The sequence below is a fragment of the Paraburkholderia sp. J8-2 genome, from assembly GCF_905220195.1.
Classification (GTDB): Bacteria; Pseudomonadota; Gammaproteobacteria; order Burkholderiales; family Burkholderiaceae; genus Paraburkholderia.
Window position 1 is genome coordinate 56,781 of the sequence record NZ_CAJMZA010000015.1, and the last position, 57,671, is coordinate 114,451.

General features: G+C 66.5%; 46 protein-coding genes (1 of these 46 only partly in view). 26 read left to right on the forward strand and 20 right to left on the reverse strand.

All coding sequences use genetic code 11. From position 1 onward, the window contains the following. The first annotated feature begins 309 nt into the window (after positions 1-309). Positions 310-942 carry a TetR family transcriptional regulator gene (locus U5A52_RS27000; RefSeq protein WP_321914723.1) on the forward strand — a complete coding sequence of 211 codons (633 nt, stop codon included), beginning with the start codon at positions 310-312 and terminating at the stop codon, positions 940-942. Positions 943-1,071: 129 nt separating this feature from the next. Here U5A52_RS27000 and U5A52_RS27005 read toward each other — a convergent pair whose 3' ends face one another. The 3 genes from U5A52_RS27005 to U5A52_RS27015 form a co-directional block, all read right to left on the reverse strand. Continuing rightward, positions 1,072-2,379, reverse strand: coding sequence for a polyhydroxyalkanoate depolymerase (locus U5A52_RS27005; RefSeq protein ID WP_321914722.1), 1,308 nt, complete (start codon positions 2,377-2,379; stop codon positions 1,072-1,074). 226 nt (positions 2,380-2,605) lie between these two features. Beyond that, positions 2,606-4,468 (reverse strand): glycoside hydrolase family 15 protein, encoded by a 1,863-nt coding sequence (locus tag U5A52_RS27010; RefSeq protein WP_321936819.1) that lies wholly within the window; start codon positions 4,466-4,468, stop codon positions 2,606-2,608. Positions 4,469-4,653: 185 nt separating this feature from the next. After that, positions 4,654-4,803: a DUF3096 domain-containing protein gene (locus tag U5A52_RS27015; protein WP_158757331.1), complete on the reverse strand. Its 150-nt coding sequence runs from the start codon at positions 4,801-4,803 to the stop codon at positions 4,654-4,656. A gap of 232 nt (positions 4,804-5,035) precedes the next feature. Here U5A52_RS27015 and U5A52_RS27020 point away from each other — a divergent pair, with 232 nt between their 5' ends. Further along, on the forward strand, positions 5,036-6,328 hold the full coding sequence (locus U5A52_RS27020; RefSeq protein ID WP_415774061.1) for a lactonase family protein: 1,293 nt from the start codon (positions 5,036-5,038) through the stop codon (positions 6,326-6,328). 49 nt (positions 6,329-6,377) lie between these two features. Here U5A52_RS27020 and U5A52_RS27025 read toward each other — a convergent pair whose 3' ends face one another. Continuing rightward, on the reverse strand, positions 6,378-10,850 hold the full coding sequence (locus U5A52_RS27025; RefSeq protein WP_321936821.1) for a DNA translocase FtsK: 4,473 nt from the start codon (positions 10,848-10,850) through the stop codon (positions 6,378-6,380). Between the two features lie 211 nt (positions 10,851-11,061). After that, complete coding sequence (locus tag U5A52_RS27030) at positions 11,062-11,733, reverse strand: META domain-containing protein (protein WP_415774062.1); 672 nt, start codon at positions 11,731-11,733, stop codon at positions 11,062-11,064. Positions 11,734-11,923: 190 nt separating this feature from the next. Between U5A52_RS27030 and purT the strand changes: the two genes are divergently transcribed. The 5 genes from purT (at position 11,924) to U5A52_RS27055 (ending at position 19,030) form a co-directional block, all read left to right on the forward strand. Further along, positions 11,924-13,147 (forward strand): formate-dependent phosphoribosylglycinamide formyltransferase, encoded by a 1,224-nt coding sequence (gene purT / locus U5A52_RS27035; RefSeq protein ID WP_069265349.1) that lies wholly within the window; start codon positions 11,924-11,926, stop codon positions 13,145-13,147. Between the two features lie 140 nt (positions 13,148-13,287). Further along, positions 13,288-13,704, forward strand: a complete 417-nt coding sequence (locus U5A52_RS27040) for an MliC family protein (RefSeq protein ID WP_321936822.1) — start codon at positions 13,288-13,290, stop codon at positions 13,702-13,704. A gap of 115 nt (positions 13,705-13,819) precedes the next feature. After that, positions 13,820-15,466 (forward strand): acetolactate synthase large subunit, encoded by a 1,647-nt coding sequence (locus tag U5A52_RS27045; RefSeq protein ID WP_321914716.1) that lies wholly within the window; start codon positions 13,820-13,822, stop codon positions 15,464-15,466. Between the two features lie 36 nt (positions 15,467-15,502). Further along, positions 15,503-16,939 carry an aldehyde dehydrogenase family protein gene (locus U5A52_RS27050; protein ID WP_321914715.1) on the forward strand — a complete coding sequence of 479 codons (1,437 nt, stop codon included), beginning with the start codon at positions 15,503-15,505 and terminating at the stop codon, positions 16,937-16,939. A 603-nt stretch (positions 16,940-17,542) separates the two neighbouring features. Further along, positions 17,543-19,030: a DEAD/DEAH box helicase gene (locus tag U5A52_RS27055; RefSeq protein ID WP_321936823.1), complete on the forward strand. Its 1,488-nt coding sequence runs from the start codon at positions 17,543-17,545 to the stop codon at positions 19,028-19,030. A 73-nt stretch (positions 19,031-19,103) separates the two neighbouring features. On the opposite strand, the gene gluQRS is transcribed toward U5A52_RS27055, so the two are convergent. Both gluQRS and U5A52_RS27065 read right to left on the reverse strand, forming a co-directional pair. After that, entirely contained in the window at positions 19,104-20,027 is a 924-nt protein-coding gene (gluQRS, locus tag U5A52_RS27060; protein ID WP_321936824.1) for a tRNA glutamyl-Q(34) synthetase GluQRS, read from the reverse strand. 9 nt (positions 20,028-20,036) lie between these two features. Next, positions 20,037-20,918, reverse strand: a complete 882-nt coding sequence (locus tag U5A52_RS27065; RefSeq protein ID WP_321936825.1) for a sulfurtransferase — start codon at positions 20,916-20,918, stop codon at positions 20,037-20,039. A gap of 307 nt (positions 20,919-21,225) precedes the next feature. Between U5A52_RS27065 and dnaE the strand changes: the two genes are divergently transcribed. After that, entirely contained in the window at positions 21,226-24,783 is a 3,558-nt protein-coding gene (dnaE, locus tag U5A52_RS27070; protein WP_321914711.1) for a DNA polymerase III subunit alpha, read from the forward strand. Positions 24,784-24,856: 73 nt separating this feature from the next. On the opposite strand, the gene U5A52_RS27075 is transcribed toward dnaE, so the two are convergent. Both U5A52_RS27075 and U5A52_RS27080 read right to left on the reverse strand, forming a co-directional pair. Beyond that, positions 24,857-25,690, reverse strand: coding sequence for a glycosyltransferase family 2 protein (locus tag U5A52_RS27075; RefSeq protein ID WP_321936826.1), 834 nt, complete (start codon positions 25,688-25,690; stop codon positions 24,857-24,859). Continuing rightward, the gene (locus U5A52_RS27080) at positions 25,687-26,502 is read right to left on the reverse strand and encodes a glycosyltransferase family 2 protein (protein ID WP_321914709.1); all 816 of its coding nucleotides are present in this window, start codon (positions 26,500-26,502) and stop codon (positions 25,687-25,689) included. The genes U5A52_RS27075 and U5A52_RS27080 overlap by 4 nt, the downstream gene beginning before the upstream one ends. A 281-nt stretch (positions 26,503-26,783) precedes the next feature. Here U5A52_RS27080 and msbA point away from each other — a divergent pair, with 281 nt between their 5' ends. Then, positions 26,784-28,568, forward strand: a complete 1,785-nt coding sequence (msbA, locus tag U5A52_RS27085; protein ID WP_321914708.1) for a lipid A export permease/ATP-binding protein MsbA — start codon at positions 26,784-26,786, stop codon at positions 28,566-28,568. A 100-nt stretch (positions 28,569-28,668) separates the two neighbouring features. Here msbA and U5A52_RS27090 read toward each other — a convergent pair whose 3' ends face one another. Next, on the reverse strand, positions 28,669-29,829 hold the full coding sequence (locus U5A52_RS27090) for a glycosyltransferase family 9 protein (RefSeq protein ID WP_321936827.1): 1,161 nt from the start codon (positions 29,827-29,829) through the stop codon (positions 28,669-28,671). 187 nt (positions 29,830-30,016) lie between these two features. On the opposite strand from U5A52_RS27090, the gene U5A52_RS27095 reads away from it, so the two are divergent. Together U5A52_RS27095 and U5A52_RS27100 are read left to right on the forward strand one after the other, a co-directional pair. Further along, positions 30,017-30,952 (forward strand): glycosyltransferase family 2 protein, encoded by a 936-nt coding sequence (locus U5A52_RS27095; RefSeq protein ID WP_321936828.1) that lies wholly within the window; start codon positions 30,017-30,019, stop codon positions 30,950-30,952. A gap of 207 nt (positions 30,953-31,159) precedes the next feature. Further along, positions 31,160-31,477 (forward strand): DUF4148 domain-containing protein, encoded by a 318-nt coding sequence (locus U5A52_RS27100; protein ID WP_321914705.1) that lies wholly within the window; start codon positions 31,160-31,162, stop codon positions 31,475-31,477. 52 nt (positions 31,478-31,529) lie between these two features. Here U5A52_RS27100 and mnmH read toward each other — a convergent pair whose 3' ends face one another. The 10 genes from mnmH to upp form a co-directional block, all read right to left on the reverse strand. Next, a complete protein-coding gene (gene mnmH, locus U5A52_RS27105) occupies positions 31,530-32,630 on the reverse strand; it encodes a tRNA 2-selenouridine(34) synthase MnmH (RefSeq protein ID WP_321936829.1) in 1,101 nt (366 codons plus the stop codon). 33 nt (positions 32,631-32,663) lie between these two features. Next, positions 32,664-34,133, reverse strand: a complete 1,470-nt coding sequence (rng, locus tag U5A52_RS27110; RefSeq protein WP_321936830.1) for a ribonuclease G — start codon at positions 34,131-34,133, stop codon at positions 32,664-32,666. Positions 34,134-34,141: 8 nt separating this feature from the next. Next, a complete protein-coding gene (locus U5A52_RS27115; protein ID WP_321914701.1) occupies positions 34,142-34,765 on the reverse strand; it encodes a Maf family protein in 624 nt (207 codons plus the stop codon). A 156-nt stretch (positions 34,766-34,921) separates the two neighbouring features. Further along, the gene (gene rlmH, locus U5A52_RS27120; RefSeq protein ID WP_321914700.1) at positions 34,922-35,392 is read right to left on the reverse strand and encodes a 23S rRNA (pseudouridine(1915)-N(3))-methyltransferase RlmH; all 471 of its coding nucleotides are present in this window, start codon (positions 35,390-35,392) and stop codon (positions 34,922-34,924) included. 36 nt (positions 35,393-35,428) lie between these two features. Further along, positions 35,429-35,896, reverse strand: a complete 468-nt coding sequence (gene rsfS, locus U5A52_RS27125) for a ribosome silencing factor (RefSeq protein ID WP_321914699.1) — start codon at positions 35,894-35,896, stop codon at positions 35,429-35,431. Between the two features lie 2 nt (positions 35,897-35,898). Next, positions 35,899-36,615 (reverse strand): nicotinate-nucleotide adenylyltransferase, encoded by a 717-nt coding sequence (locus U5A52_RS27130; protein ID WP_321914698.1) that lies wholly within the window; start codon positions 36,613-36,615, stop codon positions 35,899-35,901. A gap of 4 nt (positions 36,616-36,619) precedes the next feature. Further along, positions 36,620-37,555: an oxygen-dependent coproporphyrinogen oxidase gene (gene hemF, locus U5A52_RS27135; protein WP_321936831.1), complete on the reverse strand. Its 936-nt coding sequence runs from the start codon at positions 37,553-37,555 to the stop codon at positions 36,620-36,622. 338 nt (positions 37,556-37,893) lie between these two features. Next, entirely contained in the window at positions 37,894-39,168 is a 1,275-nt protein-coding gene (gene purD, locus U5A52_RS27140; protein ID WP_321914696.1) for a phosphoribosylamine--glycine ligase, read from the reverse strand. Positions 39,169-39,314: 146 nt separating this feature from the next. Beyond that, positions 39,315-40,043, reverse strand: coding sequence for a YebC/PmpR family DNA-binding transcriptional regulator (locus tag U5A52_RS27145; protein ID WP_112174299.1), 729 nt, complete (start codon positions 40,041-40,043; stop codon positions 39,315-39,317). A 387-nt stretch (positions 40,044-40,430) separates the two neighbouring features. Beyond that, the gene (gene upp, locus U5A52_RS27150) at positions 40,431-41,081 is read right to left on the reverse strand and encodes a uracil phosphoribosyltransferase (RefSeq protein ID WP_158757360.1); all 651 of its coding nucleotides are present in this window, start codon (positions 41,079-41,081) and stop codon (positions 40,431-40,433) included. Between the two features lie 374 nt (positions 41,082-41,455). On the opposite strand from upp, the gene U5A52_RS27155 reads away from it, so the two are divergent. The 15 genes from U5A52_RS27155 to U5A52_RS27225 all read left to right on the forward strand — a co-directional run. Further along, a complete protein-coding gene (locus U5A52_RS27155; protein WP_321936832.1) occupies positions 41,456-42,235 on the forward strand; it encodes an SDR family oxidoreductase in 780 nt (259 codons plus the stop codon). 95 nt (positions 42,236-42,330) lie between these two features. Continuing rightward, positions 42,331-42,720, forward strand: coding sequence for a methylglyoxal synthase (locus U5A52_RS27160; protein ID WP_321914694.1), 390 nt, complete (start codon positions 42,331-42,333; stop codon positions 42,718-42,720). A 90-nt stretch (positions 42,721-42,810) separates the two neighbouring features. Continuing rightward, positions 42,811-43,785, forward strand: a complete 975-nt coding sequence (locus U5A52_RS27165; protein WP_321936833.1) for a quinone oxidoreductase — start codon at positions 42,811-42,813, stop codon at positions 43,783-43,785. A gap of 263 nt (positions 43,786-44,048) precedes the next feature. Further along, positions 44,049-44,171: a potassium ABC transporter ATPase gene (locus U5A52_RS27170; RefSeq protein ID WP_069265305.1), complete on the forward strand. Its 123-nt coding sequence runs from the start codon at positions 44,049-44,051 to the stop codon at positions 44,169-44,171. Continuing rightward, positions 44,168-44,260 carry a K(+)-transporting ATPase subunit F gene (gene kdpF / locus U5A52_RS27175; protein WP_027819619.1) on the forward strand — a complete coding sequence of 31 codons (93 nt, stop codon included), beginning with the start codon at positions 44,168-44,170 and terminating at the stop codon, positions 44,258-44,260. The genes U5A52_RS27170 and kdpF overlap by 4 nt, the downstream gene beginning before the upstream one ends. Then, on the forward strand, positions 44,257-46,062 hold the full coding sequence (gene kdpA, locus U5A52_RS27180) for a potassium-transporting ATPase subunit KdpA (RefSeq protein WP_321936834.1): 1,806 nt from the start codon (positions 44,257-44,259) through the stop codon (positions 46,060-46,062). Before kdpF ends, kdpA begins: the two co-directional genes overlap by 4 nt. A 32-nt stretch (positions 46,063-46,094) precedes the next feature. Then, complete coding sequence (gene kdpB / locus U5A52_RS27185; RefSeq protein ID WP_321936835.1) at positions 46,095-48,179, forward strand: potassium-transporting ATPase subunit KdpB; 2,085 nt, start codon at positions 46,095-46,097, stop codon at positions 48,177-48,179. A 40-nt stretch (positions 48,180-48,219) separates the two neighbouring features. Further along, complete coding sequence (kdpC, locus tag U5A52_RS27190; protein ID WP_321936836.1) at positions 48,220-48,798, forward strand: potassium-transporting ATPase subunit KdpC; 579 nt, start codon at positions 48,220-48,222, stop codon at positions 48,796-48,798. A gap of 133 nt (positions 48,799-48,931) precedes the next feature. Then, positions 48,932-51,901 carry a sensor histidine kinase KdpD gene (locus tag U5A52_RS27195; protein ID WP_321936838.1) on the forward strand — a complete coding sequence of 990 codons (2,970 nt, stop codon included), beginning with the start codon at positions 48,932-48,934 and terminating at the stop codon, positions 51,899-51,901. Beyond that, positions 51,894-52,592, forward strand: coding sequence for a two-component system response regulator KdpE (kdpE, locus tag U5A52_RS27200; protein WP_321914688.1), 699 nt, complete (start codon positions 51,894-51,896; stop codon positions 52,590-52,592). The genes U5A52_RS27195 and kdpE overlap by 8 nt, the downstream gene beginning before the upstream one ends. Before the next feature lie 99 nt (positions 52,593-52,691). Next, positions 52,692-53,012 carry a quaternary ammonium compound efflux SMR transporter SugE gene (sugE, locus tag U5A52_RS27205; protein ID WP_254319094.1) on the forward strand — a complete coding sequence of 107 codons (321 nt, stop codon included), beginning with the start codon at positions 52,692-52,694 and terminating at the stop codon, positions 53,010-53,012. A gap of 210 nt (positions 53,013-53,222) precedes the next feature. Next, positions 53,223-53,837: a DUF4126 domain-containing protein gene (locus tag U5A52_RS27210; RefSeq protein ID WP_042272294.1), complete on the forward strand. Its 615-nt coding sequence runs from the start codon at positions 53,223-53,225 to the stop codon at positions 53,835-53,837. 170 nt (positions 53,838-54,007) lie between these two features. Then, complete coding sequence (locus U5A52_RS27215; protein ID WP_321936879.1) at positions 54,008-56,536, forward strand: ABC transporter permease; 2,529 nt, start codon at positions 54,008-54,010, stop codon at positions 56,534-56,536. Positions 56,537-56,633: 97 nt separating this feature from the next. Beyond that, on the forward strand, positions 56,634-57,044 hold the full coding sequence (locus U5A52_RS27220; RefSeq protein WP_158757369.1) for a group II truncated hemoglobin: 411 nt from the start codon (positions 56,634-56,636) through the stop codon (positions 57,042-57,044). 159 nt (positions 57,045-57,203) lie between these two features. Then, positions 57,204-57,671: the 5' portion of an alanyl-tRNA editing protein gene (locus tag U5A52_RS27225; RefSeq protein WP_321914687.1), read on the forward strand. Its footprint extends 267 nt past the window's final position; only the first 468 of its 735 coding nucleotides appear in the window; its start codon is at positions 57,204-57,206; its stop codon lies off the right edge, out of view.

The following is a 57,671-nucleotide window of genomic DNA, read 5'->3' on the forward strand; positions in this document are numbered from 1 at the left end:
TGCCATAATCAAAGCGCTTAATGCGAAGCGCTTTGCGGTTGAGGGGGAATCAGTAGACGTAAAAGCGTGGCGCAATGCATGGGCGGCTGGCATGGCGTCTTGCATGAAGCGACAGGGGGAAGAACGGTGTCGGCTCGCAACGACATCAAACAAACAAGAAGGAACGCAAGACCGTAGGTCGGAGGGTGTCTGTCCATTAACCTGGCGCGCCCCGCACAACGTTTGTCGATCCCAGGGCTAGGAGAGGCCCGGCGTGGTACCGCCCGACAACGTAAACCGGACAACGCGGCTTAACGAGATCCTGCCACCATGAATCAGCCAAAAATCAAAAGAGATCCTGAAGGCACACGCCGCCGCATTCTGCTCGCCGCGGCGGAAGAATTCGCCAATGGCGGCCTGTTCGGCGCACGCGTCGACCAGATCGCGCGACGCGCGGAAACCAATGAGCGCATGCTCTACTACTACTTCGGCAGCAAGGAGCAACTGTTCACGGCAGTGCTTGAGCACGCATTCGGCGCGCTCAACGAAGCCGAGCGCGCGCTCGATCTCGCGGGGCTTGCACCCGTCGAGGCGATCACGCGGCTTGCGCATTTCGTGTGGGACTACTATCGAGACAATCCGGAACTGCTGCGGCTCGTGAACAACGAGAATCTGCACGAGGCGCGCTATATGCAGAAGTCCACACGAATTCGCGAGATGATCTCGCCGATCGTCGCGACGCTCGGCTCGATCCTCACACGCGGCGAGTCTGCGGGACTGTTCCGCCCGAGCATCGATCCACTGCGGCTTTATGTGACGCTCTCGGGTATGGGTTACTACATCGTATCGAACCGCTATACGCTGAACGCCACGCTCGGTCGTGACTTCAGTTCGGCTGCCGAGCGCGCGGAAATGATTCAGCTCAACACGGAAATGCTGCTCGCGTATCTGATGCGCAAGTAGCGCAAGTTGCGCAAGCGAAGCGCACGAGATCGTTTCACGCTCCACAAACGCCGCGCGCCGTCCAGGGACGGCGCGCGGGTTGTGCTGCTGGCGCGTACTGCGTGCGCTCGCATGGAGCGCGCGTCTGCGTCAGGCGACAGCGCCTTGTGCGGAGCGGCCGCGGGCAGGCGTTTCTTTGCCCGATTGGCCGGCGCCCTGCTGGTGTTGACGGATGAAATCGCGCAGTTGCGGATAGATGATCGTGCGCCAGCGGCGGCCCGAGAAGATGCCGTAGTGGCCGCACTTCTCGGCGGTCAGATGATGCCGGTTCGCCTCGGGAATGCCCGTGCACAGGTCGTGCGCGGCGCGTGTCTGGCCCGCGCCCGAAATGTCGTCGAGCTCGCCCTCGATCGTGAAGAGCGCCGTGTCGCGAATGTCCTGCGGACGCACGCGTTCGCCGGCCACGTCCCACGTGCCTTCAGCGAGACTGAAATCCTGGAACACAGTGCGGATGGTCTCGAGGTAATACTCGGCGGCCATGTCGAGCACCGCGTTGTATTCGTCGTAGAACTGGCGATGTGCTTCGGCGTCCTCTTCGTCGCCGCGCAGCAGGCTCTTGTAGAAGTCCCAATGCGCCGTAGTGTGACGGCCCGGATTCATTGCGACGAAACCCGCGTGCTGCAGGAAGCCCGGATACACCTCGCGCCCTTCGCCCGGATAGTTGGCCGGCACCGTATGGATCACGTTGTTCGCAAACCAGTCGAGCGAGTGTTCGGTGGCGAGCGAGTTGACGGCGGTGGGGCTGCGGCGCGCGTCGATCGGGCCGCCCATCATCGTCATCGTGAGCGGGGTGTCTTCGCCGCGGCTCGCCATGAGCGAGATGGCCGCGAGCACGGGCACCGTCGGCTGGCAAACGGACAGCACGTGCAGGTTCTTCGCGCCGATATGGCGGATGAATTCCTGGATGTACGCCACGTAGTCGTCGAGATGGAACGCACCGGCTTCGAGCGGCACCATGCGCGCGTCGATCCAGTCGGTGATGTACACCTTGTGGTCCTGCAGCAGGGTGCGCACGGTGTCGCGTAGCAGCGTGGAGTGGTGGCCCGAGAGCGGCGCGCACACGAGCACGCTCGGCTCGTCCTTGAGCGCGGCCACGGCGCCGGTGTCGTCGGCGTAGCGCTTGAAGCGCAGCAGGCGGCAGAACGGCTTTTCGATGATGGTCTGCTCGACGATCGGAATATTGAAGCCGTCCTTCACGATCTGGCGAATGTTGAACTCGGGCTTCTCGTAGTCCTTGCCGAGGCGATAGAGCAGTTCGTAGCCCGCGGCGAAGCGCGTGGCGCCCGGCACGAGTGAAAACGGGCTCGTCGGATTCGAGAACGATTTCGAGGCGGCCTGGGCCCAGGCGGTCAGCGGGCTCAACAACGCACGCTGGAATTCACGGATTTGATAGAGCATGGGCGCTCCGGCATCTTCAAGGAGCGGTTCGCACCCGGGTCGCGCGCGGGTGAGGCGCGGAACAGATGCGGGCCGGCAAGGTTGGTCGGTCAGTCAATCAGGTTGTTTATCGGCCGCCGCCCGGCGGGCTTTAGCGCGGGCGGTACTGTTCTGCGCCTGGCCGTTGTGCAACGCAGCATGCCTAGTGTACCCCAGCTCGCAAAAACGTCCAGGCGCTTTCGAACATTTACGATGCGGATGCAACAGCTGGCTCGGCCGACGCGCCGTCGACCGCCGGATGTCCCGTTTCCTTCGCCATGTCCTGTTCATGCCGCATGAGGTTCAAGCCGGTATGCACGAGCGCCACATGCGAGAACGCCTGCGGGAAGTTGCCGACCAGACGCCCCGCAATGGGGTCATATTCCTCGGCGAGCAATCCCATGTCATTGGCGAGCGAGAGCAGGCGCTCGTACATGCGGCGTGCGTCGTCCATGCGGCCTTGCAGGGCCAGGTTGTCGACCATCCAGAAACTGCACGCAAGGAAGGTGCCTTCCCCGGGCGGCAGTCCATCGTTGAATTCGGTGGTGCGGTAGCGCATCACAAAACCTTCACACATCAGATCGCGCTCGATCGCCGCGACCGTGCCCGCAATGCGAGGATCTGCCGCAGGCAGGAAGCCGACCAGCGGCATGAGCAGCAGGCTCGCGTCGAGGTCGGTGCCGCCGTAGATCTGCGTGAAGGAGTTCAGATCCTTGTTGAAGCTGCGCTCGCAAATGGTCGCGTGTATCGTCGAGCGCAGTTCGCGCCAGTGATCGAGCGGGCCGGGCAGGTCGAATTTTTCCGCCGATTTGATCGCGCGGTCGAACGCGACCCACGCCATCACCTTCGAGAACGTGAAGTGCTGGCGGCCGCCGCGCGTTTCCCAGATGCCTTCGTCGGGCGCGGTCCAGATCGTTTCGAGGTGTTCGAGCATCGCGCACTGGATCGACCACGCGGTGTCGTCGGCCTGCAGGCCGCCCACGCGCGCGAGGTGCAGTGCGTTCATCACTTCGCCGTACACGTCGAGCTGCAGCTGGCCGACTGCGTTGTTGCCCACGCGCACGGGCTTCGCGCCTTCGTAGCCGGGCAGCCAGTCGAGTTCGAATTCGGGCAGGCGGCGCTCGCCGGCAAGCCCGTACATGATCTGCAACTGTGACGGCGAGCCCGCCATCACGCGGCCCAGCCACGCACGCCATGCGCGCGCCTCGTCGTAATAGCCGCCGCGCATCATCGCAAGCAGCGTGATCGTCGCGTCGCGCAGCCAGCAGTAGCGGTAGTCCCAGTTGCGCGTGCCGCCCAGTTGTTCGGGCAGCGACGTGGTGGGCGCGGCGACGATGCCGCCGGTGGGCTCGTAGGCCAATGCCTTGAGCGTGATGAGCGAGCGGCGGATCGGTTCGGCCCAGCGGCCTTCCACCGTGCTGCGCGAGGCCCATTCGGTCCAGAAGTTCTCCGTGCGCGCAAGCGCCGTGAACGGGTCGCGCGGCGGCGGCAGACGCAGGTGTGAGGCGGCGTAGGAAAGCGAGAACGGCACGCGTTCGCCTTCTTTCACCTCGAATTGCGCGACCGTGTGCATGTTTTCGCCCTCGAGGTCGACCGGTGTGCGCAGCACGACCGTGTCCGGGCCCACCGTCGCCTTGATGCCGCTTTCGTAGGTGAGACGGCTGACCCACGGCACCGAAAAGCCGTAGTCGAAGCGCAGCACGAGCTGGCTTTCCATGCGCACGGTGCCGCGCCGCCCCACGACGATACGCACGAGTTCGGACCAGCCGTTGCCAGGCGGCATGAAATCGATGAGCGTGACCGCGCCCTCGGGCGTTTCGAAATCGGTTTCGAGGATCAGCGTGTCGCCGCGATAGCGGCGCGTGGTCTTGATCTCGACTTTCGCGCCATCAGCGGGCTGGGCGGGCGCGATGAGCCAGCGGCCGTTCTCCTCGGTGCCGAGCAGGGCGGCGAAGCAGGCGCCAGAGTCGAAGCGCGGCCAGCAGAGCCAGTCGATGGAGCCGGCGCGGGAAACGAGCGCGGCCGTGTGGCCGTCGCCGATCAATGCATAGTCTTCAATGGGTGCGGGCATAGTAAGCAGATTGACAGCGTTGCTCGAAAACGAAAGCCGCTCGCCGCGTGCAGGACAGTGCGCGCGGCATGCACGCACAAGAGTAGTGGCAGCGGGGCCGCCTGCGCAATGCGTTTTGCGCGGCAGCACGTGCAAATACTCATCTCGCCGGCGTCAACAAACGTTGGCGAGCGTGACGAGGCGCGTCACAGATGGCCGTTTACGCCGAATAGCCCGATGATCCCGATGATGATCAGATACAGCGCGACGATATAGTTGAGCAGGCGCGGCACGGCAAGAATCAGAATGCCTGCGATGAGCGCGACGAGCGGCCCGATGGCGACGTGAATGTTCATGACGGCTCCCTGATTGCGGCGGGTTTCGATCGTTTGCGTTGATCCCTTTTTGCTGCGATTTTTCGCGCCTTTTCCGCGCGACTCGTTGCTGCGCGCCGGCGGGGCGGGCGTTTGCGACCTCTCTTATACTGGGTCGGTGTCTCATGTATCAGACGAAAGCGAGACGGGTACGGTCAGCGTCGCGACGAGGGCCGATCCGCTTTACTGCATCGACAAGAAAAAGGAGGTCGACATGTTCCTTCGCCGTGCCGCCGCAAACGCCGTGCCCGCGCCCTCCCGTTCCACTGCCCGTGCGCGCGGACCCGCGCATCTCCGCGCACATCTCCGCGCACGTCTCCTCAGCCAGCTCATCAAAGGTGTTGTCATCATGGCTTCCGTCGCCGCGACGCATGCGTTCGCGCAATCCGCATCCACGACCGCGTCCGCAGGCGGCGTCTACAACCTGATCGTCGGCACGTATACGGGCGGCAAGAGCGAGGGCCTCTACGTCTACCACTTCAATACGCAAACTGGCGACATGCAGCCGGTCAGCGTAGCGAAGACGGTGAATCCCTCGTTTCTCGTGGTGAGCAAGGACAACCGCTTTGTCTACGCCGTGAACGAACTGCCCGGCGACAACGGTCCCGCCAGCCTGCGCGGCGACGTGAGCGCATTCGGCTTCGACGCCGCGAGCGGGCAGCTCACGTTTCTCAACAAGGTGTCGGCGCAGGGCAACGATCCGTGCTACCTGAGCCTTTCGCCGGATGGGCGCTATCTCTTCGTGGCGAACTATTCGGTCGCGGCCGACCCCGGCGGCAGCTTCGCCGTCCTGCCCGTGCAGCAGGACGGCAAGCTTGGCGAGTCCGTGCTGACCGTGCATCACGAGGGCGGTGGTCCCGTGAAGGGGCGTCAGGACAACGCGCACGTGCACTCGACGGTGTTTTCGCCGGACGGCCACTATCTCTTCACCCAGGATCTCGGCACCGACAAGCTGTGGACCTACCTTTACACGCCAGACGGCAGCCGCGGGCTCGTGAGCCCGACCGAGTGGCGCTATACCGACGTGAAGTCGGGCAGCGGTCCGCGCCACCTGATCTTCGGCAATGACGGCCGTCACGCATATCTCACGAGCGAGCTGACCGCCACCGTGACGGTGTTTGCGTACCACGACGGGCATATGAAGCTCGAGCAGGTCGAGAAGCTGGCGGAGCCGGGCTTCAAGGGCACGCAGGGCGCGGCGGCGCTGCATCTTTCGCCGGACGGCAAGTTCCTCTACGTCTCGAATCGCGGCGACGCCAACGACATCTCGATCTTCGCCGTCGATGGCGACAGCGGGAAGTTAAAGCGCGTGGGTCGCCAGTCGAGCCTTGGCAAGTCGCCGCGCGAGTTCGCGATCGACCCGACCGGGCAGTGGCTCATCGTCGGCAACCAGAACAGCGATACCGTCTACGTGTTCCGCCGCGATCAGCAGACCGGTTTGCTGGAGCCGAACCCGAAGCGCGTCGAGATCGGCTCGCCGGTCGATTTCAAGTTCGTCGCGCGGTAACGCGCGCGTGTGTTGAGTTGAAGAAAAAAGGCGCGTTTCGCGCCTTTTTTTATTCGCCCTGGCCGCCGCCGGGCACGAGCACTTCGCGGCTGCCGTTGATGCCCATCGGCGAGACGAGGCCCGCCGTCTCCATTTGCTCGACCAGACGCGCAGCGCGGTTGTAGCCGATGCGCAACTGCCGCTGCACCGACGAGATCGACGCGCGCCGCGTGCGCACGACGAAGGCCACGGCCTCGTCGTAGAGCGGATCGGCCTCGGCGTCGGGCGAGTCGCCGAAGAGGTCCTGCGGCGCACCTTCGGAAGCCGGGCCGTCGAGAATGCCTTCGACGTACTCGGGCTCGCCAAACTGCTTCAGATACTCCACCACGGCGTGCACTTCCTCGTCGGCGACGAACGCGCCGTGCACGCGCTGCGGGTAGCCCGTGCCCGGCGGCAGGAACAGCATGTCGCCCTGGCCGAGCAGCGACTCCGCGCCCATCTGGTCGAGGATCGTGCGCGAGTCGATCTTCGACGACACCTGGAACGCCACGCGGGTCGGAATATTCGCCTTGATGAGCCCGGTGATCACGTCCACCGAAGGACGCTGCGTCGCAAGGATCAGGTGGATGCCGGCGGCGCGCGCCTTCTGCGCGAGACGCGCGATCAACTCTTCGATCTTCTTGCCCGCGACCATCATGAGGTCGGCGAGCTCGTCGATCACGACCACGATCATCGGCAGCGGCGAGAGCGGCTCCGGCGCTTCCGGCGTGAGCGAGAACGGGTTGCCGATCTTCTTTTCGTGCGCTTCGGCGTCACGGATCTTCTGGTTGAAGCCCGCGAGATTGCGCACGCCCACCGCCGACATCAGCCGGTAGCGCTTCTCCATTTCGCCCACGCACCAGTTGAGCGCGTTGGCGGCGAGCTTCATGTCGGTCACGACCGGCGCGAGCAGATGCGGAATGCCTTCGTACACGGAAAGCTCGAGCATCTTCGGGTCGATCATGATGAGCCGCACGTCCTCGGGCGTCGCCTTGTAGAGCAGCGAGAGGATCATTGCGTTGATCGCCACAGACTTGCCCGAACCGGTCGTGCCCGCGACGAGCATGTGCGGCGCCTTGGCGAGATCGGTGACGATCGGATGGCCGACGATGTCCTTGCCCATCGCGATCGTGAGCTTCGATTGCGAGCGATGGTACGGCGCCGATTCGAGGATCTCGGAGAGGCGGATCATCTGGCGGCGCGCATTCGGCAACTCGAGGCCCATGCAGGTCTTGCCGGGGATCGTTTCGACCACGCGGATCGACGTGAGGCCGAGGCCGCGCGAGAGGTCCTTCATGAGGCCGACGATCTGGCTGCCGCGCACGCCGAGCGCAGGCTCCACTTCGAAGCGTGTGATCACGGGGCCCGCCGACGCGCCGACCACCGTCACAGGGACCTTGAACTCCTGGAGGCGCTGCTCGATGAGCTGGCTCGTTTCGGCGAGCTTCTGCTCGGAGACCGGCTCGATCTCGGACGACGCGCGCTCGAGCAGTTCGAGCCCCGGCAGTTCGACCGCCGAGGCGCTCAGCGGCTCGAACGCGAAAGCCGTGGGCGCGTGGCCGCGTACGGCGGGGCGCTGGACTGCCGGTTCGGGCGCTTCGACGGCTTCGGGGGCTTCGATGACTTCGGGGGCTTCGATGACTTCGGGCTCGGGCTCGAAGGCGGGGCTCGCGGCGCCCGGTTCGGTCGCGACGGCGGGGTAGGGCGCCGCGATCGGTGTGGCAACCGGTACTGCGGGATGCGAAGGGCCAGGCGTGGACGTGGCTTCGGCAGGCGCGGGACGGTATTCCGGCTGCGGTTCGGCGACCCACGGCGGCGTTGCTACGGGTGCCGGCGTTTGCTGCACAGCGGGCAGGGGCGTCGCGTCGAAACCCGGTGCCGGAGTTGCCGGCGCTTCAATTGCCGGCAATGCTTGCGCCGCCGCGGCGTTCGCAAACTCATGCGCTTCATCGAAAACCGCGGGGTGCTCATCGACGACGCGCGCAACAGGGGCGAAAGACTCGCTCGCCTTGTGCTCTGCCGCCAGCGAAGGCGTTGCGTCGAACGGCGTCGCGGGAGCTGCATGCGCGACGGTGGGCGCGACAGGTGCAGGCGTTGCGCGCGCGGATGTTTCGAACGTGCGGCCGTATGTGCCGTACGCAGATTCGTCGAGGGTCGCCGCCGACGCTGTATCGACAACTTCGGTGCGGGTGCTTGCGTCCAGCGGTTGCTCGTCGCCGGGCGCTGCGTGATGCACAGGCGCCGCGGCCACCTCCGGTTGTGTCTCGCGAACGAAACGGGGCAAGTGCACGATGTTCGCCGCGTCCGATGCGTCGTTTGCATCCTGCGACTCGGCGGGAGCGGGCTGCGACGCTTGTACGCTTGCTGCAACCGGTGTGTGTGCGACTGCGGGTGCTGGCGCCGCAACGGCAGCAACTGCCACCTCAGGCGCGGGCGCCTGTTCCTGCGCCGACAACGGCGTGAACGTGTAGAACGGCTCGGCGGCGTGGGTTTCCGTGGGCGCGGCGGCCGACGGTTCGTCGTCGAGCAGGATCCATGGCATGCCGTGATCCAGCGTGGGCCAGGAGGACGGCGTTGCGGCCTCTGCCGCCGCGGCTTGCACAGGCTCGACGCCGGTCGCTGCGCTCAATGCGTCATGCGCGGCTTCGTCCACATGGGTGTGCACCGGTTGCCACGAAGTTGGCATTGCCGTGTCGTCGGCGCTGACCGTCTTCGGCTCGTATGCCGCGGCGCGCTGAATCTCGGAAGGGTAGGGGGCAGCCTTTGCAGCGGGCGTCCAGGGTGTCGACGTGTTGTGCGGCTGCAGCGCGGCGTGCACCTCGTCCAGCGATTGCACGCCCCGGTTCGGCGAGATGGCGTCATCGTCCTGCTGCGTGACTGGCGCGAACGTCGTTTCCACCGGCACGCCCGAAGGCGTCACCGGCAGCGCCGTCTTCGACATGTCTGGCGGGGCGCTCGGGAATTGCGCGTGCGCTTCCTCTTCGCCCGCGAGTGTGCCCGCTTCGTCGAGCGTGCGGCGTGCAAGGCTCGCGCCGGCGAGGGACGTCCAGCGTGCGGCGTTTTCTTCGATCGAACGCAACGTTTCGAGCACGCTCATCGACAGCGGCGCTTCCGCTTGCGGCGCGCTGGTGGACGCGGGGCGCGAGTACGCGGGCGTAGCGGGCGGCGTGTCGGCCAGTTGCGAGGTGAACGGCGCGCGTGGCGCAGCCATGGGCGGGCGAGGGTTCACGCGCGCCGGCTGGCCTTGCCAGACGTACGGACGCGGCGGCTTCGCGACGCGGGGCGGCGCTGCGGCCGCGGCGCGCGCTGCCGTGCTGCCTGCCGCGGGCGGCGGCGCCGAGCGGCGCGGCGTGACTGGCTGCGCGAACGGCGAAGTCAGCGGATCGAGCGGCGCCGGCGTCGAGCCGAACGCGGCACTGCGCGCGGCGGCTGCTGCCGCAGCGGTACCGGCCGCGAGCGGCGCACCGTGCACCGCTGCCGACGCCGACGCCGTGCGTGCGCCCACGGTCGCGGCGGCCATGGCCGGCCGCGCAAGGCCCGGCTCAGCGCGCCACGGCGCATTGGGTTGCGCGGGGATGCCCGGTGCGCCATGCACGCTCGCCATATCCGAGGCAGTGCCCGCGCCACGCGTTGGCTGGCGGCGCGCGTCGCCAAGCGGCGCGCCTTGCTGCAATGGCATGCGTGGCGGCTCCATCGGTGCTCTCGGCGCAGCGTGCACCGGAGCCGCCGGAGCACGCGTCCCGCGCAGCCAGTCGGCGGCCGCGGTCGGCTCGGAGCGTGCCCATGCCGCGGAGGAATCGGCCGGAGCCCGGAAACCTGGTTCGGCGCGCCACGGCGCGCTATCCGCAAAAGCGTCCTGCGCGGCGGCCGCGGTCGACGCTGCGCCGAGTCCCGCGGCCATCGCGCCGGCATTGCGCGAGAGATCGCGACCGTCGCGCACATCGCGCACATCGCGTGCATCGCGCGCTTCACGTGCAGGCGGGCGCCAGATCGTCGGCCGCTTGCGCCGTGCGCCGTCGCCGGGCATCGGCAGGTTGACGGTGGCGGCGCTATGGGCGGGAAGTCCCTCTTCGGCGGCGGCGCGGCGACTGCGGCGTTCGCGGCGCGGGCTCTCGTCGGTCTCGCGCGCGGCGCGGATGTTCAGGCCGAGCCCGAGCGAGATGTCGGCCCAGGCGAGGAATTCGCGCCAATGGAAGTCGAGCAGCCACGGCAAGCTCACGAGGAGGAGCGCCGTCATGGCGAGCGGCGCGGCCGCGTGGCCGATGAGCTTGCCGAGCCCGCCCAATAGTGCGTGGCCGAGCGCGTCGAAACCGGCGATGTCGATGAGCGTCGCCTCGAGCGCGCAGCTCGCGACGAGCACACCAAGGAAGCCGAGCCAGAGCCGGATCGTGCCCGGACCGCGCAGGCCCGCGCCGCCGGGCAGCACGGACTTGACGAGACGCCAGATCAGAGGGATGAACCAGACGGCCGAAACGCCGAACCAGCCAGGAACTACCGTGTGCATGCCAAAGATGTACGTAGAGAAGGTGTGCGACGTGTGGAGTGTAACCGCTCGGCCCCTGCGCGCCGCCATCCACTTGAGGACTGTGTTGCGCTCGGCCCGGCGGGCGTTGCGCGCCCGACACGCCAAAGACCCTGCGCACGCTGTTTTGGTTCGCGCGCAACAAAAAAAGAGCCGCGCCGGGCAAGGGCGCGGCGGTTCATGCGGGCAGCGTTCACTGCGCCGGTTTGGCGTCGGAGGCGGCGCCCGGCGCAACGCCGGGCTTGGCCTCGGCGCTTTGCTCGGCGAACGTCAGGCGGTCGCCGTTTTCGAGCACGAGAAAGAGCGATCGCGGAGGCCGCATCTGCACGCCCGAGCGCGCGATATGCGAGAGGGCTTCCAGGTAGGGGCCCTCGATATCGCCGCCCGCGCCGATGCACGCCATGCGCGTGCCCCCGAGCTGGCTGAACGAGAGCAGGCCGTTTTTCAGCGCATAGGCGCCGAAATAGCGGTTGCAGCCCGAAAAACCGCTCGCGCGGCGCTGGCCGCTCTCGGTCGAGAGGTCGAGCGTGATGGGGCGGACAACGGGGTTGTCGGTATTGCTGGCGTCGGCGTTCGGGCCCGGCACGGCGCGCAGCGTGCCGTCGGCGCGCTTCCACTCCGTGAGCTGCCAGTGCGTGTTGTCGAGCAACTGGGTCGTAGCGGGGTTGAACGGATCGGGCAGCGGCGCGGAGGCGTCTGTGTGCACCGGCAGCTTGCACGCGCACACGAGCAGGGCCGCAGCGAGCATCGCCGTGCGCGAGGCCAGCTTGCGCGCGAATACGCCGTGGGCCGGGCGCAGGCGCTGGCGCATATTCACGCGCGGACTCTGGCTCGGCGTCTGGCTGTGCGTCTGGCGGATAGGCATCGCATCGTTCCTCGTAATCGGCGAAGGCGTAAGCGTAACGCACCGCGCTGCAGCATGCGAGCGCAAACGTGCGCGCAAAGCGCGTGAAGCGGGTGGCCGCCGGCGGTCCGAAGCGCCTCGCCGCGGCAAGGCCGCGTGTTAACATCGGCGCTCTTACGCATTTGCGCCATACCGCCATTCTGGAGACATCATGCAAACCCGCCCCCGCATCGGCACGCCGCTTTCCGCTTCCGCCACCCGTGTCATGCTGCTCGGTGCGGGCGAGCTTGGCAAGGAAGTGATCATCGCGCTGCAGCGTCTTGGCGTTGAGGTGATCGCCGTCGATCGCTATGAAAATGCGCCTGGCCATCAAGTTGCGCATCGCGCGCACGTGATCGACATGGCCGATCCCAAGGCGCTGCGTGCGCTCATCGACGCCGAGCGCCCGCATCTCGTCGTGCCCGAAATCGAAGCGATCGCCACCGACGCGCTCGCCGCCGTCGAAGCCGAGGGCGTCGCCGAGGTGATCCCGACCGCCCGCGCCGCGCAGCTCACGATGAACCGCGAGGGCATCCGGCGCCTCGCCGCCGAGGAACTCGGCCTCGCCACTTCGCCCTACGCGTTTGCCGATTCGCTCGACGAGCTGAAGGCCGGCGTCGCCAAGGTGGGCTACCCGTGTGTGGTGAAGCCGGTGATGTCCTCGTCGGGCAAGGGGCAGTCGGTCGTGCGCAGCGACGCCGACGTCGAGCGCGCCTGGGACTATGCGCTCGCAGGCGGCCGTGTGAATCGCGGGCGCGTGATCGTCGAGGGCTTCATCAACTTCGACTATGAAATCACGCAGCTCACCGTGCGTGCCATCGACCCGGCGAGCGGCCAGGTGCAAACGTATTTCTGCGATCCGATCGGCCACCTCCAGGTGGACGGCGATTACGTCGAATCGTGGCAGCCGCAGCCGATGAGCGCGAAGGCGCTCGAGCGCTCGCGCGAGATCTCGCACAAGGTGACCGAGGCGCTGGGCGGCCGAGGCCTCTTCGGCGTCGAGCTGTTCGTGCGCGGCGACGAGGTGTGGTTCTCGGAAGTGAGCCCGCGTCCGCACGACACGGGGCTCGTCACGCTCGCCTCGCAGCGTTTCTCCGAGTTCGAGCTGCACGCGCGCGCGATCCTCGGTCTGCCTGTCGATACGACGGCGCGCGGTCCGGGCGCATCGGCGGTGATCTACGGCGGCATGGACGCGCGCGGCATCGCGTTCGAGGGCGTCGCGCAGGCGCTTGCCGTGCCGGGCGCGGACCTGCGCCTTTTCGGCAAGCCCGAGAGCTTCGTGAAGCGCCGCATGGGCGTTGCGCTCGCTACGGGCGCCGACACCGACGAGGCCCGCTCGCGCGCCCGCGAAGCGGCCGCGGCGGTGCGTCCGGTGCCGGGCGACGCCGCGCAGTGAGTGTGCGGCGAGCGCGCTGCGTTGGCCGCGCACAAGGCGGCGCTCGCGCGTGCCGGTTATCGTGTGAGCCCACCCTTCGCGCGTGAATGTGCCAGGCGGCGGCGTCACGCGCGGGGGCAACGCAACACACGGAGAACACGATGATCGATGGTCGAAGCGGCGCAATGCGCGCAATCCGCGTAGTTCAGCGCAGCGGCGCGCTTGCGCTGGCAGCCTGTGGTCTGGCGGCCGGGCTGCACCTCGACGCGGCGCACGCGGCCCCGCTCGAAGTGCGCGATATCCAGGTCCAGTCGCGCCACACGTTCAGCTACACCTGCGCGAACGGCAAGAGCTTCAAGGTCACCTATCTCAACGCGGCCAACGGCCAGAGCTTCGCGCTCGTGCCCGTGGAAGGCCGCAAGCTCCTCTTCGTCGGCGTGATCGCTGCCTCGGGCGTGAAGTACGTCGCCGAGCGCTACACCTGGTGGACCAAGGGTCCCGGCGCGGATCTCTACGACGTCACGTCCGACGCGAGCCCGAAGCCGGTGCTCTCCGGCTGCGCGACGATCATGCGCTAACGCCGCACGCACGCTTCACGACACATTCCGCCTTGCGGGAGTAACCTGTCGGCCTGTTCGCGAAGGCCGGCTGCCGCCCGCGCCGCCGGCCACGCTCTTGCCAACGAGGTGGTCGATGAAAGCATCGGATCTGTTCGTGAAGGCGCTCGAAGCCGAAGGCGTCGAATATGTGTTTGGTATTCCCGGGGAAGAAAACCTCGATCTGCTCGAATCGCTGCGGCGCTCGAAGATTCGTCTGATCGTCACGCGCCACGAGCAGGCCGCGGGCTTCATGGCCGCCACTTACGGACGGCTCACGGGCCGCACCGGCGTGTGCCTCGCCACGCTCGGGCCCGGCGCCACCAACTTCGTGACCGCCGCCGCGTACGCGCAGCTGGGCGGCATGCCCATGCTGATGGTCACGGGCCAGAAGCCCATCAAGTCGAGCAAGCAGGGCCACTTCCAGATCGTCGACGTGGTGCGCATGATGGAGCCGCTCACCAAGTACGCGCGGCAGATCGTCTCCATCGGCAATATTCCGGCGCTCGTGCGCGAGGCGTTTCGCCAGGCCGAGCAGGAGCGGCCCGGCGCCGTGCATCTCGAACTGCCCGAAGACGTAGCCGACGAAGAGGGCGACGGCAAGCCCATTCCCAAGAGCTTCAGCCGCCGGCCCGTGGCCGAGGAAAAAGCGGTTGCCCATGCGGTCGGGGCGATCTGCAAGGCGCGCCATCCGCTCCTCATGATCGGCGCGGGCGGAAACCGCAAGACCACGCGCAACGTGCTGCGCGAATTCGTCGACGAAACCGGCATCCCGTTCTTCACCACGCAGATGGGCAAGGGCGTGATCGACGAATCGCACCCGCTCTGGCTCGGCAACGCCACGCTCTCGGACGGCGACTTCGTGCACCGCGCGATCGAGCACGCCGACTGCATCATCAACGTCGGCCACGACGTGATCGAGAAGCCGCCGTTTTTCATGCGCAGCGCGGAAGAGAAAACCGTCATCCACGTGAATTTTCTCGGTGCGGAAGTCGACCCCGTGTATTTCCCGCAGATCGAGGTGGTGGGCGACATCGCCAACGCCGTGTGGCAACTCAAGGAAAGTCTCAAGCCGCGCGAGCACGCGTGGGACTTCGCCCGCTTCGAGGAGATCAAGCGCCATTTCGAGGCGCATCTTGCCAAAGGGCAGCACGACGAGCGCTTTCCCATGTATCCGGTGCGGCTCGTGCACGATGTGTACGACGCGATGCCCGACGACGGCATCCTGTGCCTCGACAACGGCATGTACAAGATCTGGTTCGCGCGCTACTACCGCGCGCGTGAGCCCAATTCGATCCTGCTCGACAACGCGCTCGCCTCGATGGGCGCGGGGCTGCCCTCGGCCATCGCCACCAAGATCGTGCATCCGCAGCGCAAGGTCGTGGCCGTGTGCGGCGACGGCGGTTTCATGATGAATTCGCAGGAGCTGGAAACGGCGGTGCGCCTGAAGCTCGATCTGGTCGTGCTGCTGCTGCGCGACGACGCGTTCGGCATGATCCGCTGGAAGCAGGAAAACATGAATTTCCCCGACTACGGGATGACGCTGCAGAACCCCGATTTTGTCGACTATGCGCAAAGCTACGGCGCGCATGGCCACCGCGTGGGCTCGGCGGACGAATTCAAGCCGCTCGTCGAGCAGTGTCTCGCCCAACCCGGCGTGCACCTGATCGACGTGCCCATCGATTACTCGGACAACGAGCGCGTGCTCAATCGCGACATCAAGCGCCTGAGCGCGCAGCTTTGACGCAGCTTTGACGTTGTCATTACGGAGAACCCCGTCATGCTCAAACCGACTTATCCGTACTACCTGGCCAACGAGGCCGTCGCCGCCAACACCGACCTCGAAGTCACCGACAAATACAGCGGCGAAGTCGCCACGCGCGTCGCGCTCGCCGACGCGAAAGCGATCGACCAGGCCATCGCCGCAGCCGAAGCCGCCATGCCCGCCATGCGCGCGTTCCCGCCGTACAAGCGCCAGGCCGTGATAGATCATTGCGTGGCGCGCTTTCGCGAGCGCTTCGACGAGCTGGCGATGGCGCTGTGCATCGAGGCGGGCAAGCCGATCAACGACTCGCGCGGCGAGGCGACGCGCCTGATCGACACGTTTCGCGTGGCCGCCGAAGAGAGCGTGCGTATCAACGGCGAGATCGTGAATCTCGAGATTTCGGCGCGCGCGAAGGGCTATCACGGCTACGTGAAACGCGTGCCGATCGGACCGTGCTCGTTCATTTCGCCGTTCAATTTCCCGCTCAATCTGGCTGCGCACAAGGTCGCACCGGCGCTCGCCGCCGGCGTGCCGTTCGTGCTGAAGCCCGCGAGCCGCACGCCGGTGGGCGCGCTGATCATCGGCGAGGTGCTGGCGGAGACGGATTTGCCCAAGGGCGCCTTCTCGATCCTGCCCGCGCACCGCGACGGCGCCGACCTCTTCACGACCGACGAGCGCTTCAAGCTGCTCTCGTTCACGGGCTCGCCCGCGGTGGGCTGGGACCTCAAGAGGAAGGCCGGCAAGAAGAAGGTGGTGCTGGAGTTGGGCGGCAACGCGGCGGCCATCGTCGACGCCGATCAGGGCGGCAAGCTGGACTATGTGGTCGAGCGCCTCGCGTTCGGCGCGTACTATCAGTCGGGACAGAGCTGCATTGGCGTGCAGCGCATTCTCGTGCACGCGTCGCTTTACGACGCGCTGCGCGAAAAGCTCATCGCCAAGGTCAAGACGCTCAAGATGGGCGACCCGAAGGACGAGAACACCTTTGTCGGGCCGATGATCTCCGAATCCGAGTCGAAGCGCCTCGCAGGCTGGATGGAGAGCGCGGTGCTCGCGGGCGCGAAGATCATCGCGGGCGGCAAGGTGGACGGCGCGATGTTCGAGGCCACGTTGCTCGAGAACGTGGGCCGCGACACCGACCTCTACCGCAAGGAGGCGTTCGGGCCGGTGGCGATCCTGGAGCGCTTCGACGACTTCGGCAAGGCTTTGGAGATCGTCAACGACAGCGATTTCGGCCTGCAGGCCGGCGTGTTCACCGACTCGCTCGCCAACGCGCACCGCGCGTGGGACGGCCTCGACGTGGGCGGCGTGGTGATCAACGATATTCCGTCATTTCGCGTCGATAACATGCCGTACGGCGGCGTGAAGGACTCCGGCCTCGGGCGCGAGGGCGTGCGCTACGCGATCGAGGACATGACTGAGCTGCGGCTGATGGTGATGCGCGAGACGTGGTGAGCAGCGGGCCCGGAGAAAAAAGGGCGCGATGCATCGTCGCACGGCGCACGGGGTTCTCCCGTGCGCCGTGTTGCAGAACGCATGGCCTGCTGCCATAGGGATTTATGCCAAGGTGCTACAATACCGGCCTTTCGGCCCTTTGCGCCTGCCGCAACGGGCGGGCAGAACGCCGGCAGGGCGCGGGTGACACGCGAGTAACAAGCGAGTGACACGCGAGTGACAAGCGGGCGACAAGCCGCCCCGAGGCTTGCTGGATCGGCCTGAAATGCCGGTCGGGCCGTTTTGACCAATCCGGTGCGCGCGCCAGTCGATAGACGAGGGCGGCGCCGGAACCATCTGGAATCGAGTGAGTCTGGCCGGGTTGAACCCGAGCGAGCGCGGCGATGGAGCCAGCGCCCCGTCCCCGGCAGATTCTCTCGTCGTCCACGGGCCATCCCGGGCCATCCGTTTGCCGGGAGGCCCTCGCGGGCGTGCGTTCCGCCCGTCGCCGCAGGGCGCCTGACGTGTTGTCCGGCGCCTTTGCATCGACCTGCAATGCCCAGCAGTGACCTTTTGAGGCGCTCCCGCGCCTTGCGCGAATAGCGCCTTTATAGCGAAGCCACCATGTCCGACACAGCCGTCACGCCCAGCACTGCGAACTTTGACCAGTTTGGTCTGGCCCCCGAAATCCTCCGGGCCATCAAGGAGCAAGGCTACACGACGCCCACGCCGATCCAGGCGCAGGCGATTCCCGTGGTGCTCACGGGCCGCGACGTGATGGGCGCCGCGCAAACCGGCACGGGCAAGACCGCGAGTTTCTCGCTGCCGATCCTGCAACGCCTCCTGCCGATGGCGAGTACGAGCGCTTCGCCTGCACGCCATCCGGTGCGCGCGCTGATTCTCACGCCTACGCGAGAGCTGGCCGATCAGGTCGCGAACAACGTGCGCACCTACGCGCAGCACACGCCGCTGCGCAGCGCGGTGGTGTTCGGCGGCGTCGACATGAATCCGCAGTCCGACGAGCTGCGCCGCGGCGTGGAAATCCTGATCGCGACACCTGGCCGCCTGCTCGACCATGTGCAGCAAAAGACCACGAGCCTCGGCCAGGTGCAGATGCTCGTGCTCGACGAAGCCGACCGCATGCTCGACATGGGCTTCCTGCCCGACCTGCAGCGCATCCTGAACCTGCTGCCGAAGGAGCGCCAGACGCTGCTGTTCTCGGCCACGTTCTCGGGCGAGATCAAGAAGCTTGCCGCGACCTATCTGCGCACGCCGCAGACCATCGAGGTGGCGCGCAGCAACTCCACGGCGACCAACGTCACCCAGGTCGTGTACGAAGTCGCCGAGGGCGACAAGACCGGCGCGGTCGTTCAGCTGATCCGCGACCGCGGTCTCAAACAGGTGATCGTGTTCTGCAACAGCAAGATCGGCGCGAGCCGCCTGGCCCGCCAGATCGAAAAGCAGGGCATCGTCGCGGCGGCGATTCACGGCGACCGCTCGCAGAACGAGCGCATGCAGGCGCTCGACGCCTTCAAGCGCGGCGAAATCGAAGCGCTCGTGGCGACCGACGTGGCCGCGCGCGGCCTCGACATCGCGGAGCTGCCCGCCGTCATCAACTTCGACCTGCCTTTCAACGCCGAAGACTATGTGCACCGCATTGGCCGCACGGGCCGCGCAGGCGCCTCGGGTGACGCGCTTTCGCTGTGCAGCCCGAACGAGAAGAAGCAACTCGCCGATATCGAGAAGCTCATCAAGCGTCCGCTGACCGTGGAGCGCCTCGTGGTCGACGTGCCGGTGCCGCATCACGAAGGCGGTAGCCGCCGCCGGGAGCGCGACGGTCATGAAGGCCGCGAAGGGCGCGGCGAACGCGGCGAGCGCGGTGTGCACCGCCGTGCGGCGTCGTTCGACCGCCCGCATCATCATCGTTCGCAGCCGATCGACGATTTTTTCCTGAAGCCTTACGAGCCTTCGGCTAACGCGCGCAGCAAGGCTGAAGACAAGCCCGCGAACACCGCACCGCAAAAACAGCAGTCGAAGCAGCCGCTCGCAGCGCTGTTGGGTGGTCTCGGCTCGTCGTGGCGCAACAAGCCGACGTCGTCTTCGTCGAACTGAGTTTGAGCGCGCGAAGCGGCGCGCGACACAACGATAAAACGGCATGTCGCCTTCAACGACATGCCGTTTTTGTTTAGGTGGCCGGCAATTGCGCGAGCCGCCGCTTCCACGCTTCGATCGCGTCTCGCTGGAACGCTTCGAGCGTTGCGGGCGAAGGGTCGTGCAATTCGAGGCCCAGATGCCGCGCCGCGGCCAGCAACGCTCCCAGCGGGCGTGACGCATCGAGCGCTTGTGCCCCGGTCTGCTTCGAGAGCTTGTCCCCTTCCGCGTTCGTCACAACAGGCACGTGCAGGTAGGCGGGCGTTGGCACGCCAAGGCACTGCTGGAGCCAGATTTGCCGCGCTGTTGAGTCGAGCAGGTCCGCGCCGCGCACCACGTGCGTAATGCGTTGTTCGGCGTCGTCCACAACCACGGCGAGCTGGTAGGCCCATTGGCCGTCGGCGCGCAGGAGCACGAAATCGCCGACTTCGGTTGCGAGGTCTTGCTGCTGCGGGCCTTGCCAGCGGTCGTCGAAGCGGATCAGCGCGGGGTTTTGTGTCCTGGAAGGCGCGTCGTCGGGCACACGCAGCCGCCACGCGCGCGCTGGCTTGCCGTGCAGGCCCGCGCGGCAGGTGCCCGGATAGATCAGCGTGGTGTTGCGCTGGTGCGCACGCACTTGCGAATCGGCGATTTCCTTGCGCGTGCAGCCGCACGCGTACACGTGGCGCGAGGCGATCAGCCGGTCGAGCGCCGCGCGGTACAGGCCGGTGCGGCGGCTCTGCCATTGCGGCGGCTCGTCGGCGTGAAAGCCGAAGGCCGCAAGCGTCGTGAGAATGTCTTCGGCTGCGCCCGGCACGGTGCGCGGGCCGTCGATGTCTTCCACGCGCACGAGCCACGCGCCGCCATGCGCTCGCGCGTCGAGCCAGCTCGCGAGCGCCGAAACGAGCGAGCCGAAGTGCAGCGGGCCAGTGGGCGAGGGCGCGAAGCGCCCGCGATACCCTTGCGGCGATGCGCTCACGCGCGCGGCTTAAGCGGCAGCCTGGGCCGCCGTATCCGTCGCGCCCGCGCGCTCCGGATGGCACGCCGGGCAGCTCTTGCCTGCCACGTAGAGCGGGGAAGCCTGCTCTTGCGGCGTGACGACGGCGCGGCACGCGAAGCACTGCACGGTGTCCGTCGGTTCGAGCTGCGGATTGAGCGCGGTGCGCTGGTCGAACACGAAGCAGTCGCCGTTGTAGTGCGCGCCGCCCACTTCCTCGAAGTACTTGAGAATGCCGCCTTCGAGCTGGTAGACGCTTTCGATGCCCACTTCCTTCATGTGGATCGCGGCCTTTTCGCAGCGAATGCCGCCCGTGCAGAACGACACGACCGTCTTGCCTTCGAGGTCGGCGCGGTTCGCTTCGATCACGCCCGGGAATTCGCTGAACTTGTCGATGCGGTAGTCGAGCGCGTTATCGAACGTGCCGACATCGATTTCGAACGCGTTGCGCGTGTCGAGCATGACAACGGGGCGGCCTTCGTCGTCGAAGCCGCGGTCGAGCCATTGCTTGAGCACGACCGGCGCCACGGAAGGCGCGCGGCCTTCTTCGGGGCGGATCGCGGGCTTCTTCATCGTGATGATCTCGCGCTTCAGGCGCACGAGCATACGGTTGAAGGGCCGCGATTCGGAGAAGCTTTCCTTGAACCGCAGCGTTGCGAACTTGCCTTCGAAGAGCGGGTCGTGGTTGATGTAGTCCATGAAGGCGCGCACGTTGCCTTCATCGCCGGCGACGAACAGGTTAATGCCTTCTGGCGCGAGCAGGATCGTGCCCCGCAAATTGAGCGATTGGCAGCGCTCGAGCACGAGCGGACGCCACTCGGCGGTCTTCTCGAGCGTGGCGAACTGGTAGGCGGATAGATTGAGGATACGCATGGTGCAACGGGAAAGGCGCTATCAAAGCGCGTGAAACTGGAGCCGGGCGCGCGTGGTGCGTCGCTTGCTGCGTCGCGTACTGCCTGTTCGCTGCGGGTCCCCGAAAACGGGAATTGGGGCAGGGCGCGCGCCGGGCGCAATCCGCTATTATCCCTCAATCGCGCCTCGCGCCGCCTGCGGCGTAGACGACACACCGTGCGGCGGCCTGCGCTCGCGCAAGCACTTGTCCAGATCGGTTGGGCCGCCCCGGCCACTGTCGCGCGCGCATGCGAGCGAGCGCCGATAATCGCGTGCCCCTGAAGGTACAATGACGCCCATGTCAGATCCCCGCTTCGTCCATCTCCGCGTCCATTCCGAATTCTCGATTGCCGACGGCATCGTACGCCTCGACGACCTCGTCAAGGCGGCGGCCAAAGACGGCCAGGGCGCGCTCGCGCTCACCGACTTAGGCAACGCATTCGGCCTCGTCCGTTTCTACAGCGAAGCGCGCGGCAAAGGGGTCAAACCCATTGCCGGCTGCGACGTCTGGATCACGAATCCCGACGACCGCGACAAGCCGTCGCGCCTTCTGCTGCTGGTGAAGGACAAGCGCGGCTATCTGAATCTGTGCGAACTGCTTTCCAAGGCGTGGCTCACGAACCAGTACCGCGGCCGCGCGGAAGTCGACGTCGCGTGGCTCGAAGAAGGTCTGGCCGAGGGCCTGCTCGCGATCTCGGGCGCGCAGCAGGGCGACGTGGGTCTCGCGCTCGCGGCGGGCAATGCCGAAAGTGCGAAGCGCCATGCGCAGCGCTGGGCGAAGCTGTTTCCGAACGCGTATTACATCGAACTGCAGCGCTGCGGCCAGCCCGGCGGCGAGCAATATGTCGAGCAGGCCGTGGCGCTCGCGTCGCAACTGAAGCTGCCGGTGGTCGCCACGCACCCCATGCAGTTCATGACCGACGAGGAATACACCGCGCACGAAGCGCGCGTGTGCATCTCGGAAGGCGACATCCTCGCGAATCCGCGCCGCCAGAAACGTTTCACGACCGATCAGCGTTTTCGCACGCAGGAAGAAATGGCCGCGCTGTTCGCGGACATTCCGTCGGCCATTGCGAACACCATCGAAATCGCCAAGCGCTGCAACCTCACGCTCGAACTCGGCAAGCCGAAGCTGCCGCTCTTCCCGACGCCCGACGGCCTGTCGCTCGACGACTATCTCGTGCAGCTTTCGAAAGAAGGCCTCGAAAAGCGCCTCGTGCAGCTGTATCCGAACGAAGCCGAACGCGAGCAGGAGCGCGCGCGCTACAACGAGCGTCTCGAATTCGAGTGCGGGACCATCATCAAGATGGGTTTCCCGGGCTACTTCCTGATCGTTGCGGACTTCATCAACTGGGCCAAGAACAACGGCGTGCCGGTGGGACCGGGCCGGGGCTCGGGCGCGGGTTCGCTCGTCGCCTACGCGCTCGGCATTACCGACCTCGATCCGCTGCGCTACAACCTGCTGTTCGAGCGCTTCCTGAATCCGGAACGCGTTTCGATGCCCGACTTCGACATCGACTTCTGCCAGCATGGGCGCGACCGCGTCATTCAGTACGTGAAGGAGAAGTACGGCGCCGATGCGGTTTCGCAGATCGCCACCTTCGGCACGATGGCTGCGAAGGCGGCGGTGCGCGACATCGGCCGCGTGCTCGATCTCGGCTACAACTTCACCGACGGCGTGGCCAAGCTCATTCCGTTCAAACCCGGCAAGCACGTCACGATTGCCGACGCGATGAAGGAAGAGCCGCTCCTGCAGGAGCGCTACGACAACGAAGACGAAGTGCACCAGCTGCTCGACCTCGCGCAGCTCGTGGAAGGTCTCACGCGTAACGTGGGCATGCACGCGGGCGGCGTGCTGATCGCGCCCGGCAAGCTGACGGATTTTTGCCCGCTCTATACGCAGGGCGACGAAAGCGGCGTCGTGAGCCAGTACGACAAGGACGACGTGGAAGCCGTCGGCCTCGTGAAGTTCGACTTTCTGGGCCTGACCACGCTCACGATTCTCGACTGGGCCGAGCGCTATATCCGCATGCTCGACCCGTCGAAGAAAGACTGGTCGCTCGCCGAGGTGCCGCTCGACGACGCGCCGTCGTTCCAGATCCTCAAGAAGGCCAACACGGTCGCCGTGTTCCAGCTGGAAAGCCGCGGCATGCAGGGCATGCTGAAGGACGCGCAGCCCGACCGCTTCGAGGACATCATCGCGCTCGTGGCGTTGTATCGTCCGGGCCCGATGGACCTGATCCCGAGCTTCTGCGCGCGTAAGCACGGCCGCGAAGTGGTGGAGTATCCCGATCCGCGCGTCGAACCTGTTCTGAAAGAGACCTACGGCATCATGGTCTATCAGGAGCAGGTGATGCAGATGGCGCAGATCATCGGCGGCTATTCGCTCGGCGGCGCCGACTTGCTGCGCCGCGCGATGGGTAAGAAGAAGCCCGAGGAAATGGCCAAGCACCGCGAAATTTTCGCGGAAGGCGCGGCGAAGAACGGCCTCACGCGCGAGAAGGCCGACGAAACCTTCGACTTGATGGAGAAGTTCGCGGGCTACGGCTTCAACAAGTCGCACGCGGCCGCCTACGCGCTGCTCGCCTATCACACGGCGTGGCTCAAGGCGCACCATCCGGCGGAATTCATGGCGGCGAATATGTCGCTCGCCATGGACGACACCGACAAGGTGAAGATCCTCTTCGAGGACTGCCTGACCAACAAGATGGCCGTGCTGCCGCCGGACGTGAACGCTTCGGCGTATCGCTTCGAGCCGGTGGCCGACTCGAACGTCGCAGAAGGCAAGCGCTCGCGCACGATCCGCTACGGTCTGGGCGCGATCAAGGGCAGCGGCCAGAACGCCATCGAAGAAATCTTGCGCGCGCGCGAGGAGGGCGGTCCCTTCAAGGATCTGTTCGACTTCTGCGAGCGCATCGACCGTCGTCTCGTGAATCGCCGCACGATCGAAGCGATGATCCGCGCCGGCGCATTCGACACGATTCACGCAAACCGCGCACAGTTGCTGGCCTCCGTGCCGATGGCGATGGAAGCCGCCGACCAGGCGAGCGCCAACGCCATGCAGGCGGGCCTGTTCGATATGGGCGACGCGCCGCTCGCCGCGCATGAACTGGTCGACGAACCCGCGTGGGGCGAGAAGCGCAAGCTTCAGGAAGAGAAGGCCGCGCTCGGCTTCTACCTCTCGGGGCACCTCTTCGACGCCTACAAGGACGAAGTGCGCCGCTTCGTGCGCCAGAAGATCGGCGAGCTGAAGGAAGGGCGCGACAAGCTCATCGCGGGCGTGATCGCTTCGTTGCGCACGCAAATGACCCAACGCGGCAAGATGCTGATCGCGTTGCTCGACGACGGCACCGGCCAGTGCGAAGTGACGGTGTTCAACGAGCAGTTCGAAGCGCACAAGGCGCTCTTCAAGGAAGACGAGCTGCTAGTCGTGCAGGGCGGGGCGCGCAATGACGCGTTCACGGGCGGCATTCGCTTTACCGTCGATACGGTGATGGATCTCGAGCGCGCGCGCAGCCGCTACGCGCAGGCCGTGAAGCTGCAGATGAACGGCAACGCCAATGCGCTCGCGCTGCGCACGGTGCTCGAAGCGTATCGCGCGAAGCCCGACGACTCGCTGCCGGCGCCGGCCGCGCAAGCGCGTGGGCGCGGCGGCTTCGGGCGCGATCGCGGCGATCGCCCGCAAGCAGTCATTCCGAATGGACTCGCGGTGCAGATTGCCTACCGCAACGATCGGGCCGAAGGCGAAGTGCGCTTGGGCGACGCCTGGCGCGTCAAGCCCTCCGACGACCTGCTCGCCGCGCTGCGCGGCGAGTTTGCGGGCAGCGAGATCGAGATCGTTTATTGACGGGGAATGGGCGGCAGGCGGCGCGGGAGTTTTCACGCTGCCATGCCGCGCCGTCGGTCGGGCAATCGCGTGATCAAGTCGCGAGTTCGGCCAGACCCCGTTCGGCGCGCACGGTGCCATCTGCAATACGCGCCTTGACCCGCTGCTCATTGGAGTTGGCCTGGTCACGCGGTTGCTCGCGGTGCCACAGGTGGAAGATCTCCGTGGCGTAGGCGCCGAGCTTGCGGTGCACGCCGCCGTTGGCGAGGCGTGCCACGAAATCGGCGTCCTCGTGCCCCCAGCCGGTGAAGCTGGTGTCGAATCCGTTCACGCGCTCGATATCGCTGCGCCAGGCGCTCATGTTGCAGCCCTTGATGCCGCGCCACTTGAACTGCTCGATCACGCGCCACTTGCGGTCCGGCAGCTTGACGAAGAGGGGCGCCATCTTGTTGACGTGGCCACCAAGGCGTTGCCGCACCCAGAAGCCAAAGCCCTGGTCCGCCAACGGCAGCATCTGGCCGATCACCGCTTGCGTGAGCGTTTCGTCGAGCAGGATGCGGCTACCGGTGATGATGGCTCGCTCGCTTGCAAGCTGCCGGTGGCGCGCAACGAAATCGTGTTGCGCCACGCAGTCGCCGTCGAGGAAGATCAGGTAGTCGCCACGGGCCTGCACGATGCCCTTGTTGCGGATCTCGGCAAGGCGAAAGCCGTCGTCCGGGTGCCACACATGCTCCATGCGCACCGGGCTCGCCGCTGCGCAGCGCTCCACGGTTTCGCGGGTCGCGTTGGCCGAGCCGTCGTCGGCGACGATGATTTCGTAGTGCGTGTCGGATTGCGCGCTCAGGCTCGCGAGGACCCGCTCGAGCGCATCGGGCCGGTTATAGGTGCTGACGATCACCGAAACCAGCATGTCGCGGCGCGCGTTCATCGGCGCTCCGCTGCGGCGTCGCGGGATTGTGCCGCGGTGGACTGCTGCGTTTCGAGGAGCATGAGCTTCAGGTAGCGGTAGTAGGTGCCTTCGGCGTTGGAGATCGCCAGCACGAAGCCCATCTTGCCGTCGAGAAAGCCGCGCTGGATGATCCAGCTGCGCACGAAAGACCAGAAGCCGTGCAGCAGCGCCTTGCGCAGGCCGCCGCGTTTGCCGCGCGCCGCGCCCTGGGTCGCGCCGTAGGTCGAATAGCTGTCGATCTTGCCGAGCACCTCGGAGAAGTCGCGAAAGCTGTAGTGAATCAGCGCCTGGGCGAGCGTGCCGACGCGCGCCTCGGGCGCGGCGATCACGCGCTCGTGCACGAGATCGTTCGAGAAGCGCGCTACGTCGCGGCGAAAGAGCCGCGTCACATAGTCGGGCGACCAGCCGGAATGGCGGATCCACGTGCCGCAGTAATTCGACTGGCGCGGCACACGGAACAGGTCGGCCCCGTTCGCCTTGACGCTCGCGAGAATCTCGTCGCGCAACGCCGGGGACACGCGTTCGTCGGCGTCGAGCGAGAGAATCCAGGGGCCGCGGGCGGCGTCGAGCGCGCGCTGTTTCTGTGGCCCGAAACCGGGCCAGTCAGTCTCGACGACCGTTGCGCCGAACTCGCGGCAAATGGCCTGGGTGCCGTCCGTGCTGCCCGAGTCGAGCACGACGATTTCGTCCACCCAGCCGTGCACGGAAGCGAGGCAGTCGCGAATATCGTGTGCTTCGTTTTTGACGATGACGATGACACTGATCGCATCGGGTTTGGCGCTGTCGTTCATCGGCGCTGGCTCGCGATGGCTGGAAGAAGGTGAAGAGGGTGAGCGGGCCGGCTAGCGCCGCCTTGCGTTCGGAGAACACTCCGCGAGCAAGCGTGTTACTGCGCGCGTTCGTGCCCCCGAAGCCGAATCGGTGAGTATATACAAAAACGCCGGCCGCTACGAAAGCGCCCCGGCGCAGGCACCGGCCGGGCGGATACCTCGCCCCCTGGGCCGAACGTTTACAATGGCGTACCTGTTTGCCGGGGGGCGGGCAGATTACCCGCATTTTTTTCGAGGAAATTTTGAGCGAGAGATCAACCTTGAGCAAGCCGATCGGCTCCGACACCAAGTCGTCGCCGATCGTGATTGGCCGGCGGCTGTGGCCGTATGTGAAGCCGCTAATGTGGGTGCTCCTCGCAGGCGTGATCGCGATGGCCGTGGTGGCCGCCACCGAAGCCGGCATTCCCGCGCTGCTCAAGCCGCTGCTCGATCACGGCTTCGGCACGCGCGGCGACCCGAAAGCGAAATGGCTGGTGCCCACCGCGGTGATCGGGCTGGCGCTCGTACGCGGCCTCGCGCAATACGCGTCCGGTTACTTGCTGCAGTACGTGTCGAACCGCGTGCTGCTCGCGCTGCGGCTCAAGATGTTCGAGCGCATGATTCATGCGAGCGTCGGCTTCTTCCAGCGCGAAACTGCGAGCACGGTCATCAACGCGATCGTGTTCGAGGTCAACCAGATTCTCGGCGTGCTGCTCAGCGTGCTCGTCACGATCGTGCGCGACTCGCTCACAGTCATCTTCCTGCTCGGCTACCTGTTCTATCTGAACTGGCGGCTCACGTTGATCGTCGCGGTGCTGCTGCCGGCCATCGGCTGGCTCGTCAGCAAGATCAACCGGCGTCTGCGTCGGCTGAACCGCGAGCATCAGATGCTCACGAACGACTTGTCCTATATCGTCGAGGAGACGGTGGGCGGCTACAAGGTCGTCAAGGTTCATAACGGCGAGCAATACGAAAAGGACCGCTTTGGCGAGATGAGCAAGCGCCTGCGCGGCTACCAGATGCGCATGACGGTCTCGGGCGGGCTCGCGCAGCCGCTTACGCAATTCCTCGCTTCGATCGCGCTGGCGATCGTCATCACCATTGCGGTCGTGCAGGCCTCGAACGACCAGACGACGGTTGGCGGTTTCGTGGCGTTCGTCACGTCGATGCTGCTCGTGATCTCGCCCCTCAAGCATCTGATCGACGTGAACCAGCCGCTGCAGCGCGGCATGACCGCGGCCGAGCTGATCTTCGGGCTCATCGACGAGCCGCCCGAGGCCGCCGGCGGCGGCTTGCCGCTCGAACGCGCGCGCGGCGAGGTGGAGTTCCGCGACGTGTCGTTCGCCTATGGCGCGAGCCATCGCGTGACGCTCGACCATGTGTCGTTTCGCATCAATCCCGGCGAAATGGTGGCGCTCGCGGGCCCGTCGGGCAGCGGCAAGACCACGCTCGTGAACCTGCTGCCGCGCTTTTTCGATCCGAGCGGCGGGCAGGTGATGGTCGACGGCGTATCGATCGCCGACTACGACGTGCATGCGCTGCGCAACCAGATCGCGATGGTGAGCCAGGACGTGGTGCTGTTCAACGATACGGTCGCGAACAACGTTGCCTATGGCCAGACGGCCGACCGCGAGCGCGTGGAACGCGCGCTGCGCGCCGCCAACCTGTGGGAGACGATCTCGGCCCTGCCCGAAGGCATGGACACGCTGGTCGGCGACAACGGCATGAAGTTCTCGGGCGGCCAGCGCCAGCGCCTGGCGATTGCCCGTGCGATCTACAAGGACGCGCCGATCCTGATTCTCGACGAGGCGACCTCGGCGCTCGATTCGGAATCGGAGCGCCACGTGCAGGCGGCGCTGGAAACGCTGATGCGCGGCCGCACGACGCTCGTGATCGCGCACCGTCTCTCGACGATCGAGCGTGCGAACCGCATCCTCGTGATGGATGGCGGCCATATCGTCGAATCGGGCACGCACCAGGAACTGCTCACGAAGGGCGGCATGTACGCGCACCTGCACAAGATCCAGTATCAGCAGAGCGCGGCCTGACCCGCATGGACCATGACGGCGGCGCGCGAGTTTGGGCGCGCCACCGTCATGAAACCGCGCTGGTGCGCGGCGTGAGCTTGAGGAGCCCTGTTTGGGGCGATCAGGCGGCGGCGGGCGCCGTTGCGGGGACGAGCGCGGCGAGTTGGCGCAACACTGCGCCCACGACCTGCGCGGGCGGGATGGTGTCGACGTTGCCACCGCCCTGCAGGCCGATGGATCGGCAGGCTTCGGTCAAGCGCAGGGAGGGCGGCTCTTGATGCCTGAACAGCGAAACGCTCGGCGTTTGCGTGGTGTGGGCGACGTGCATCAGGCCGCCGTCCGCGCCCAGGAACAGCTCGGCGTGCGCAACGATCTCGCGTGCCTGAAGGAACGCGAGCTTGCCGGTCAGCGAGCGGATGCGCACGTTCGCGGGCGCGCTCGCGCACAACTGCTGTGCGATTTCCGTGCCGTTGTCCGAACCGAGCACGACGATTTCCTTCGCGGCACTCGCGTTGTCGTACTTGCTCAACAATTCGATGACTTCGGACCAGCGGTTGTAGGTGCGATCGGGGTCCACGCCACCCGCCGCGAGCGCGATGAACGGACGCGCGGGCAAGAGCGCGCGCACGGATTCGCGCGTTGCGGGCTTGCTGGCGAGATAAGGCTTGCTGAGCGCGGCGAGCGTGCCGGCGTCGTGGCCGAGCGAGAACACGTCGTTCACGCTCGCGAAGCTGAAGCCGGTCTGGTTGCGGTCGGGCCCGTTGAAGTAACGGAACAGGCCCGCGTAGGGCAGCTTCGCGAAGTGCTGGGTCTTGATGCGGATTGAGGGCAGGTTGTACTCGGAGAGCAGAATCGCGTCGTAGCGGCTCGCATCGACCTCACTGGGGTCGCCGTAGACCTTGCCGAATACGTCGTCTTCGCTGAACAGCGGTACGAGCGACGGCAGCGCGAGCAGATCGATGCGCACACCCAGGCCCTTGAGCAGCGCGCGGCCGGCCATGTCCATCGTCGCGTCGCCGAAGTTGCGTTTGGCATAGACCCACAGGATTCGCTGCGAAGCGTCCAGATGCGCCTGTTCGAGGCGCGTCTGGCCGTGCGCCTTCAGAAGAAACTGCTTATGCAGGTATTTCTTCGCGATCTTGAGGCGACTGGTGCTGCGAAGAAACGCTTCCGGCTCGTAAGGCACGCCCTGATAGGGAATCGTGCAGGACCGGGATACGGCGTGATCGAACCAGCTTGCCGGCGAAACCCACGAAGTGTTTGAGTTGGTCTGCTGAAACACGGGTTTAGTTGTTATTTGAAGTAACCGCTTATTATTCCATGATATTTGCTCGCATGCTGCGCAAATAATCAGGGGCGGCGTCCTGCGCGGCATCGTGAGGTATGAACTTCTACGGCACGTCCGGGCGTGCGTACAATATCGCGTTTCTCGTCATGCTTCGCTCAGACCCTTTATAGGGCTAATCTTCATGTTCAGCATTCTGATCCCGACCTGGAATAACCTGCCGTACCTCAAACTGTGCGTCGACAGCATCCGGCGCCACTCCGCGTACGAGCACGAGATTCTCGTGCACGTGAACGACGGCAGCGACGGTACGCTCGACTGGGTTCGCGAACAGGGCATCCGCCATACGTGGAGCAAGGGCAACGTGGGCGTATGCCTCGCCGTGAACGATGTGGCGCGCCTCGCCTCGAGCGAGTGGATCCTGTTCATGAACGACGACATGTTCTGTACGCCCGGTTGGGATTCGGCCTTCGTCGATGCATTGCGCGAAATCGGCGCGGCGCCCGCCTATCTCGCCTCGCAGATCATCGAGCCGACCGACACGGGCAACAACCTCGTGACGGTCGCTCATTTCGGCACCGGTCCTGCCGACTTCAACGAGGCGGGACTACTCGAGTTCGCCGCGAAGATGAACACCGCCGACCGCAACGGCATCGCACTGCAGCCGACGCTCGTGAGCCGCGAACTCTGGCTGCGGGTGGGTGGCTACAGCATCGAGTTCGGGCCCGGCATGAGCAGCGACGACGACTTTCTGATGAAGCTCTGGCTGGTCGGCTGCCGCACGTTCCGCTCGGTTGGCGCGAGCCGTGTCTACCATTTCGGCTGCCGCACGACAGGACGCATTCGCCGCAATCGCGGCGGCCGCGAGTTCCTCATGAAGTGGGGCGTGACGCAGCGCGATTTCAAGTACAACTACATGGCCCGCACGGCCGACGCCGCGCCGGGCACGCTTCCCAACGTGCCGCGGCCCAACTTCAAGAGCCGTCTGAAGCGGGTCATGTACGCGTTCGGCCTTTATCCGACACAAGACCTCGAAGCGTGGGAGCCCGATTTGCCCGCGCAGCTTCAGCACACCGCTTCGTTGCCTGACAGCGCCGCGCCGCGCAAGTCATCGCGCTAACGCTGTGTTGTCCCAAGGGAGCCGGCTGGCGCCGAGGCGCCGGCTGAGCCCTTCGGCGATGAATCGCGCCGACTTTGCCTCGATTTGGAACAGTGCCTTAGATTTCCAAGGGTTAACCCTAGGGAGTCACAAGCATACGATGCGTACATCGGTCGCATGCACATACCGTCGCACGTCGACCGCCTGATCCAACTGGAGGTCGTTTCCATGAAGTCCCTGATTCAAGCCGTTGCTGTTGCCGCCGTTGTTGCCGCTGCCGCTCTTCCCACCGCTTCGTTCGCGCAGTCGCACTCGACCATCACCCGCGCCCAGGTGCGCGCCGAACTCGTGCAGCTTCAGCAAGTAGGTTATCGCGTCGGCGATGGCGACAACGCCCATTATCCCGAAGCGATTCAGTCCGCCCAGGCGAAGGTCGCCGCATTGAATGGTGCAAACAGCAGCTACGGCGGCGTGGCGAACGCCTCGCAAACGGGCGGCCGCGCCACGGTTTCGCCTGAAGACTGGAACGCGATGTACTCGCGCTAAGCCATCGCGGCGCGCGCGTTTATTGTGAAGCACGCGAAGGGCAGGGAATACGTCAAACGGCGCGAGGCGCTTCGGCTTCGCTGCCCGCGGGTTCTGCCGCGTATGACGTTTCCTCGAGTTGTGCGAGCAGCGTGCGGGCTTGAGCGAGCGTGTCGCCCTTCATCGGCTGGAATGCGAAGTGCAGCGATTTCTCGAGCCTCGCGAAGTGGCGCCGCGTGCTGCGCGTGTAGGCGGGATCGTAGTGCTGAGCGACCAGCGCCTCGTAAAGCTCGGCCCTGCGATTTTCGCCGAGCAGCTTGCACCACGATTCGATGCGCTCGCGCCCATGCAGCGGCGTGAGCTTGTTCAGTTGCTCCTGGAAATACGTGCGCTCGTCGAACAGGTGTCCGTACTCCTCGAGCAGCAAGTCGATCCGCTCCTCGCGCGCCACATCGAGTACGACACAGGGCGCGGCGTGCAAACGGTCCACGAGCGCGGGCGGCAGCGTGATGGCGCCGATGCGCCGGCTCTCCGCCTCGACGAACACGGGGCGCGTGGCGTCGAAGGCGCGCAGCGTCTGGACGAGTGCCGTGTCGAACGACTTCTGCGAGGGCTGCGCTCGCGTGGGCAGCGCGCCCAGCAGCGAACCGCGATGCGCGGCAAGCGCTTCGAGATCGAGCATCTGCGCGTTGGCTTGTCCCAGCGCCTTTAACAGGCGCGTCTTGCCGCTGCCGGTCGGACCGGCCAGCACGATATAGCGAAACGCTCCGGGCAACGTGCCGAGCGCCTCCACGACGGTGTGCCGGTACGCCTTGTAGCCCCCCTCGAGCTGACGCGCGCGCCAGCCGATCATGTTGAACCACGCTGTCATCGATCCGGAACGCTTGCCGCCGCGCCAGCAATAGATGAGCGGACGCCAGTTGCGCGGACGGTCGGCGAACAGCGTATCGAGATGCATGGCGATGTTGCGCGCCACCATGGCGGCGCCCACGCGCGTTGCCTCGAACGGCGAGTCCTTGTACATCGTCCCGACGATCACGCGCTCCTCGTTGCTGAGCACGGGCGCGTTGATCGCGCCGGGAACGTGGTCCTCGGCAAATTCGAGCGGCGTCCGTACGTCGACGATCTCGTCGAATTCGCCAATCTGTTCGATGGTGACGCGCTGGTGGTTCAACTGCGGTGCTCCGGTGATGCCTGCAACGTCGCGCTACATGAGCACGATGTCGTACTGTTCCTGACTCAAATTCGACTCCACCTGCAGCGAAACCGGCTTGCCGATGAAGTCGATCAACATCGCGAGATGCTGCGACTCTTCCTCGAGAAAGAGGTCGATGACCTGCTGTGAAGCGACCACGCGAAACTCGCGCGGGTTGAACTGCCGCGACTCGCGCAGAATCTCGCGCAGCACGTCGTAGCAAACCGTGCGCGCGGTCTTCACTTGCCCCTTGCCGAGACAAGTCGGGCACGGCTCGCACAGTACATGCGCAAGCGATTCGCGCGTGCGCTTGCGTGTCATCTCCACGAGCCCCAGTTGCGAGAAGCCGTTTACGGTCACGCGCGTGCGGTCGCGCGAGAGCGCCTTCTTCAGTTCGCCGAGCACCTGGTCGCGATGTTCGACATTTTCCATGTCGATGAAGTCGATGATGATGACGCCGCCCAGATTGCGCAGACGCAATTGCCGCGCGATCGTATGCGCCGCTTCGAGATTCGTCTTGAAGATCGTGTCGTCGAAGTTGCGCGCGCCCACATAGCCGCCCGTATTCACGTCGATGGTCGTCATCGCCTCGGTCTGGTCGATCACGAGGTAACCGCCCGACTTGAGGTCCACGCGGCGCGAGAGCGCGCGCTGGATTTCGGCCTCGATGTTGTAGAGGTCGAAGAGCGGCCGCTCGCCCGAGTAGTGATGCAGCTTCGGCAGCACGGCGGGCGTGAATTCGGTGGCGAACTCCGTGAGCCTCTGGAACGTTTCGCGCGAATCGACCTGAATGCGCGAGGTCTCGTCGTTCACGAAGTCGCGCAGCACGCGCTGCGAGAGATTCAGGTCCTGATAGAGCAGGCTCGTGGCGGGCAAGCGCTGCGCCTGCGCGAGTATCGTCGCCCACGTCTTGCGCAGATACGCGACGTCTGCTGCGAGTTCTTCGCTCGTGGCGTCTTCGGCGATCGTGCGCACGATATAGCCGCCTTTTTCATCGGCGGGCAGCACGGCCGTGAGGCGCGCGCGCACCGCTTCGCGCTCGGCCTCGCTCTCGATCTTCTGCGAGATGCCGATGTGCGGCTCCTGCGGCAAATAGACCAGCGTGCGCCCCGCAATGCTCACCTGCGTGGAAAGCCGTGCGCCCTTCGTGCCGATCGGATCCTTCACGACCTGCACCATGAGCGTTTGCCCTTCGAACACGGTCTTTTCGATCGGCTGATGATGCACGGGCGCATGCGCTTCGCCGGCAATGCGCGGATGCCAGATGTCGGCCACATGAAGGAAGGCGGCACGCTCGAGACCGATGTCGATGAACGCGGACTGCATGCCCGGCAGCACGCGCACGACCTTGCCGAGATAGACGTTGCCGACGCGCCCGCGCGACAGCGTGCGCTCGACGTGAAGCTCCTGTACTGCGCCTTGCTGGACCAATGCGACGCGCGTCTCCTGGGGCGTGACGTTGATCAGGATTTCTTCGTTCATGATTTGTTCTAGAAGTCGATGCCCGCGGCGCGCAGGAGGGCGGCCGTTTCGAATAATGGCAAACCCATGATACCCGAATAGGACCCGTCGATTCGCTCGACGAATTCCGCCGCGCGGCCCTGGATGCCGTACGCGCCGGCCTTGCCGAACGGCTCGCCGCTCGCCACGTAACGCGCGATCGCAGCGGGCAGCGCAGCCGCGAAGCGCACATGCGAACGCGAGACCGCGACCGGCAGGCACACGCCTTCGGCGTTCACCACGGCCACCGCCGTGAGCACTTCGTGCTCGCGGCCGGCCAGGCGTTCGAGCATCGCATAGGCATCGGCGGCGTCGTGCGGCTTGCCGAGAATATGGCCGTCGATGGAGACCGTGGTGTCGGCGGTGAGAATCGGCGCATGCTTGTGCGCGCCCGCGACGAGGCGCGCGCGGGCGGCGTCTGCCTTCGCGGCGCACACGCGCTCGACATAGACGGCGGCTTGCTCGCCGGGCAGCGCGGTTTCGAGCGCTTCGGCGTCTTCGTCGGGACGCGGCAGCAGCAACTCGAAGCGCACGCCGAGCTGCTGCAGCAGTTCCTGGCGGCGCGGGCTTTGCGAGGCGAGATAGACGAACGGATAGGGCGCGTTGGTGGGCATCGGAGCGTCTTTGTCGTTACGGACTTCGGGTTGACGTGCGCGCCTGCTTTCCGGGGCTTGAGCGGGGCTCAATGGGCCATTGGCGGGCCAAAAGCGGGCCAAAAGCGGGCCGCAGGCGCACGACCAAAAGCGGCGCGGGCGCGCTTTACACCTGCATCACACGCGATGATAGGGGTGATTCTGCGTGATGGTCCACGCGCGGTAAAGCTGCTCGGCGAGCAGCACGCGCACCATCGCATGCGGCAGTGTGAGGGACGAGAGGCGCAGGAGCGTGTCGGCGCGCGACTTGAGCTCGGGATCGAGCCCGTCCGCGCCGCCGATCAGGAACGCCACGTCGCGGCCGTCCTGCTGCCAGAGCGGCAGCGCCTTCGCGAGCTGCATCGTGGTCCAGTCCTTGCCGCGTTCGTCGAGCGCGACGATGCGCGCATTCTTGGGCAGCGCAGCTTCGATGCGCACGCGCTCGGCTGCCATGACGCTCTCGGCGGAGCGGCCCGACGAACGCTGCTCGGGCTTCACCTCGCGCAGCTCGATGCGCAGCTCCGGCGGCATGCGCTTCGTATATTCCTCGAAGCCCTCGGCGATCCAGTCCGGCATCTTGTGGCCGACGGCGACGATATGCAGTTTCATCGTGCGTGACGATTGTCGTTCGTAAGCGCGCTGCGCTTACTTCGCGGTCTTACGCGCTGCAGTCTTGCGCGCGGGCTTCTTCACGGCCGGCGCGGCTTCCTCGTCTTCGTCCTCGTCGTCCATCGGCTCGCTTGCGCGTGCGCCCACGAAGCCCGTGTTGGTCGCGAGCTTCACGCGCACCGGCTTGTCGCCCCAGATTTCCTCGAGGTTGTAGTACTGGCGCAGCGCGGGCTGGAGGATGTGGACGACCGCGTCGCCGCAATCCACGAGCACCCATTCGCCGATGTCCTCGCCTTCGGTGCTCACGATGTCGCCACCGGCTTCCTTGACCTTCTCGCGCACGCTGTTGGCGAGCGCCTTGGTCTGGCGGTTCGAGGTGCCGCTCGCGACGACCACGCGGTCGAACAGCTCAGTCAGATGGCTCGTGTTGAAGACGCGAATGTCTTGTGCCTTGACGTCTTCGAGACCGTCGACGATGGCGCGTTGAAGTTTGCGGATGTCCATAGTTACTCGTGTTGCAGATAGAGATGATGTTGAAGGATATAGTCCCACACGGCTGCGGGAAGCTTGTCGGCGGCGGTGCCGCGACGTTGCCCGCTCGCCACGCAGGCCGGCAGGTCGCGCCGGATTTCGGTCGCCGAAACGTCGAGCGCGAGCGTGTCGTCGACCAGCAAGTGGCCATGCGGCGTTGCCGCAAGCGCGGCGGCGCCCGCGCGGCGCGCGGCGGCCTCGCGCGCGACCTCGGGCGGCAGCGCCGCGAAGTCGAAGCCCGGACGGCTCGCCACGCCCAGATGCGCAAGCGCGAAAAGCTCGCGCCATTCGTGCCAGGAATCGAGGTGCAGCAATTGATCGGCGCCCATTAGCAGCGTGAGCGCGGCGGCGCCGTTGCTTTCGCTTTTTGCGCGCCAGCGGCGCAGCGTTTCGACCGTGTAGGTCGGACCGTTGTGCTCGATTTCGTCGGCGTCCACCGTCACCGTGACGCCCGGCAACGCGAGCGACGCGGCTGCGGCGCGCGTCATGGCGAGCCGATGCTGCGCCGCGGTCACGCCCGGCTTTTGCCACGGCTGGCCGGCCGGCAGCAGGATCAGCTCGTTCAGGCCCAGCACGCGCGCAAAATGGCGCGCGAGCGCGAGGTGGCCCTCGTGGATCGGATCGAAGGTGCCGCCGAGTAGCCCGACGCGCCTCTCGAGCGCGTTGGGCGGGACGGTGAAAGCTTGCGTCACGGCGTCAGACCCAGTCGCGCACGGGCAGGAAGTCGCTGTAGAGGCGCGCTTCCGGCGTGCCGGGCTGCGGCTGCCAGTCGTAGCGCCAGGTGGCGCCCGGCGGCATCGACATCAGGATCGACTCCGTGCGGCCGCCGCTTTGCAGGCCGAAATGCGTGCCGCGGTCCCAGACCAGATTGAATTCGACGTAGCGCCCGCGCCGGTACGCCTGGAATTCGCGCTCGGCTTCGCCGTAGGGCGTGGCGCGCCGTTTTTCGATGATCGGCAGATACGCCTTCAGGAAGCCATCGCCGACGCTGCGCAGCATTGCGAACGCCTCGTCGAAGCCGCCCGTGGCGTAGTCGTCGAAGAAAATGCCGCCCACGCCGCGCGCTTCGTTGCGGTGCTTCAGGAAGAAGTAGTCGTCGCACCAGCGCTTGAAGCGCGGGTAGAGGTCCGCGCCATAGGGCGCGAGCGCGTCGCGGCACACGCGGTGGAAGTGCTGCGCGTCTTCCTCGAAGCCGTAGTAGGGCGTGAGATCCATGCCGCCGCCGAACCAGAACACCGGCGCCTCGCCTGCCTTGGTGGCGAGCAGCATGCGCACGTTCATGTGCACCGTCGGGCAATACGGATTGCGCGGATGCAGCACGAGCGAAACGCCCATCGCCTCGAAGCCGCGGCCGTTGAGTTCGGGTCGCGCTGCCGTGGCCGACGGCGGCAGGGCGTCGCCGGAAACGTCGGAAAAGCCGATACCCCCACGCTCGAAGAACTGGCCGCCTTCGATGATGCGCGTGCAACCGCCGCCACGCAGCTTTTCGCCGGGCCCGCGCTGCCAGTTGTCCGTGGCGAACGGCGTGCCGTCGAAGGCGCCGAGCGTGTCGGCGATCTGCGTCTGCAGGCTGGCCAGCCAGGCGCGGACGGCGGCACTGTCGGGGGAGGCGCTGTTAGGGGAATCGGTCATCGATCAAATGGGGACGGCAGCGTGCGGACGCTGGAATCGGGTTATTCGTTGGGCTATTCGTCGGTTTTTCGGATAAACCGCCCTGGGCGGCCTGACAGCGGCAGTGTAGCGCCGATTGGCGCGACGTCCGGCGCCAACGGCGCCCGCGTGGGCTGCGTGCTAAGCACGCTCAGGCTGCTGCGCTGGTTTGCTCGCGTTGGACAACTTTAGGCGAGCGTAAGCGGTTAGACGAAAAAGCCGTGGTGCGGTGACTGCGGCGCGCAGCCGGGCGGCTGCACACGGCCATTCGTTTCATTTGGGGCCGCATTCATGCTCGCGGCCCCAGGCAAGCGCTGTGCTTACTGCTTGCGCCCCGCGGCGCGATAGCCGATGTCGTTGCGATACTGCATGCCGTCGAACGAGATGCGGTTCACGGTCTCGTATGCCACGTTCTGCGCGCTGCGCACCGAATCGGCGAGACCGACCACGCACAGCACGCGGCCGCCCGAGGTCACGAGCTTGCCGTCCACCATCTGCGTGCCCGCGTGGAACGTGACCGAATCGGCGGTCTCGGCCGGGATGTCGCTGATGCGGTCGCCCTTGCGCGGCGTGTCCGGATAGTTGTGCGCGGCGAGCACGACGCCCAGCGCCGTGCGGCGGTCCCATTCGAGCTCGACCTGGTTGAGCGTGCCGGCAATGGCGTGCTCCACGACCTTCGAAAAGTCGCCCTTCAGGCGCGCCATGATCGGCTGCGTTTCCGGGTCGCCCATGCGGCAGTTGAATTCGAGCGTCTTCGGGTTGCCTTGCGCGTCGATCATGAGGCCGGCGTAGAGGAAGCCCGTGTAGCGGATGCCTTCCTTCTCCATGCCCGCCACGGTCGGCAGGATGATTTCGCGCATCACGCGGGCGTGCAGTTGCGGCGTGACGATGGGCGCGGGCGAGTAGGCGCCCATGCCGCCCGTGTTCGGGCCCTGGTCGCCGTCCTGCAGGCGCTTGTGGTCCTGGCTCGAGGCGAGCGCGAGCACGTGCTTGCCGTCCACCATGACGATGAAGCTCGCTTCTTCGCCTGCCAGGAACTCTTCGATCACCACGCGCGCGCCGGCGTCGCCGAGCTTGTTGTCGGCGAGCATCATGTCGATGGCCTGATGCGCTTCTTCCAGCGACATCGCCACGACCACGCCCTTGCCGGCAGCGAGGCCGTCGGCCTTGATGACGATGGGCGCGCCGTTCTTCTCGACGTAGGCGTGCGCGGCCGTCGCGTCGGAGAACGTCTCGTACGCGGCGGTCGGGATGTTGTGGCGCTTCATGAACGCCTTGGCGAAGTCCTTCGAGCTTTCGAGCTGCGCGGCTTCCTTCGACGGGCCGAACACCTTCAGGCCGCGCTGGCGGAACACGTTGACGATGCCCGCGGCGAGCGGCGCTTCCGGGCCGACCACGGTGAGGGCGACGCCTTCGCGCTCGGCGAAATCGGCGAGCTCGTGGATGTCCGTGATGTCGACGTTGGCGAGCCGCTCGTCCTGCGCGGTGCCGCCATTACCGGGTGCGACGTAGACGAGCTGCACGCGCGGCGCCTGCGCGAGCTTCCACGCCAGCGCATGTTCGCGGCCGCCAGAACCGACGACGAGTAACTTCATGAGAATCCCCGAAAGACCAAGACCAGAAACAGTTGCGGCCGGCGCACAGTGCGCCGGCCGTGAAAATCGCTTGCAGGAGGCGGGGCGTGAGCAGGGCCTAAGCAGAGCCTAAGCGCCGCCCATGCGCGGCCTCCCGGGCCGACGCCTTATTCCTCGGCGATCGACGCGTTGGTGTACACGTCCTGGACATCGTCCAGGTTTTCGAGGGCGTCGAGCAGCTTTTGCATCTTCACGGCGTCGTCGCCCGTGAATTCGACCTCGTTTTGCGGCTTCATGGTGACTTCGGCCATTTCCGCCTTGAAGCCCGCGGCTTCGAGCGCGGTCTTGACCTTCGTGAAGTCGAACGGCGGGCAGACCACTTCGATCGAGCCGTCTTCGTTCGTCACGACGTCGTCGGCGCCGGCTTCGAGCGCGGCGTTCATGAGTTCGTCCTCGGGCGTGCCCGGCGCGAACACGAACTGGCCGACGTGATCGAACATGAACGCAACGGAGCCGTCCGTGCCCATGTTGCCGCCGAACTTCGAGAACGCGTGGCGTACTTCCGCGACCGTGCGGGTGCGGTTGTCGGTCATCGTGTCGACGATGACGGCCGCGCCGCCGATGCCGTAGCCTTCGTAGCGGATTTCCTCGTAGTTCGCGCCGTCGACGCCGCCCACGCCGCGCTGGATGGCGCGGTTGATGTTGTCCTTGGGCATGTTGGCGTCGTACGCCTTGTCGACGGCCAGACGCAGGCGCGGGTTCGTGTCGGCGTCGCCGCCGCCCATGCGCGCCGCGACCTGGATTTCCTTGATGAGCCGCGTCCAGACCTTGCCGCGCTTCGCGTCAGCAGCAGCCTTCTTGTGCTTGATGTTGGCCCATTTCGAATGACCCGCCATACCTTTCTCCGTCTCACGCGCCGTGCGCGTGCAGTGTGCAATGTGCTGTTGTCGCTGCGATGTTCCCGGGCGCGGTCTTCGTGCGTCGTTCGCGCGGCGCGCGTGATGCTTCGCGCGCCTCTCGCCTCTCTCGCACTTCTCGCGTAAAGCCTGTGCGGCAAGATGTGCCGGCAGGACGGGACGCAGCGCCCGTTCAGGTGGATCTGAATTTTATCACGCCGGGACCGTCCGGCTTCGCCTGCCTACGTGACGGGGCGTCAGGCGATGGCAGGTTGCGCCGGCCGCGCAGGGTACATAGGGGGCGGGATCGGGATGTCCGCAGAAGGCAGGGAGGGGGTGAGGGCGGCCAGTCCCGCCGGCCGCCCCGATGCAACGGTGGTGCCGGTCTTAGTTCTTCGTGCCGAACAGCCGGTCGCCTGCGTCGCCGAGGCCCGGAATGATGTAGGCGTGCTCGTTCAGATGCGAGTCGAGCGACGCCACGTAGAGTTTCACGTCCGGGTGCGCCTTCTGGAACACGTCCACGCCCTCGGGCGCGGCCACCAGTGCAAGGAACAGGATGCGCTCGCCGGGCACGCCGCGGCGCTTGAGCACGTCGATCGCGTGCGCCGCCGAGTAGCCGGTCGCGACCATCGGATCGCACAGGATGAAGGTGCGGTCCTCGAGGTCGGGCAGGCGCACGAGATATTCGACCGGGCGATGGTCGTCGGCGCGGTACACGCCGATATGGCCGACACGCGCGGAGGGCACCAGCTCGAGCAGGCCGTCGGACATGCCCACGCCCGCACGCAGCACCGGCACGATGGCGAGCTTCTTGCCCGCAATCACGGGCGCGTCGACTTCGACGAGCGGCGTCTTCACGCGGCGCGATGCGACGGGCAGGTCGCGCGTGATTTCATAGCCCATCAGCAGCGTGATCTCGCGCAGCAACTCGCGGAACGTGCGCGTGGACGTGTCCTTGTCGCGCATATGCGTGAGCTTGTGCTGGATCAGCGGGTGATCGAGGATGAAGAGATTCGGGAAACGGCTGTCCTGTTTCATGGCGGGGCGCACAAGGCTGCAAGGGAATCGGGGAATCGGTCGTGCCGCTGCCGCGCGAGCCCGGCGCTGCGCGCCCGGGCTGTACGGTTGCGGCGAGCACGGCCCGCCGCGCGCGGCAAGCGCTCGTGGCTTGCGAAGGCGCCGGGCCGCGCTACAGCCGCAAGTATACGGTAAGCACGCGCGTACCGGCGCGCGCATGGCGCGTTGCGACGCCGCTTCGCGCACGGCTGACGGGCTTCGCCGCCATCGGCCTTCCACGCGCCGCGCCCGATTCTTCTAGAATCCCAAAAAGGTCGCGGGGCGGGGCGGCGCAAGGTCTGGCCGTGTCCGCCCTGTCACAGGACGGTCATCCACGCAAAAAGGACACGAAAACAATGGACATGGGCATCGCAGGACGCAACGCACTGGTGTGCGCGGCCAGCAAGGGACTGGGGCGCGGCTGCGCCGAGGCGCTCGCCGCCGAAGGCGTCAACGTGACGATCGTCGCGCGCACCGCGCAGACGCTGGAGGAAACCGCCGCGCATATCCGCAAGAGCACGGGCGTGGACGTGAAGGCCGTGGCTTGCGACATCACCACGGAAGCGGGCCGCGCCGCCGCGCTCGCCGCCTGCCCGTCGCCCGACATTCTCGTGAACAACGCGGGCGGCCCGCCGCCGGGCGACTTCCGCACGTACACGCACGAGGCGTGGATCGCGGCGCTCGAAGCGAACATGCTCACGCCGATCGCGCTGATCCAGTCCACTATCGACGCCATGATCGCGCGCGGCTTCGGGCGCATCGTCAACATCACGAGCTCCTCGGTGAAGGCGCCGATCGACGTGCTCGGCCTCTCGAACGGCGCGCGCTCGGGCCTGACGGGCTTCGTCGCGGGCGTGGCGCGCCAGGTCGCCGCCACTGGCGTCACGATCAACAACTTGCTGCCCGGCGCATTCGACACCGACCGCATTCAGGCCACCATCGTCGCGCAGGCGAAGGCGAGCCATATTTCGGAAGAAGAAGCGCGTGCGCGCCGCATGAAGGCAATTCCGGCCGGACGTTTCGGTACGTCCGACGAATTCGGGCGCGCCTGCGCGTTCCTGTGCAGCGTGCACGCGGGCTATATCACCGGGCAAAACTGGCTGATCGACGGCGGGGCTTATCCGGGCACCTACTGAGTCAGCTTACGGGCAGCCGCGGCGCCCTCGCGCCGCGTCACCACACGCATTACGACTATCAAGCACGCAACCCATACGTCAAGGAGACTTACGCCATGCCAACCCGCGTCGCACTGATCGCGCACGACCACAAGAAGGACGACATCGTCAAACTCGCGAGCGAGTACGTCGAGACGCTGCGCCACTGCGAGATCATCGCGACCGGCACGACCGGCTCGCGCATCGAGGCCGCGACGGGCATCAACGTCGAGCGCATGCTGTCGGGCCCGCACGGCGGCGACCTGCAGATCGGCGCGCGGCTTGCGGAAGGCAACGTCGACATCGTGATTTTCCTGCGCGACCCGATGACGCCGCAGCCGCACGAACCCGACATCAACGCGCTCGTGCGCGCGTGCGACGTGCACGACGTGCCGTGCGCGACGAATATCTCGACGGCGCGCATGCTCCTCGACGTGCTCACGCTGCGCCAGAAAAACGCGGCCTGATTTGTGGTCTGATTCGCGGTCCGACCCGCGCGGGCGCGACGCGCCATGCAGGTGGAAAACAGCTAGCCAGGACAACACCAAGGAGACGTGATGACCAAGGCAATCCGATACGACAAAGCCGGCGGCCCCGAAGTAATGAAGTGGGTGGACGTCGACGTGGGCGAGCCGGGCGAGGGCGAGGTGCGTTTGCGCCAGAGCGCGTGCGGCCTCAATTACATCGACGTGTATTTCCGCACCGGGCTTTATCCGCAGCCGCTGCCGGCCGGCCTCGGCATGGAGGCGGCCGGCGAGGTGACGGCGGTGGGACAAGGCGTGAGCGCGCTGAAGGTGGGCGACCGCGTGGCGTACGTCGCGCGCCCGCCCGGCGCCTACGCTCAGGAGCGCGTGCTGCGCGCCGACCAGGTGATCAAGCTGCCCGACGCGATCAGCGATGAAGCGGCGGCCTCGATCATGCTCCAGGGCCTCACGGCGCAATACCTGCTGCGCGGCACGTATCGCGTGAAGGCCGGCGACACCATCCTCATCCAGGCGGCGGCGGGCGGCGTGGGTCTGCTCGTGTGCCAGTGGGCAAAGGCACTGGGTGCGACCGTGATCGGCACCGTGGGCTCGGACGAAAAGGCCGAGATCGCGAAGGCGCACGGCTGCGACCATCCGATTGTCTACACGCGCGAAGACTTCACGGCACGCGTGCGCGAGATCACGAACGGCGCGGGCGTGCCCGTGGTGTACGACTCGATCGGTAAGGATACCTACACGAAATCGCTCGATTGCCTCGCGCCGCTCGGCTTGTTCGTGAGCTTCGGCAATGCGTCGGGCCCGCTGCCGCCGATCGATTCGTCGGAGTTCGCGGGGCGCGGCTCGTTGTTCTTCACGCGCCCGACGCTCTTCACGTATATCGCGAAGCGCGCCGACTACGAAGCGATGTCCGCCGAACTGTTCGACGTGGTCGCTTCGGGCAAGGTCAAGACGTCGATCAACCAGCGCTATGCGCTCAAGGACGTCGGCCAGGCACACGCCGATCTCGAAGCGCGCAAGACCACGGGGTCGACTGTCCTGATCCCGTGACGTAAAAATTGATGCACTGTTGCGTCGCTTGGCGCGAGCCATCGGCGCCCGCGTATTGACTCGACCATTTACGTTCCTTTTCGCTTCTTTACGCCGTCACCACGACCCAAAAGGCGCGCAACGCCCATGTTGCGCGCCTTTTTTCTTTCCGCGCCCCCCGCGTTTACGCGTTTTTTATACGCGCGCCAAAACCTTTGATCCGGATTTAATGCCGTAGCGGGTAACTTTCAGCCATCCGTCATCCGCGAATGGAGAACACGACAATGGATGTGCTGTATATCGGGGGGCTGGTGGTTTTCGCCGCGCTCACATACGCGTTGATCGCGGGCTGCGAGAAGTTGATGCAGTACCGCCGCGATCAAGGTGCGAAGGGGGTGCGCCCATGACCTGGATCTTCTGGCTATCGGGGGCGGCAACGCTGTTGCTGTTCGTCTATCTCGTCCATGCGCTGCTGCGCGCGGAGGATATCGAATGAACGCCAACACGCTGCTCCAGGCGGGGCTTTTCATCGTCATCCTGCTCGCGCTCGCGGTGCCTGTCTCGGGCTACATGACACGCGTGCTCGACGGGCGCTCGCGCGTCGTGCGCCTGTTCGCGCCACTCGAAAACCTGCTCTATCGCGTAGCCGGCGTCGACCCGCAGTCCGAGATGAACTGGAAGCGCTATGCGCTCGCCACCATCTCGTTCAACGTGCTCGGCGTGGGCTTTCTTTATGTGCTGCTGCGCATTCAGGGCTGGCTGCCTGGCAACCCGCAGCAGTTCGGCCCGATGACGGTGGACGGCGCGTTCAACACGGCCGTGAGCTTCGTCACCAACACCAACTGGCAGGACTACTCGCCCGAGCAGACCGTGAGCTATCTCACGCAGATGCTCGGTCTCACCGTGCAGAACTTCCTTTCTGCAGCGACGGGCATCGTCGTCGTGATTGCGTTGATTCGCGGCTTTTCACGCCACTCGATGCAGACCATCGGCAACTTCTGGGTCGACCTCACGCGCACGACGCTCTACATCCTCGTGCCGATGGCGGCGATCGTCGCCGCGCTCCTGATGAGCCAGGGCATGATCCAGAACTTCAAGGCGTATCAGGACGTGCCGGTGCTGCAAACCACGACCTACGCCGCGCCGAAGCTCGACGCCCAGGGCAACCCGGTGAAAGACGCGAAGGGCAATCCTGAAACGGTCGACACGAAGGTCACGTCGCAAACGCTCGCCATGGGCCCGGTCGCCTCGCAGGTCGCGATCAAGATGCTCGGCACCAACGGCGGCGGCTTCTTCAATGCGAACTCGGCGCATCCGTACGAGAACCCCACGCCGGTCTCGAACGTCATCGAAATGTTGGCGATCCTGATCATTCCGGCTGCGCTGTGTCTCGTGTTCGGCAACGTGGTCGGCGACCGCAGGCAGGGCGTGGCCGTGCTCGCGGTGATGACGGTCGCGTTCGCCGTGGCCGTGGGCGGCGTGTTGTCCGCCGAGCAGGCGGGCAATCCGATGTTCACGTCGCTCAACGTCGACCAGCACGCAAGCGCGCTGCAGGCGGGCGGCAACATGGAAGGCAAGGAAACGCGCTTTGGCATCGCGCAAACGGGCATCTTCGTCGTCGCCACCACGGCCGCCTCGTGCGGCGCCGTGAACGCGGCGCACGACTCGCTCACGCCGCTCGGCGGCCTCGTCCCGATGCTCTTCATCCAGCTTGGCGAGGTGATCTTCGGCGGTGTCGGTTCGGGTCTCTACGGCATGCTCGTGTTCGCGCTGCTCGCGGTGTTCGTGGCGGGGCTCATGATCGGCCGCACGCCGGAATACGTCGGCAAGAAGATCGAGTCGTTCGAGATGAAGATGGTGTCGATCGTCGTGCTGCTCACGCCGTTGCTCGTGCTGCTCGGCACCTCGATCGCCGTGCTCTCGGAGGCGGGCAAGGCCGGTATCGCCAATCCGGGCGCGCATGGCTTCTCCGAGATCCTGTATGCGTTCAGCTCGGCGGCCAACAACAACGGCAGCGCATTCGCCGGCCTGACCGTGAGCACGCCGTTCTACAACTGGCTGCTCGCGATTGCGATGTGGTTCGGCCGCTTCGGCACGATCATCCCGGTGCTCGCCATCGCGGGGTCGCTGGCGAGCAAGAAGCGCATTGCGGTGACGGGCGGCACGCTGCCCACGCATGGCCCGCTCTTCGTCGTGCTGCTGCTCGGCACGGTGCTGCTGGTCGGCGCGCTCACGTATGTGCCCGCGCTCGCGCTCGGTCCCGGCGTCGAGCATCTGATCATGATGGGCGTGCATTGAACGGGGGCCTTCGCAACATGAGCGAAACGAAAATGAATCAGCATAGTGCAACTCGGTCCATGTTCGATCCGGCGCTGGTGCGTCCGGCTGTCGTGGACTCATTCCGAAAACTCAATCCGCGCACGCAGTTGCGCAACCCGGTGATGTTCTGCGTGTACGTGGGCAGCGTGCTCACGACGATCCTCTGGATTGCGGCGCTCGTGGGCCAGGCCGAGGCGCCCGCGGGGTTCATCCTCGCGGTCGCGCTCTGGCTCTGGTTCACGGTGCTGTTCGCGAACTTCGCGGAAGCGCTCGCCGAAGGGCGTTCGAAGGCGCAGGCCGCATCGCTGCGCCAGGCCAAGAAAGACGTGATGGCCAAGAAGCTCAACGAGCCGCATCCGAAGGCGCCGATCCGCATCATGACGGCTTCCGACCTGCGCCGCGGCGACGTGGTGCTGGTCGAGACCGGCGACACGATTCCCGCAGACGGCGAAGTGATCGAAGGCGTGGCATCGGTGGACGAATCGGCCATTACGGGCGAATCGGCGCCGGTGATCCGCGAGTCGGGCGGCGACTTTTCTTCGGTGACGGGCGGCACGCGCGTGCTCTCCGACTGGATCGTCGTGCGCGTGACGGCGAACCCCGGCGAAGCCTTCCTCGACCGCATGATCGCGATGGTCGAAGGCGCGAAGCGCCAGAAGACGCCCAACGAAATCGCGCTCACGATCCTGCTCGTTGCGCTCTCCATCGTGCTGCTGCTCGCCACCGCGACGCTGCTGCCGTTCTCGATGTTCTCGGTCGAAGCGGCGAAGATGGGCCATGTGGTCACGATCACGGCGCTCGTTGCGCTGCTCGTCTGTCTGATTCCGACGACCATTGGCGGTCTGCTTTCGGCCATCGGCGTGGCCGGCATGAGCCGCATGATGCAGGCCAACGTGATCGCGACGTCGGGCCGCGCGGTGGAAGCCGCCGGCGACGTGGACGTGCTGCTGCTCGACAAGACCGGCACGATCACGCTCGGCAACCGTCAGGCGTCGATGTTCATTCCCGCGCCGGGCGTGAGCGAAGAAGCGCTCGCGGACGCCGCGCAACTGTCGTCGCTCGCCGACGAAACGCCGGAAGGCCGCAGCATCGTCGTGCTCGCGAAGCAGCGCTTCAACATTCGCCAGCGCGACATGCACGCGCTGCACGCCGTGTTCCTCGCGTTCAGCGCGCAAACGCGCATGAGCGGCGTGGACATGCCGGGTCGCGAAATCCGCAAGGGCGCCGCCGACGCGGTGAAGCATTATGTCGAAGCACACGGCGGCCGTTTCCCCGGCGAAGTCGACAACGCCGTGGACGACGTGGCGCGCCGTGGCAGCACGCCGCTCGTGGTGGCCGAAATGCACGACGGCACCGCGCGCGTGCTTGGCGTGATCGAGTTGAAGGACGTGGTGAAGGGCGGCATCAAGGAGCGTTTCGCCGAGCTGCGCAAGATGGGCATCAAGACCGTGATGGTGACGGGCGACAACCGCCTGACCGCCGCCGCGATCGCCGCCGAAGCCGGCGTGGACGACTTCCTCGCGCAAGCCACGCCCGAAACCAAGCTCGCGACGATCCGCGAGCACCAGGCGCAGGGCAAGCTCGTGGCGATGACGGGCGACGGCACCAACGACGCCCCGGCGCTCGCGCAGGCCGACGTGGCCGTGGCGATGAACACGGGCACCCAGGCCGCGAAGGAAGCGGGCAACATGGTCGACCTCGATTCGAACCCGACCAAGCTCATCGAGATCGTGGAGATCGGCAAGCAGATGCTCATGACGCGCGGCTCGCTCACGACGTTCTCGATCGCCAACGACGTTGCGAAGTACTTCGCGATCATCCCGGCGGCGTTCGCTTCGACGTATCCGCAACTGCGCGTGCTCGATGTCATGCACCTCACGTCGCCTTCGTCGGCGATCCTCTCGGCGGTGATCTTCAACGCGCTCATCATCGTGATGCTGATTCCGCTCGCGCTCAAGGGCGTGAAGTACCGGCCGCTCGGCGCGGCGACGCTGTTGCGCCGCAATCTGCTGGTCTACGGCCTCGGCGGCATCCTGCTGCCGTTCCCGTGCATCAAGCTGATCGACATGGCGCTCGCCGCATTCGGCTGGGTTTGAGCCGTCTGGATAGACACGGATAGATACATAGGAAGCCAAAATGAAATCGCAGTTTCGTCCTCTGATCGTGATCTTCGCCGTGCTGACGGTCATCACCGGCCTCGTGTATCCGGCCGTGATGACCGCATTCGGCCAGGCCGCGTTCCATCGCCAGGCCAACGGCAGCCTCGTCGAAGTCGACGGCAAGGTGGTGGGCAGCGCGCTCATCGGCCAGCAGTTCGATGCGCCCCAGTACTTCTGGGGCCGTCTCTCGGCCACCTCGCCCATGCCGTACAACGCGACGGGTTCGGGCGCCTCGAACCTCGGGCCGACCAACCCGGCGCTCGCCGACGAGATCAAAGGCCGCATCGACGCCTTGAAGGCAGCGGGCACCGATGTCTCGCAGCCCATACCCGCCGACCTCGTGACGTCCTCGGGCAGCGGCCTCGACCCGGAGATCTCGCCGGCAGCCGCCGCGTACCAGGTGGCGCGCGTGGCGCAGGCGCGCCACCTGAGCGCGAACGACGTCCAGGCGCTCGTGGACCGCTACACGAAGGGCCGTCAGTTCGGCCTGTTCGGCGAGGCGCGCGTGAACGTGCTCGAGCTGAACCTCGCGCTCGACGGCAAAGAGGTTGGCTGAGCGACCATTGCCACGCCGCAACGCACGCTCGACGCCTTGCGCGTCGGGCGTGCGGTTTGCCATTTCCGCGCCACGGTGAGACGATCTTTTGTGCCCCAGGTGCAATCCACGTGAATTCCATTCCGGCTTCCGCATGAACCGCCCCGATCCCGACGAACTGCTCGACCGCCTGCAGCGCGACGAAGAAAAACGCCGCCGCGGCAAGCTGAAGATTTTTTTCGGCGCGTCGGCGGGCGTCGGCAAGACCTATGCAATGCTGCAGGCTGCGCGCCGCCGCGCCGAGGAGGGCGTGGATGTGGTGGTCGGCATCGTCGAGACGCATGGCCGCAGCGAGACCGCCGCGCTCACCGCCGGCCTCGACGTCATGCCGCGTCAGCGCATTGCCTATCGCGGGCGTCTGCTCGAAGAATTCGATCTCGACGCCGCGCTCGAGCGCAAGCCGCAACTCGTGCTCGTCGACGAACTCGCGCATTCGAACGTGGCCGGCGCGCGTCACATGAAGCGCTGGCAGGACGTGTACGAGCTGCTCGACGCGGGCATCGACGTCTACACGACCGTCAATGTGCAGCACCTCGAAAGCCTCAACGACGTGGTGGGGCAGATCACCGGCATTCGCGTGTGGGAGACCGTACCCGACCGAGTGTTCGACCGTGCCGATGAAGTCACACTCGTCGACCTGCCCGCCGAAGAACTGCTCGACCGCATGCGCGACGGCAAGGTCTACATGCCGGCGCAGGCCGAGCGCGCGGTGCGCAACTTCTTTCGCAAGGGCAACCTGATCGCGCTGCGCGAGCTGGCGCTGCGCCGCACGGCCGACCGCGTGGACGCGCAGATGCGCGAGTATCGCGCCGACCGCTCGATCCAGCATGTCTGGCAGGCGCGCGAGCGCCTTCTCGTCTGCGTCGGGCCGGGGCCCGAGGCGAACGCGCTGGTGCGCGCCGCCGCGCGGCTCGCCGCGAGCCTGAAGGCCGACTGGATCGCCGTATATGTGGAGACGCCGAAGCTCCAGCGCCTGCCCGATGCGACGCGTGAGCGTACGCTCGGCGCGCTCAAGCTCGCCTCCGAACTCGGCGCCGAAACGGCGACGCTCGCGGGCGAGGACGCCGCGACGACACTCGTCGGCTACGCGCGGCTGCGCAACGTGTCGAAGCTCGTGGCGGGCGGCTCGTTGCGCACGGGCTTTTCGCGCTGGGTGAAGCGCCCGTTCGGCGAGCGCCTGGCCGAAAAAGCCGGCGACGTCGATCTCACGCTCGTGCGCGCGAGTGCGGGCGACGCGGTCCGCCCGGGCAGCGAGGCAGGCGCGGTCAGCGCCGCAACACGCGCCGCCAACGCATGGCGTGAGGCGCTCGCGGCGGGCGGGGCGGAGCGCTCGCCGCCGCGCGCGTACGCGGCCGCGCTCGTGATCTGTGCATGCGTGACGCTCATCGCGAGCCAACTGATCGACCGCATCGACCTCGCGAATCTCGTCATGCTGTATCTGCTCGGCGTGATCTTCGCGGCGACGAAGCTCGGGCGCGGGCCGGGCGTCATGCTCTCGTTTGCGAGCGTCGCGGCGTACGACTTTTTCTTCGTGCCGCCGCGCATGTCGTTTTCGGTGACGGACACGCAATATCTGCTGACCTTCGTCGGCATGCTGCTCACTTCGCTCGTCATCAGCCATCTCACGTCGAGCCTGCGCCGCGAGGCGAGCGTCGCGCAGCGGCGCGAGCAGCGCACGGGTGCGATGTACGCGATGGCGCGCGAGCTGGCCGCGGCGCTCACCACGGAGCAGATTGTGGCGATCGGCAGCCGTCACGTGAGCGAGGTGTTCGGCGCGCGCGTGGCGCTGCTGTTGCCCGATAGCGCCGACAAGGTGCAGCAGAAGATCGAAGAGCCCGATCCGAAGATCATGCTCGACGCCGAAAACCTCGACATCGACGTGGGCCAGTGGGTGTACGACCAGCAAAAGCCAGCAGGCCACGGCACCGATACGCTGCCGGCCACGGCTGCGCGCTACTTGCCGCTCAAGGCGCCAATGCGCACGCGCGGCGTGCTCGCGGTCGTGACGCGCGACACGCGCGAGCTCCAGGTGCCCGAGCAGCAGCGCATGCTCGACGCGTTCGCCGCGCAAATCGCGCTCGCGCTCGAGCGTGTGCACTACGTGGACATCGCGCGCGACGCGCTCGTCAACATGGAGTCGGAGCGCCTGCGCAACTCGCTGCTCTCGGCCATTTCGCACGACCTGCGCACGCCGCTCACGGCGATCGTCGGCTTCTCGTCGATGCTTGCGCAAACTCATGAGCCCGAGGAGGCCCAAGACCCCCGCTCGGGCGAGTTGATCGAGGCAATTCACGACGAGGCGCTGCGCATGACGGGCATCGTCACGAACCTGCTCGACATGGCGCGCCTGCAGGCCGGCAGCCTCAAGCTCAATCGACAATGGACGTTGCTCGAGGAAACCGTGGGCGCGGCGCTCGCCGCTTGCCGCCGCGTGCTTGCGCGGCACCCGGTCCAGGTGAAGCTGGAGGAGGGCTTGCCGCTGCTCCAGCTCGACGCCGTGCTGATGGAGCGGCTCTTTTCGAACCTGCTGGAGAACGCGGCCAAATACACGCCCGCCGACACGCCGCTCACCATCGCGGCGCGCCGCGTGGAGGAGGGCGGCCAGCCGTTCGTGCGCGTTTCCATCGAGGACAACGGGCCGGGTTTGCCGCCCGGCATGGGCGAGCGCGTGTTCGAGAAGTTCACGCGTGGCGAGAAGGAGTCGGCCAAGCCCGGCATCGGGCTCGGACTCGCCATCTGCCGGGCGATCGTCGAAGCGCACGGGGGTACAATCGGCGCGGCTAATCGCGTCGCGGCCGACGGCCATGTGGAAGGCGCGACGTTCTGGTTTGCGCTGCCCGTGGAGTCGCCGCCGCCGCTGCCCGCCGATGTGAACGATACGTCGGAGATGCATGAAGCGCTCGATCCGCTGGAGCCGCTTGAGCCGTCCGGCGACGCGCAACGCGCGAGCGCGACTGAACCCGTCAGCGGCGAATCGGCCCCACGGATGGCCGTCCCACGGATGGCCGCCCCACGGATGGCCGCCCCCGAAAAAACCTTCGATCCCAAACCCGCAAATGAGTGACCCGAGCATCGCCGTTGTTCTGATCGAAGACGAAAAACAGATTCGCCGATTCGTGCGCGCCACGCTCGAGGGCGAGGGCTTCGTGGTGCACGACGCCGAGACCGGCAAGCAGGGCCTCGTCGAGGCCGCCACGCGCAAGCCCGACCTCGTGATCGTCGATCTGGGCCTGCCCGACACCGACGGCCTCGACGTGATCCGCGAGCTGCGCGGCTGGAGCGATCTGCCCGTCATCGTGCTTTCGGCGCGCACCCAGGAAAGCGAGAAGGTGGCCGCACTCGACGCTGGCGCCGACGACTACCTGACCAAGCCGTTCGGCGTGTCCGAGTTGCTGGCGCGCATCCGGGCGCAACTGCGCAGGCGCAACCGCGGCGGGGCGAACGAAGCGCCGCAGGTGAGCTTCGGCGCGGTGAACGTCGACCTCGCGCTGCGCCAGGTGACGCGCGAAGGCGCGCCCGTGCATCTCACGCCTATCGAGTACCGCCTGCTCGCTACGCTCGTGCGCGACGCCGGGCGCGTGCTGACGCACCGGCAGCTTTTGCGCGAGGTATGGGGGCCGTCGCATGTGGAGAGCAGCCACTACCTGCGGATCTATATGGCGCATCTGCGGCAGAAATTGGAGCGCGATCCCGCGCAGCCCGAGCACATCGTCACGGAGACAGGCGTGGGGTATCGGCTGGTCGGCGTGCAGTGAGCCTGCACCGCGCTGGTGCTATAATTACACTTCTGTAAGGACGGCCTTGCAGTTTATTTGGTCATCGGGGACGGCCCCATTTTTGAATGGAGCGTCCCCATGTCCTGGTTTCTTCTTCTCATCGCTGGCCTGCTCGAAGTGGCGTGGGCCGCCGGTCTCAAATCTTCCGAAGGATTCACGCGGCTCTGGCCGTCGGTGTTCACCGTGGTCACGGCGCTGGGCAGCTTCGTGCTGCTCGCCATGGCCATGCGTCAATTGCCGCTCGGCACCGCCTATGCGGTGTGGACGGGCATTGGCGCGGTCGGCGCGTTCGTGTTCGGCATCGTCATGATGGGGGAGGCCGTGAGCGCCGCGCGTGTGGCGAGCGCCGCGCTGATCGTGCTTGGCCTCATCGGTCTCAAGCTTTCTTCGGCGGCTTGATCCAATTCGCTATGCATACCGCGGCTCCGACCGAGTGCCGCGGCCGCGCAACACCGCTGCGGCACCGCAGCGAGCGTGGCTATAATGGAACGGTCATAACCCGATAACACTCCGCGCCGCATCAGCGGCGAGCGCGTGCGCACAGCGCCTGCTCTCCCGTTTCGCGCGTGGAGCGCCGGCGCCCCGGCCGCGCCGCGCGAGGAGGCAGCCATGCTGGAACCACTTTCGCTAGCAGCGGGCCTGTCCTGGGGCAGCGGCCTGCGCCTCTACCTTACGGTGCTGATGGCCGGCGTACTGCAACGTCTTGGCCTGATTCACCTCCCCGACACGCTTGCCGTGCTCGCTTCGCCATGGGTGATCGGCATCGCCGCCGCGCTCACGGTGCTCGAATTCCTCGCCGACAAGATCCCCGCGTTCGACTCGCTCTGGGACGCGGTGCATACCTTCATCCGCATTCCGGCCGGGGCCGTGCTGGCGGCCGGCGCGCTCGGCCACGCCGATCCGGCACTCTTGACCGTCGCCGCGCTGGCGGGCGGCACGCTCGCAGGCACGGCGCATCTCGCCAAGGCGGGCACGCGCGCGCTCATCAATCTTTCTCCCGAACCGGTGTCGAACGTCGTCACGTCGAGCGCCGAGGACGGCATGACCTTCGTGGGTGTGCTGCTCGCGTTCTTCGTGCCGCTGCTGTTCCTCGTCATGCTCGTGGCCTTTCTCGTGCTCGCGGCCTGGGCGCTGCCACGCCTGTGGCGCGGCGTGCAAGGCGGTTTTCGCGGCATGGCGACGCACATGGTTTCGCGTCTTTCGTTGCGGGGTCGTCACGATTGAGCGGCGGCGCGCCTTCTTCTTCTAACGCAAAGCCGCCGCGCAGCGAAGGCGGCCCGGGCTTTGTGCAGGCTGATCCGCCGGGCGCAACCGGCGGCGGCCAGGGCGGTCGTGGGCCCGTGGCCGTGCGTACGACCCCAAGCTGGTCCGATCTCGTGCATCTTGCCGCGCGCATGACGGCACGCGATTGGCGCGCGGGCGAACTGACCATGCTGCTGCTCGCGCTCGTGCTCGCCGTGGCGGCGCTCGCCAGCGTCGGCTTTCTCGCTGACCGCCTGCAGCGCGGTCTCGAACGCGACGCCCGGCGCATGATCGCCGCCGATTTCATCGTGCGCGCCGATCACCCCGTCGATCCGATGTTTGCGCGCGAGGCGCAGTCGCTCTCGCTGCGCACGGCGACCACGGCGATCTTTCCGAGCATGGTGGGTTCGGGGGCGGGCGCTTCCGCCGCTCCTGGCGCAACGGCCACGCGCCTTGCCGCCATCAAAGCCGTGTCGGCGGACTATCCGCTGCGCGGTGCGCTGCGCATCGCCGCGGCGCCGGGCGCGCCCGATCATGCGGCGCAGGGCATTCCGCCACCCGGCACCGTCTGGGTGGACGACGAACTGCTCGAAGCGCTCAAGCTGCATATTGGCGACACGGTGAAGGTCGGCACGCGCACTTTCACCGTGAACGCGCTCATTACCAAAGAACTCGACCGTGGCTTTTCCTTCGTGAACTTCTCGCCGCGCCTCATGATGCGCGCGGACGAAGTCGCGTCGACGGGGCTGCTCGGCTATGGCAGCCGCGTGACCTATCGCCTGCTCGTGGCGGGCGCCGATCCGGCCGTCGCGCAGTTCGCGGCCTGGTCGCGCGAGCGTGTGGATGGCGGGAAGATGCGTGGCGTCGCGCTCGAATCGCTCCAGGACGGCCAGCCGCAGGTGCGCGAGACGCTCGACCGCGCGCGCCACTTCCTCACGCTCGTTTCGCTGCTCACGGCGCTGCTCGCGGCCGTGGCGATCGCGATGGCCGCGCATCGCTACACGCGCCGCCATCTCGATGCGTGCGCCGCGATGCGCTGCCTCGGCGCGAGTCAACGCACGCTGCGCACGCTCTTCGTGCTGGAGTTCGCGGGGCTCGGGCTCGCGGGCGGTGCGGTAGGCGTCGCGCTCGGCTACGCGGGCCACCTCGCGCTGCTGGCGTGGCTCGGCAATCTCATCGACGTCGTGCTGCCGCAGCCCGGGCCGCTGCCCGTGCTCGAAGGCATCGCCGCGGGCCTCGTGTTGCTGCTCGGCTTCGCGCTGCCGCCGCTCTTGCCGCTCACGCGCGTGCCGCCGGTGCGCGTGCTGCGCCGCGAGTGGGGCGACGAAGGGCGCGCCGCATGGGCGGCGTATGGCGTCGGCATTGCGCTCTTTGCGGGGCTGCTCGTGATCGCGGCGGGGGAGTTGAAGCTGGGCGGCATCGTCGCGGGCGGCTTCGCGATCGGACTGCTCGTGTTCGCCTGCGTGGCGCGCGCGGCGCTTTGGTGTGCGGCGCGCGTGGCGCGCAGCGGGCGACTGTCCGGCCAGGCGCGCGCGGGTGTGGGCTGGCGCTATGCGCTGGCGTCGCTCGAACGGCGGCCGGGCGCAAGCGCGCTGCAGATCACGGCGCTCGCCATCGGCCTCATGTGCCTGTTGCTGATCGCGATGACGCGCAACGACCTTGTAGATGGCTGGCGCAAGTCCACGCCGCCGGACGCACCCAACGAGTTCCTCATCGACATCCAGCCCGACCAGCGCGACGCCGTGGCGGCCTGGCTGCGCGCGCATGGCATTGCCGGGGCCAACGACAGCGATCTCCAGCCGATGGTGCGCGGGCGTCTCATCTCGATCAACGGCAAGCCGGTGAATCCCGACTCGTACAAGAGCGAGGATGCGCGCCGCCTGGTGGATCGCGAGTTCAATCTCTCGTACACGACGAAGCTGCCCGACGACAACCGCATCGAGGCGGGCACCTGGTATGGCGATTCGGGCACACCGCAGCTTTCGATCGAGCAGGGTCTCGCGAAGCTCATCAACGTGAAGCCCGGCGACGTGCTCAAGTTCGATGTGACCGGCCTCGAAGTCACGGCGCCCGTGACGAGCGTGCGCAAGCTCGACTGGGGCTCGTTCAAGGTCAACTTCTTCGTGCTGATGCCGCCCGGGCTGTTGCGCGATTTTCCGGCGACCTACATCACGAGCTTTCACCTGCCGCCTGGGCAGCGCGAGGTCGTGGACGGTCTCGTCGCGCGCTATCCCAACGTCACCGCGATCGACATCGCGCCGATTCTCGCGCAGATCGAGCGCGTGCTCGAGCAGGTGATCGGCGCGGTGCAGTTCCTCTTTCTCTTTACGCTCGCCGCCGGCGTGCTGGTGCTCTACGCGGCGCTCGCGGGCACGCGCGACGAGCGCATGCGCGAGTCGGCGCTGCTGCGCGCGCTCGGGGCATCGCACCAGCAGGTGCGCGCGGTGCAAGTGGCCGAATTCATCTCGGTGGGGGCGCTCGCGGGGCTCTTGGCGGCGATCGGCGCGCAGGCGATCGGCTCGGTGCTCGCCACGCACGTGTTTCTGTTCTATCTCCCGTTCGATCCGTGGCTCTTCCCGGCCGGCATCGCCGCTGGCGTGGTGTGCGCAGGCGTGGGCGGGTGGATCAGCCTGCGGCACGTGCTCGCGCGGCCGGCGCTGCAGTCGCTGCGCGACGCCTGAGGCGCGAGGCGACAACCCGCCGCCACGCGCCGCTATGCGAGAATTGTTGGTTTCCGGCAATGTGTTGCCGTCCCTCTTTTTGTTCTGATTCAACCGTATGACCGATCCAGCCGACGAAGCGCCGCAGAAACCCACGGCCTTCGAACTCGTCGGCGGCGAGGCGCGCGTGCGCGAGCTCGTCGACCGTTTTTATGACCTGATGGACCTCGAGGCCGACTTTGCGGGCATTCGCGCGATGCACCCGCAAACGCTCGACGGTTCGCGCGACAAGCTGTTCTGGTTCCTCTGCGGCTGGCTTGGCGGCCCGGACCATTACATCGAGCGCTTCGGTCATCCGCGTTTGCGCGCGCGCCATTTGCCGTTCGCGATCGCCTCGTCCGAGCGCGACCAGTGGCTGCGCTGCATGGCGTGGGCGATGGAAGACGTGGGCCTGCCGGAGCCGCTGCGCGAGCGCCTGCTGCACTCGTTCTTCGATACCGCCGACTGGATGCGCAATCACCCGGGTTGATTCGCCGCGCCCGATTGTGCCGGTCCGTGGGCCGGTACAGTCAGGCGCTGGCGCGTCGCGGCCGTCCAGCGGGGTGTTTCACGAGGCGGCCATAATGCCCCTTTGGCTCGCGGCCGCCGTTGCGCGGCCAGCCGTCAGCAAAACAAGGAGACACCCACGATGACGACCACCCGCGCGCTCTTTCGCGAAGACGCCTATCTCACGCAGTGCGAAGCGACCGTGCTTGCCGTTGGCGAGGACGGCGTGCGGCTCGACCAGACCGTGTTCTATCCGCTCGGCGGCGGCCAGGCCGGCGACGCCGGCGCGCTGGTGCTCGCCGACGGCACGCGCATCGAGATTGCCGACACCCGCAAGGCGAAGTTCGAAGGCGCGACGCCCGACGACGCGCTGCACGTTCCCGCGCCCGGCCAGGAAGCGCTGCTCGCGCGCCTCGCCGCCGGAGAGCGCGTGCGCGCCGAGATCGACTGGGCGCGCCGCCACCGGCACATGCGCCTGCATACGGCGAGCCATCTGATGTGCGCGGTGCTGCCGTACCCCGTGGACGGCTGCAGCATCACGACCGACTATGCGCGCCTCGATTTCGCCACGGTCGAGCCGATCGAGCGCGACATGGTGGAGGCGCGGCTT

Bases quoted from the DNA above. Each gene is read 5' to 3' on its own strand.
- U5A52_RS27000 (WP_321914723.1), top strand. From the start codon at position 310: ATGAATCAGCCAAAAATCAAAAGAGATCCTGAAGGCACACGCCGCCGC.
- U5A52_RS27005 (WP_321914722.1), bottom strand. From the start codon at position 2,379: ATGCTCTATCAAATCCGTGAATTCCAGCGTGCGTTGTTGAGCCCGCTG.
- U5A52_RS27010 (WP_321936819.1), bottom strand. From the start codon at position 4,468: ATGCCCGCACCCATTGAAGACTATGCATTGATCGGCGACGGCCACACG.
- U5A52_RS27015 (WP_158757331.1), bottom strand. From the start codon at position 4,803: ATGAACATTCACGTCGCCATCGGGCCGCTCGTCGCGCTCATCGCAGGC.
- U5A52_RS27020 (WP_415774061.1), top strand. From the start codon at position 5,036: ATGTTCCTTCGCCGTGCCGCCGCAAACGCCGTGCCCGCGCCCTCCCGT.
- U5A52_RS27025 (WP_321936821.1), bottom strand. From the start codon at position 10,850: ATGCACACGGTAGTTCCTGGCTGGTTCGGCGTTTCGGCCGTCTGGTTC.
- U5A52_RS27030 (WP_415774062.1), bottom strand. From the start codon at position 11,733: ATGCCTATCCGCCAGACGCACAGCCAGACGCCGAGCCAGAGTCCGCGC.
- purT (WP_069265349.1), top strand. From the start codon at position 11,924: ATGCAAACCCGCCCCCGCATCGGCACGCCGCTTTCCGCTTCCGCCACC.
- U5A52_RS27040 (WP_321936822.1), top strand. From the start codon at position 13,288: ATGATCGATGGTCGAAGCGGCGCAATGCGCGCAATCCGCGTAGTTCAG.
- U5A52_RS27045 (WP_321914716.1), top strand. From the start codon at position 13,820: ATGAAAGCATCGGATCTGTTCGTGAAGGCGCTCGAAGCCGAAGGCGTC.
- U5A52_RS27050 (WP_321914715.1), top strand. From the start codon at position 15,503: ATGCTCAAACCGACTTATCCGTACTACCTGGCCAACGAGGCCGTCGCC.
- U5A52_RS27055 (WP_321936823.1), top strand. From the start codon at position 17,543: ATGTCCGACACAGCCGTCACGCCCAGCACTGCGAACTTTGACCAGTTT.
- U5A52_RS27065 (WP_321936825.1), bottom strand. From the start codon at position 20,918: ATGCGTATCCTCAATCTATCCGCCTACCAGTTCGCCACGCTCGAGAAG.
- dnaE (WP_321914711.1), top strand. From the start codon at position 21,226: ATGACGCCCATGTCAGATCCCCGCTTCGTCCATCTCCGCGTCCATTCC.
- U5A52_RS27075 (WP_321936826.1), bottom strand. From the start codon at position 25,690: ATGAACGCGCGCCGCGACATGCTGGTTTCGGTGATCGTCAGCACCTAT.
- U5A52_RS27080 (WP_321914709.1), bottom strand. From the start codon at position 26,502: ATGAACGACAGCGCCAAACCCGATGCGATCAGTGTCATCGTCATCGTC.
- U5A52_RS27095 (WP_321936828.1), top strand. From the start codon at position 30,017: ATGTTCAGCATTCTGATCCCGACCTGGAATAACCTGCCGTACCTCAAA.
- U5A52_RS27100 (WP_321914705.1), top strand. From the start codon at position 31,160: ATGAAGTCCCTGATTCAAGCCGTTGCTGTTGCCGCCGTTGTTGCCGCT.
- rng (WP_321936830.1), bottom strand. From the start codon at position 34,133: ATGAACGAAGAAATCCTGATCAACGTCACGCCCCAGGAGACGCGCGTC.
- U5A52_RS27115 (WP_321914701.1), bottom strand. From the start codon at position 34,765: ATGCCCACCAACGCGCCCTATCCGTTCGTCTATCTCGCCTCGCAAAGC.
- rlmH (WP_321914700.1), bottom strand. From the start codon at position 35,392: ATGAAACTGCATATCGTCGCCGTCGGCCACAAGATGCCGGACTGGATC.
- rsfS (WP_321914699.1), bottom strand. From the start codon at position 35,896: ATGGACATCCGCAAACTTCAACGCGCCATCGTCGACGGTCTCGAAGAC.
- hemF (WP_321936831.1), bottom strand. From the start codon at position 37,555: ATGACCGATTCCCCTAACAGCGCCTCCCCCGACAGTGCCGCCGTCCGC.
- purD (WP_321914696.1), bottom strand. From the start codon at position 39,168: ATGAAGTTACTCGTCGTCGGTTCTGGCGGCCGCGAACATGCGCTGGCG.
- U5A52_RS27145 (WP_112174299.1), bottom strand. From the start codon at position 40,043: ATGGCGGGTCATTCGAAATGGGCCAACATCAAGCACAAGAAGGCTGCT.
- upp (WP_158757360.1), bottom strand. From the start codon at position 41,081: ATGAAACAGGACAGCCGTTTCCCGAATCTCTTCATCCTCGATCACCCG.
- U5A52_RS27155 (WP_321936832.1), top strand. From the start codon at position 41,456: ATGGACATGGGCATCGCAGGACGCAACGCACTGGTGTGCGCGGCCAGC.
- U5A52_RS27160 (WP_321914694.1), top strand. From the start codon at position 42,331: ATGCCAACCCGCGTCGCACTGATCGCGCACGACCACAAGAAGGACGAC.
- U5A52_RS27165 (WP_321936833.1), top strand. From the start codon at position 42,811: ATGACCAAGGCAATCCGATACGACAAAGCCGGCGGCCCCGAAGTAATG.
- U5A52_RS27170 (WP_069265305.1), top strand. From the start codon at position 44,049: ATGGATGTGCTGTATATCGGGGGGCTGGTGGTTTTCGCCGCGCTCACA.
- kdpF (WP_027819619.1), top strand. From the start codon at position 44,168: ATGACCTGGATCTTCTGGCTATCGGGGGCGGCAACGCTGTTGCTGTTC.
- kdpA (WP_321936834.1), top strand. From the start codon at position 44,257: ATGAACGCCAACACGCTGCTCCAGGCGGGGCTTTTCATCGTCATCCTG.
- kdpB (WP_321936835.1), top strand. From the start codon at position 46,095: ATGAATCAGCATAGTGCAACTCGGTCCATGTTCGATCCGGCGCTGGTG.
- kdpC (WP_321936836.1), top strand. From the start codon at position 48,220: ATGAAATCGCAGTTTCGTCCTCTGATCGTGATCTTCGCCGTGCTGACG.
- U5A52_RS27195 (WP_321936838.1), top strand. From the start codon at position 48,932: ATGAACCGCCCCGATCCCGACGAACTGCTCGACCGCCTGCAGCGCGAC.
- kdpE (WP_321914688.1), top strand. From the start codon at position 51,894: ATGAGTGACCCGAGCATCGCCGTTGTTCTGATCGAAGACGAAAAACAG.
- sugE (WP_254319094.1), top strand. From the start codon at position 52,692: ATGTCCTGGTTTCTTCTTCTCATCGCTGGCCTGCTCGAAGTGGCGTGG.
- U5A52_RS27210 (WP_042272294.1), top strand. From the start codon at position 53,223: ATGCTGGAACCACTTTCGCTAGCAGCGGGCCTGTCCTGGGGCAGCGGC.
- U5A52_RS27215 (WP_321936879.1), top strand. From the start codon at position 54,008: ATGACGGCACGCGATTGGCGCGCGGGCGAACTGACCATGCTGCTGCTC.
- U5A52_RS27220 (WP_158757369.1), top strand. From the start codon at position 56,634: ATGACCGATCCAGCCGACGAAGCGCCGCAGAAACCCACGGCCTTCGAA.